The organism is Rhodococcus sp. AH-ZY2, assembly GCF_030916465.1.
Classification (GTDB): Bacteria; Actinomycetota; Actinomycetes; order Mycobacteriales; family Mycobacteriaceae; genus Rhodococcus; species Rhodococcus ruber.
On the sequence record NZ_CP126458.1, the window covers coordinates 5,364,808 to 5,420,458 of the forward strand.

Here is a 55,651-nt window from a genome sequence, read left to right on the forward strand (position 1 = left end):
TACGCCGTCTCGGTGGGCGTCATCTCGATGGTGGCGCGCAGGATGATGCCGGTCAGGCCCATGCCGCCGACCGTCGCCCAGAACAGCTTGGAATTGCGCCCGTGGGGGGTGAGGGTGCGCACCTGGCCGTCCGCGGTGAGCAGGTCCATCGACCGGACGTGGTTGCCGAAGCTGCCCGCGCTGTGATGGTTCTTGCCGTGGATGTCCGCGCCGATCGCACCGCCCACGGTCACCTGCCGGGTGCCCGGCAGCACCGGGACCCACAGCCCGAACGGGAGCGCCGCGCGCATCAGCTGGTCCAGGTCGACGCCCGCGTCCACGGTGACCAGCCGCGATTCGCGGTCGATCGTGTGGATCCGGTCCAGCGCCGTCATGTCGACGACGAGCCCGCCCGCGTTCTGCGCCGGATCACCGTACGAGCGGCCGAGACCACGGGCGATGACACCGCGGCGCAGGTGCGACGGCTTGGACTCGTTCTGCTCCGCGACCCGGGCGACCGCCTGCGCGATCACCTCGACGTCGGGAGTGGACAGCACTTCCGCGGTGGTCGGGGCGGTGCGCCCCCAGCCGGTCAGAGTGCGGGTCTGGGTGGGGAGCGGCGCGGCGGCCGGCTCTGCAGCTGTCGTGGACATCGCCGTACAGGTTACCCGCCGGTCGCAGCGGCGAGAGTGTGTCGCCGGTGACGCCCGGCGTCCCGGCGTCCGGATTGCCGGAAGCGTCCGGCTGCGTTCCGTCGCGCAGCGGGGACGTGGGCCCCGCTCGCATAGGCTGTCGCCCGTGTCCGAGCATCCGCAGCACCCGCACTGGCAGACGCAACCGGAGCATCACGCCCCCCTACCGGTGGAGATCCCCGTCACCGACAGCACCGCGGACGAGGCGCTCGACCTGAAGACGCAGATCGTGCGGTTCGTCCTCACCGGCGGGCTGTCCGCGATCGTGGACTTCGGCCTCTACGTGCTGCTGCTCGCCGTGGGGCTGCACGTCAACGTCGCGAAGTCGCTGTCGTTCGTCGCCGGCACCACCACCGCGTACCTGATCAACCGGCGCTGGACCTTCAGGGCCGAACCGAGCCGGGCCCGGTTCGTCGCGGTGGTGATCCTGTACGCGATCACCTACGCCGTCCAGGTCGGCATCAACTACGTGTTGTACGACGCGCTGCCCGACGAGTGGTGGCGCGTGCCGCTGGCGTTCGTCGTCGCGCAGGGCACGGCCACCGTCATCAACTTCGTGGTGCAGCGCGCCGTGATCTTCCGCCTGCGCTGAGCGGTGGGGCGAGCGGATGTCTCGCTCGTCTCCGGGGCGGCACGGACCGTTCCCTCGGGGCGGCGGTCAGCCGCGCTCGGCGCGACGGAAGGAGAAGTCCCGGTAGCCGAAGAAGCTCGCCGTCGCGGTCACGACGGTGATCACGATCTGCGACGGGATCGGCGGGAACCCGAGCACCGAGACGGCCACGGTCATGAGGGCGAGGTTCAGCAGGAAGGCGCTCAGGTTGACCGTCACGAACCGCCACAGGTCGCGCAGGAAGTGACCGCGCACCCGGAACACCAGATAGCGGTAGGTGGAGAAGGCACACAGCACGTTCGAGGCGTAGCCCGCCACGATCGCGAAGTGGTAGCCGAGGGTGTCGCCGACGGCGAGCTGCCACACGATGAACCACGCGGTGCCCAGCGCGGTGTTGAACGCCCCCACCAGCAGGAACGCCACGGCCTGGTTCTTGAACAGGCGCATGAGCGGACCCGGCGCCCCCGTCATCCCGCCGGGCGCGCCGGCGGGCTCGGTGGCGGGATCGGGGGAGGGCACCGGCTGCGCGCTCACCCGAGGTACCGCGGCAGCGACCCGGCGGCGACGACGTCGGCCAGCGACGGTGCGGCCTTGTCCTTGGCGGAGAGTTCGTAGTGCAGGGGTGTGCCGTCGCGGCCGGTGGTGGGCCAGTCGATGCCGATCTGCGGGTCGAGGGGGTCGATCTCGTGTTCGCGGTCGGGGTTGTAGGTGGTCGAGCACAGGTAGACGACCGTGGAGCCGTCGGCGAGGGAGCAGAAGGCGTGGCCGAGGCCTTCGGGGAGGTAGATGGCGCGGCGGTCGACGTCGTCGAGCAGGACCGCGTCCCACTGTCCGAAGGTGGGGGAGCCGACGCGCAGGTCGACGGCGACGTCGAGGACCGCGCCGGCGACGCAGGTGACGTACTTGGCCTGCCCGGGCGGGACGTCGGCGTAGTGGATGCCGCGCAGCACCCCGGCGGCGGAGACCGAGCAGTTGGCCTGGGCCAGGTCGAGCGGGCGGCCGGCGGCGTCGGCGAAGGTGGGTTGTTTGAACCATTCGTAGAACACGCCGCGGTCGTCGCCGAACTGGCGGGGGGTGATCTCGAAGGCGCCGGGGATCTTCAGTTCGCGGTAGTGCACCGTCAGTGTCCTTCCCGGTCGAGCAGGTCGAGCAGGTAGCTGCCGTAGCCGGATTTGACCAGCGGCGCGGCCAGGGCACGCAGTTCGTCGTCGGTGATGAAGCCGCGCCGCCACGCGACCTCCTCGGGGGCGCCGATCTTCAGGCCCTGGCGTTGTTCGATGGTACGGACGTAGTTGCAGGCGTCGAGCAGCGAGTCGAAGGTGCCGGTGTCGAGCCAGGCGGTGCCGCGGGGGAGGACTTCGACCTGGAGGCGGCCGGCCTCGAGGTAGGTGCGGTTGATGTCGGTGATCTCGTATTCGCCGCGGTCCGACGGGCGCAGGTCGCGGGCGATGGCGACGACGTCGTTGTCGTAGAAGTACAGTCCGGGCACCGCGAAGTTCGACTTGGGGGTGGCGGGTTTCTCCTCGAGCGACAGAGCTCGGCCGTCGGAGTCGAATTCGATCACGCCGTAGGCGCTGGGGTCGGACACCCGGTAGGCGAACACCGCCCCGCCGTCGAGGTCGGCGAACCGGGTGAGCTGGGTGCCCAGGCGCGGACCGTAGAAGATGTTGTCCCCGAGGACCAGGGCGACGCTGCCGTCGCCGATGTGCTCGGCGCCGAGGACGAACGCCTGGGCGAGACCGTTCGGTTCCGGCTGCACCCGGTAGGTCAGGTTCACCCCGTATCGCGACCCGTCGCCGAGCAGCCGATGGAACTGCGGAGCGTCCTCGGCGGTGGTGATGATCAGGATGTCGCGGATCCCGGCGAGCATGAGCGTCGACAGCGGGTAGTAGATCATCGGCTTGTCGTAGACCGGCACCAGCTGCTTGCTCACTCCCAGGGTGATCGGATGCAGTCGGGACCCGGTGCCGCCGGCGAGAATGATTCCGCGCATGACGGGCAGTCTCCCATCCGGGGTGGACGCGGACCAACGACCGCACCGCCGGTAGGGTTGCCGCATGCGGTTGCTCGTCACCGGCGGTGCCGGTTTCATCGGTGCGAACTTCGTGCATCGGACCGTCGCCGACCGCCCCGAGGCGCAGGTGACGGTGCTCGACAAGCTCACCTACGCCGGCAACCTCGCCTCCCTCGACCCGGTCGCCGAGCAGGTCCGCTTCGTCCGCGGCGACGTGGCCGACGCCGACCTGGTGGACGAGCTGGTGGCCGAGTCGGATCTGGTGGTGCACTTCGCCGCCGAATCGCACAACGACAACTCCCTGGCCGATCCGTCGCCGTTCGTGCAGACCAACCTGATGGGCACGTTCACCCTGCTCGAGGCGGTGCGCCGGCATGCGGTGCGCTACCACCACATCTCCACCGACGAGGTGTACGGCGATCTCGACCTCGACGATCCGGCGCGGTTCACCGAGGCCACCGCCTACAACCCGTCGAGCCCGTACTCCTCGACCAAGGCCGGCTCGGATCTGCTGGTGCGGGCGTGGGTGCGCTCGTTCGGGGTGGCGGCGACGATCTCGAACTGCTCGAACAACTACGGGCCGTACCAGCACGTGGAGAAGTTCATCCCGCGGCAGATCACCAACGTCCTCGACGGGGTGCGGCCCAGGCTGTACGGCACCGGGGCGAACGTGCGGGACTGGATCCACGTCGACGACCACAACCGGGCGGTGTGGACGATCATCGACAAGGGCGAGATCGGGCAGACCTACCTGATCGGCGCGGACGGGGAGACCGACAACCGCACCGTCGTCGAGACCGTCCTCGAGCTGTGCGGCAGGGACCGCACCGACTTCGACTTCGTCACCGACCGGCCCGGCCACGACCTGCGCTACGCGATCGACGCGACCCGGCTGCGCACCGAACTCGGCTGGCAGCCCCGCTACCGGGACTTCCGGGAGGGGCTGGCCGCGACGATCGAGTGGTACCGCACCCACGAGCACTGGTGGCGACCCCAGAAGGACGCCACCGAACAGGCCTACGCCCGATCCGGCGAGCGCACACTCGGCCGAGCCGACTGACCCATCGAGCGCCGGGTCGCCTCCAGCGTCGCGGCGATGCCGGCCGGCAGCGGCCGATGGCTGCGACGGTCCAGCTCCGGCCACACCACGGACCGTAACCGCAGGTCCCGGCCCTGCACCGACGCGAGCGGCGACGACGCCAGCACGACGTTGGGGCGACGGCGGAAGACGGTCCGGCAGGCGCCCAGGATCGCGCCGATCGTCACCGACCGGCCCGACGCGAAGATCTTGGTGCTCACCTGGCCCGGGTCGGTCTCCGCCCGGGCCAGGGCGTCGGCCACCATCTCGGCCGCGTCGGAGACGAACAGGTAGTCCCGCAGAGTGTCCATCGAGACGTAGATCGAGACCGGCGTCCCCGTGAGATACCCGCGGCACAGGTGGGAGACGAGACCCTGCGGTTTGGCGAGATTCTGGCCCGGCCCGTACAGGTTCGCGAAGCGCCCGATCACGGCGGTCGCGCCCGTCTCACGCGCGAAATCCGTGACGACGGTCTCGGCGGCCAGCTTGGCGTGTCCGTACAGACCGAGCGGGGCCGTGGGACTGTACTCGGAGTGCGGGGCGCCCGGCGCGGCCGCGTACACCCCGCCTGCCGACGACGCGTGGAACACCGTCCCCCGTTCGGCGCTGCCGCCGCCCGCGTGCGCGAGTCCGTCGAGCACGTCGCGCAGCAGGGCATTCTCGGCCGCGAAGGCCTCCGACGTCGTGCCGTTCACGCCGGCACCGGCACACCACGCGACCCGCCACGGCCCGCCCCCGGCGCCGCGGACGAACCGGTCCGCATCGGCCAGCAGCACGGTGCGGGCCTGTTCCGGCTCGTCCCACGGCACCACACTCGTCGTCACCGGGACGTCGCGGCGACGCAGCTCCCGGGTCACCCACGAACCGAGCAGCCCGCCGCTTCCGACGACCCACGTCGGCGCCGGCACGGTTACCCGCTCCGGAAGGATTCGAGGTCGGGATACCGCTGGGTGCGGCCCAGCGGGCCGGAGTCGGGATCGCTGACGATCAGGTACGGCGGTTTGCCCATCGCCGTCTTCACCGCCACCCCGACGTACTCGGCGATGACCCCGAGGGAGAACAGGACGGCACCGAATCCCAGCAGCAGGATGACCGTCGTCGAAGCCCAGCCCTGCACCGGGAAGCGGTTGCCGAGGAACAGGTAGGACACCAGCACCCACGCCGCCCACAGGAGACCGCCGACGGCCAGGACCACGCCCAGCAGGCTCACCATCCGCAGGCCCTTGGTGCCGCTCGACAGCACCATCCGCCAGAAGTGCGACAGCAGGGTGCGCAGCCGGTAGCCGGACGCCCGTCCCTGCTCCTCGCGCAGTGCGACCGGGCTGGTGCTCACCTTCCCCGCGATCCACCCCAGCGCGACGTCGAGATAGGCCTCCGAACCCGCGTAGGCGGCGAGGGACCGTCCCACCTCGCCCAGCACCAGGCGGAAGCTCTGGTAGTCGGGGCTGTCGGAGACGGACAGCACCCGGGCCAGGAACCATTTGGATCCCCTGGAGGCCACGTTCCGCAGCGCGCCGTGCGGTGCCGCGTTCGTCGGCTTCGCGTACACGACCGTCGCACCCTCGTCGAGCGCGGTGTCGAGCAGACCGCCGATGGCGGCCGGGTCGTGCTGGCCGTCCTCGTCGAGGGTGACGATCCACTCGCCGCCGCTCGACGCCATGCCCGCGAGCGTCGCCGGATGCTGGCCGAAGTTCCGGCTGAGCCACACCCCGGCGACGAACGGGTACTTCGCGGACAGTTCCCGGATGACGCGGGCCGAGTCGTCGGGGCCGTTGTCGTGGACGAGCAGAACCTCCTCGACCACCATGGGACGGCCGCCGGGGGTCAGGGTGACCTCGGTCCACGGAAGGATCTGCTCGAGCAGCTCACCCAGGGTGTGTTCGCCCTGGTAGACCGGTACGACGATCGACACGCGGTGTGGCGTGCCCGTCCCCGCCCCGTCGTCGCTGCTCACAAGTCGGGAGTGTATACGCCGGGCGGGGCTGTTTTCGGGTGCGGTCCGTGCCGATGTACGGTGACGCCGTCCACCGGCCCGCCCCGCGCCGGCCCCTTCGAGAACGGGATGAGCAGCAGTGACGAGGCCGAAACTCTCCGTCGTGATTCCGGCCTACAACAATGCGCCGTACATCGAGGCGACGGTCGAGTCCGTGCTCGGGCAGGACTTCGGGGATTTCGAACTGATCGTCGCCGACCACAGTTCCACCGACGGCACCGCCGACCTGCTCGGCAAGTACGCCGGCGACCGGCGCGTGACCCTGTTGTCGACCCCGGCGGGCGGTGGTGCGCCCCGGAACTGGCAGCGCGTGACGGCCGAGGCCACCGGCGAGTACGTCAAGCTGGTGTGCGGCGACGACCTGCTCTATCCGGGTGCCCTCGCCGCCCAGGTGGCGGCCCTGGATGCGCACCCGTCGGCGGTGGCGGTGGCGTCGCGGCGCGACATCCTCGACGCGCGCGGCACGAAGATGATCGGCGGCCGCGGGCTCCAGGGACTGTCGGGCCTGGTGCCGGGTGAGGAGGCGATCCGGCGCACCGTGCGGCTGGGCACCAACGTCTTCGGTGAGCCGATGTGCGTGACGATGCGGCGCGACGCTCTCGAACGGGCCGGCGGATGGGACGGTCGCTTCCCCTACCTCATCGACATGGCCTCCTACACGAAGGTGCTGTTCCACGGCGATCTGTATGCCCTCCGGCAGGTCGTCGGCGGGTTCCGCGTCAGTGCCGGTCAGTGGAGCGTGGCGCTCGTCGCCGAGCAGGCCCGGCAGGCGAAGGCCTACCACCGGTGGGTGGCCGGACAACTGCCCGGCGGGCTCCGGGCGGCCGATGTGTGGCAGGGAAATCGTCGCGCCGAACTCGCCGCGCTTCAGCGGCGGGTGTTCTACACCGTCTTCCGGTCGCGGCTCAGCCCCCCGTAGTTACAGCGGACCGTAGTGTCAGTCGACCGTGTCAGTCGACCGTGGTCTCAGCCCACCGTGGCGGGCGCCACGGGCAGCGCGGTCTCGTCCGGATGTTCCCGCCGGGTCTTCCGCCGGTCTCGCAGGTACAGCAGTTGCATGGTCGCGGCACCGACGAGACCGAGGCCCAGTCCGGCGAATCCGGCCCCCTGTCCCGGCGGGGTCCAGCTCACGACGAGTTCCCCCGCGTCGGTGCCGGCGGGGATGTCCACCGCGAGGAACATCTCGTCCACCGACCGCGGATCCAGCGGCCGGCCGTCCAGCGTGACCGCGTAGCCGGGCCAGTTCAGCCGGGCGAAGACGACGCGTCCGCCGTCCGCCGAATCGACGCGGACCCGGCTCGTCGCGTAGTCCTCGGCCACCGTGGTCGCGGTGACTCCCTCGGTGAAGGAGATGCGTCCGTTCCCGCCGCTGACCGGTCCGCCGATCCGTTCGAGGATCACCGCGTCCACGGCGTCCGCGGACCCGGGCGGCGACTGCACCCACCGCCAGCCGGGCGGCGCCGGCTCCGAGCCGGCGTCCGGATACTGCCGGCGCTGCAGCACGACCCGATCCACGAGCATCAGGTCCACGTACGTGCGATCGGTACTCGGCTCGGTGGCGAAGGCAGCGGCGAACGCGTCCGCACAGCTCGAACCGTCGTGCCGCATGCACAGGTGGAAGGCGAACTCCTCGAAGCCGATGGGGGTGTAGGCGTTGACGTAGGTCTCGTCGAGGGACTTGGCGAAGTTGCCGAACACCAGGGAGCGGTAGACGCCCTCCGGGTTCGCCGTCCACGGCAGCACCAGTTCGCGGTCGGCGAGTTGCAGCGTGGTGCCCGGCCGGTCCGGGAAGTTCGCCTTCGCGACCGACTGCCGGGCGGGCAGATCCCACGCGAGCGGATGCGGTGTCGTCGACGCCACCTGGAAGTACACGACGGGCAGTGCCGAGAGCAGCAGGAGCGTCGCGACCGTCCGCTCACCGGCGCGGAGCGCGGCCCACAGGACGACGGCCCCGACGAGGAGGACGGCACCCGCCCACAGCAGGTGACGATTCATGAACTCGGGGGACGAGGATCCGGAACGCAGCGTCATCAACAGCACGAGTGTGGCCGCCGCGCCCGCGCGGACCCGGATCCCGCGGAGTGTGCCGTGGCGGCTGAGCAGCACGCACACCACCACGAGCGTCGCGAGAGCGAACATCGGCAGCAGCCGCGCCGGCCAGCGCAGCGGCCCCATCACGCTGGGTCCCGCGGTCGCCATCAGCATGGCGACGAGGAAGATCAGCGCGCCTGCCAGGCTGCGCACGGACCGGTTCACGGTCTTCCAGTCCACGAAGGCGAGAGCCGGGACGACGAACCAGGCGATGTAGGTGACGGGGAACGGCTGCACCTCCCCGAACCAGGCTTCGATGCCCGGCAGTGCCGAGGGGATGCCGGAATTGAGGGTGTCCGACCAGGGGGCCGCGAGGAAGTTGTCGTTCTGGAAACCCTGATCGGAGCGCCACGTGACGGAGCTGGACAGCACCCCGGGCAGATAGGTGATCAGCCCGCCCGCGGCGGCACAGACTGCGACGACCGCCAGTCGCAGCGACGGCCGCCACGAGTTCCGATGGATCCGTTCGCCGATCATGAGGCAGCCGGTGAGGATCCCGGCCACCAGGGCGGGAAAGACGTAGCCGACGCTGATCGCGAGGTACAGGAACACGAACGCCGGCAGGGGGCCGGAGCGGCCGCGCAGGTAGCGCAGTGAACTCGCCCACGCCTGGGCCACCCAGGCGGATCCGGTGAGGGCCGTGACCCAGGTGGCCTGGTCGTAGAAGAGCGCGAACCCGGTGAAGGGGACCGCGGCGCCGGCCACCGCCGCCCACGGGGCGCGAGCACCGTACTCCAGGCAGATCCGGTACACCCCCAGCGCCAGCACGACGGTGAACGCCCACTTCACGCCCGTCGCGAGCAGCACCATGTTGTCGACCGAGGGTGCGATCAGGTTGACGAGCAGCTGCGGCGGATTCCAGAGGCCGCCCTGTCCCTCGACCGGGTAGTTCCCGGCCATCCACTGTTCGGGCACGAGACTCGGCAGCTGTCCCGTCCGCAGGATCCGGCCGAGGAAGAGCCAGTTCGGCACCGCACCGGATTCGGTGTCGTCGGTGTAGAACCACCGATCGTCGGCCGTCAGGATCACCAGGTAGGTGAGCGTCACCGTCGCCGCCACCACCGTGCCCCAGAGCCAGCGCTGCCGCCGCGTCGCGGGCTCGACGGCGGACGTCACATGTGCTCCAGAGGTCGGGAGGGGGCTGGCAGAGGCCAAGGATAACGGGGGTGTGCCCGGGACCGGCCGGGCGGGCGCACAGCGGATCCGCGGCAAGGTCGGCCGGTCCGCGGCCCGTTGGTAGCCTGGGACGAGTTGTGTCCTGGGGGGCAGCAAGGTTCCGAAAGGTGTTTCGACGGATGGACAAGGCCGAATTCGCTGCGATCGAACCGACGGGAGGGGTCGGCACCGCGGCCGACGGTTCGTCCGTCCCGGAGCGCCCTGCAGCCCGGCAGACCGCGCAGCGCGCGCTGTTCGCGGGACCGTCTCCGCTGGTCAGTGACGACATGTACGTCACCGTCAAGGGGACTGTGGACCGGGAGCGGACCCGGGTGCGCCTCGGCCGCCGGAGCCGTATCGAAACGGACACCTACTTCGGCAGGTTCCCCGCCAGCTACTGGCAGCGCTGGACCGCGGTCACCGAGGTCGCGTTCGTCGCCGAGGTCGACGGAGACGGCCGCCTCGAGTTGGTCGCCACCGACGCCCGCGGCCGGCGACGGATCGTCGCCACGACAACCGTGTCGTCCCACGGCACGCCCACGTCGGTGACGGTGTCCACGCCCATCGACCGGTTCGTCGACGGCGGTGCCCTGTTCGCGCGGATCTCGACCGGCTCCGGCGAGCTGACCGTCGCGAACGCCCGGTGGACGGTGCCGGCTCCGGAGACGCTGCGGCCTGCGGCAGTGGTCATCTGCACCTTCAACCGCGCCGACGACTGCGCGGCGACGCTGGCCGCGATGGCGGACGACCCGATCGCGCTGGCCGACGTGCAGTCGGTGTACGTGATCGATCAGGGCAACGACCGCGTCGAGACCCGGGAGGAGTTCCGGCGCGTCGCATCCGAGCTCGGCGACAAGCTCGTCTACATCACGCAGCCCAACCTGGGCGGCGCCGGCGGATTCACCCGCGGTCTGTACGAGGTCACCGGGTCGGCGCGGAATCCCGGCGCCAACATCGTCTTCATGGACGACGACGTCCTGTGCGAACCGGAGGCCGTGGTCCGGCTCAACATGTTCGCGAACTGCACCGTCGAGCCCGCCATCGTCGGCGCGCAGATGCTCTACCTGCTGCACCCCGACCGGGTCCACGTCGGCGCCGAGGTCGCCGACCTGCAGCGTCTCCAGGCCGGCCTCGAGGTGAAGAACGCGCTCGCGGACAAGAGCACGCTGAAGAAGCAGCAGGACATCCGGGTCGACGCCGGCTACAACGGATGGTGGTCCTGCCTGATCCCGTCCGAGGTCGTCGACAAGGTCGGCTACCCGCTGCCCCTGTTCTTCCAGTGGGACGACATCGAGTACGGCTACCGCTCGCGGGCGAACGGCGTCGCGACCGTCACGCTACCCGGCGCCGCGGTGTGGCACGCGGACTTCGCGTGGAAGGACTGGGACGAGTGGCATCGCTACTTCAACCTCCGCAACGCCATGATCACCGCCGCACTGCACACCGAACTCGACGGCAAGGCACTCGCCAAGCAGTTGCGGACGGACCTGTTCCGCTACCTCGTCTCGATGCAGTACGGCATGGCGTTCACCCTGATCAAGGCCGTCGAGGACTTCCTGCGCGGACCCGAATTCCTGCACGACGGCGGCATGGAGGCCGCGGCCGCCATCCGGCGTGAGCGCGCGGAATACGGGGAGACCATCCGCCACAACGCGAACAACGTGCCGGGTCTGCGTCCGGCCGACATGTTCATCACCCCGGCCGGCCCGCACCCGCGCAAGAGCCTCGAGTGGGCGGTGCTGGCCAAACGCGCCCTCAACCAGTGGCGGGGCCGCCTCCCCGCCCATCCGGTCGCGGTCCCGTCGTCGGACGCGCACTGGTGGCACGTCTCGCTGTTCTCGCATGCCGTCGTCACCGACGCCTCCCAGGAGGGCGTCCGCGTGCGCAGGCGGGACAAGAAGCGGGCCGTCGCGCTGCTCCGGCGCGGTATGCGTGCGCTGCAGGCCCTGAAGCAGGAAACCCCCGCGGTGTCCCTGCGGTACCGCGAGGCCGCGCCGCAGCTGACCAGCCGGGAGAATTGGGCCCGCCTGTACGGGCGATAGCGGATGGCCGATCGGACCACGGCGTGCGCGCGGGATGCCGTCCTCGTCGCACTGCTGGGTTCGATCGTCGCAGCGTGGGGGTCGTGGCGGCCCTCCTTCTGGTACGACGAGCTGGCCACCCTCTCGGTGGCCCAGCGCTCCCGCGCCGACCTGGACCGAGTGCTCGGCAACGTCGACGTCGTCCACGGCCTGTACTACGTGGCGATGCGGTACTGGTTCGCCGTCTTCGGGGCCTCGGAGTTCTCGGCGCGGGTGCCGAGCATCCTGGCCGTGGGTGCCGCGGCCGGCGGCGTGGTGGTGCTGGCGTGCATGCTCGCGGACCGGCGTCTCGGCGTGCTCGCGGGTGTCGTCTTCCTGCTGCTGCCCCGTGTGACGTGGGCTGCGGTCGAGGCCCGCAGCTACGCCCCGTCCGCGGCCGTCGCCGTGTGGCTGACCGTGCTGCTGCTCGTGGCGTGCGAGTCGGGCCGGCTCCGATGGTGGCTGCTGTACGCCGCCGTGCTCGCGCTGTCGGTGGTGCTGTTCCTGTACACGATTGCGCTGGTGCCGGCGCACCTGATCACCCTGGCGTGGCGGGGTGACCTGCGGCGCCGCGGACCGGCGTGGGCGGCGGCGGTGGTGGCGGGCTCGGCGGCGGCGAGCCCGCTCGTGCTCGAGGCGTTCGCCCAGGCGGGGCAGACGTCGTGGATTCGGCCCCTCGACCGGAATCTGCCGCGGATCGTGTGGGAGTATCAGTGGTTCGTGGGCGCCCCCTGGTTCGCGGCGGCGTTCACGGTGTTGCTCGTCGCGGGAACCGTCGCGGCGGTGCGGCGACGCACGCCGGTGCGGCGACACGGCGTTCTCGCGGTGGCCGTTCCGTGGATCGTGCTGCCGATGGCGATGCTCGTGACGTACTCGCTCGTCGCGACCCCGGTCTACCTGGACCGGTACCTGACCTTCACGACGCCCGCGGTCGCGCTGGTCGGTGCGGCCGCCGTCGCGGCGGTGGCCGTGCGGACGTGGGCGACGGTCGGTGTCACCGGTGCACTGGTGCTGCTGACCGTGCCGTCCTTCGTCGCACAGCGCTCCGCATGGTCCGACCCCAGCGGCATGGATTTCAGCACGGTCAACCACGATGTCGCCGACCGGCTCGAGCCCGGTGACTGTGTGCTGTTCGGTGGAGCCGCGTGGAACCCGGCGTCGCAGCGGCTGGTGATCACGGCCCGGCCGGAGACCTTCGCGGGCACCCGTGATCCGGGGCTGGGACGGACCGCAGCCGCCGAGGGCTGGCTGTGGGACGAGAACCTCCCGTTCCAGGCGGTCGCGGGGCAGCTGTCCACGTGCGACGTGGTGTGGTTCTTCGCCGACGCCGAGCGGACGGTCGAACAGCGGATCTACCACACGTCGAATCAGTGGTGGACGCTCCCACCGCACCGGTTCGAGACGACCCCGGAGTACGCCGGGCTCGTGGAAGCCGGTTTCCGGATCGACGAGCGCCGACAGTACAACGTCAGTCAGGCGATCCGTTTCGTGCGCTGAGAGTCACCGCAGCTGCACGACGACCTGCTCGTTGTCGGCCGTGTAGGCGAGGTACTCGAACGCGACGCCGGTGCGCGCGACGAACTCGGTCCACGCCCGGTACTCGTGCTGCTGCCAGCCGGGATAGTTGAAGAACTCGTCGAACACCAGCACGCTGCCGGGCACCAGGCGGTCTTCGAGCAGGTCGAGCACCGTCGTGGTGGACGAGTACAGGTCGGCGTCGAGATGGACGAACGCGACGTCGCCGGGATGCGCGGCGAGGAAGCCGGGCAGGGTGTCGGCGAACAGACCGGGCACCAGCTCGGCGCCGGGCACCTCCGGCGGGGCGTCCTGCGCGAACTCCCCGGCCGGGAATCCGCTGCGCCACGTCTCCGGCAGCCCGGTGAAGACGTCGAACCCGAACACCGGGTGCTTCGCGCCCAGCACATCGGCGACGATCCGCAAGGTGGTGCCCGACGCGACGCCGAACTCGAGTGCCAGGCCGGGCCGGGACACCCGGTCGAGCGCGAACCGCAGGGTGTCGTGCGGGGTGTCGAGGACGGCGGCGGTGGGCATGTTCGCGACGGCGAACGCCGCTGCGGTGTCGGTGGCGGCGTGGTCCATCGCGTAGCGCAGGTCGCGGCGCTGCCGGTGCTCGAGGTCGGCGACGCGTTCCCGCAGCAGGCCCACCTCGGACCGGGTCCGCGCGAGTTCTGCCAGCACCTGCCGCAACTCCGCGGTGGTCGCGGTCAGTTCGGCCAGCACACGGTCGTGGTGGTTCTCCTGCAGCTCGCGGGCGCGTCGCGCCGAGAGGTCGACGACCTCGGCGACGGCCCGCTGCAGCTTGCCCCGGGTCATCGCCCGCCACCGACCCAGCATCGCGCCCTCCCGTGCCGCCCGAGATCTTGCCCCGAACCTAGACAGCGCGAGAACCGGGCGCAATCGCGCCTTCCCACCGGCCGAATGTCACATTGCGTCGGTTCCATCGACGCAATGTGACATTCGGCCCCTCACGCGGGCCGGTCGAACCGCTCCTGCCGCCCCAGCTTGCGCAGCCGCACCCACTCGCGCAGCCCGGCAGGGTCACGACGGGTGACGAGGAAGTACCAGCCGAACCGCACCCACTCCTGCGGCAGCAACCGGCGCAGGCCGGGCTGGGAGAGCAGGTAGCCGCGGTTGCGGTAGGTGAAGAACCGCTTGGTGTCGTTGTCCGGGTACTGGGTGTGCATCCGGCCGCCGAGGATCGGCTTGAACTCGTCGGCGCCGTTGGGGTGCAGGTAGGCGGTGCGCAGGCAGGTGCCGAACGGCAGACCCGAGCGGACCAGGCGACGGTGCACCTCCACCTCGTCGCCCCGCACGAACAGCCGCAGGTCCGGCACGCCCACCGCGTCGATCGCGGCGGCGGTGAACAGGGCGCCGTTGAACAGCGACGCGATGCCCGGCAGCAGATCATCGGTTTCGACGTCGCCGAGTTCGCTGCGGTGACGCCGCCACGCCACGCCCCGGCGCAACGGGAACGCGAGACGGTCGGAGTCGTCGATGTCGCACACCACCGGCGACACCTCCGCCAGGCCGTGCCGCTGCGCGCAGTCGAGCAGTGTCGCGAGGACGTCGGGGCCCTCGGGACGGCCGTCGTCGTCGGCCAGCCACACCCGGTCCGCGCCGAGCGACAGCGCGTACAGCATCCCCAGCGCGAAGCCGCCGGCGCCGCCGAGGTTGTGCTTGGACCCGAGGTAGCTGGTCGGCAGCGGGCAGGACTCGACGAGCTCACGCACCGCCGCCTCGTCGGCGTTGTCGACGACGACGAGGTGATCGAGCGGCCGCGTCTGGGTGGACAGCACCTTCAGCGACTGCGCGAGCTGCTCACGCCGCCGGTGGGTGACCACCACCCCGACGATGCGTTCGCTCACGCCGAGCGCTCCTGCCGCATTCCCTGCTCGCGTTCCATCTCGGCGACCACGTGCCGCACGTGCTCGGCCGCGTCGTCGCCCTCGTAGGCGCGCACGATGTCCTCGATACCACCTTCCATGCGGATCCGACCGTGGTCGATCCACAGGGCCCGGTCGCACAGCTGCGCGAGGAACTCGTTGGAGTGGCTGGCGAAGACGAGGATGCCGGAGCGTTCGACGAGTTTCTGCAGCCGTATCCGGGCCTTCTTCATGAACTCGGCGTCCACGGCACCGATACCCTCGTCGAGCAGCAGGATCTCGGGGTCGATGCTGGTGACCACGCCCATCGCGACGCGCACCCGCATGCCGGTCGAGTAGGTGCGCAGCGGCATGTTCAGGTACTCGCCGAGCTCGGTGAACTCGGCGATCTCGTCCATCTTCGCGAGCATCTGCTTGCGGGTTTGCCCGAGGAACAGCCCGCGAATGATGATGTTCTCGTAGCCGGAGATCTCCGGGTCCATGCCGACGCCCAGGTCGAACACGGGCGCGACCCGACCACGGATGCGGGCGCTGCCGCGAGTGGGTTCGTAGATGCCCGACAGCAGCCGCAGCAGCGTGGACTTGCCGGCACCGTTGTGGCCGACGAGGCCGATGCGGTCGCCTTCCTTCAGCGATATGGTGATGTCGCGCAGCGCCTCCACCACCACCACGTCGGAGGTGTTGCGGCCGATCGAGCCGCCCGCCTTGCCGAGGAACGCCTTCTTCAGCGACCGGGTCTTCGCGTCGAAGATCGGGAAGTCGACGCACGCTCCGCGCGTCTCGATGCTCACATGTTCGGTCATATCGACGGCCCCTCAGACCCAGTAGGGCACGCGTGCCCGGTACTTACGCAGTGCCAGCAGCGCCAGTGCCCAGCCGACCACGGTGATCGCCAGCACGATGTACCAGTGGTAGGCCTGCTGATCCTGGCCGATCATCGGCGCCCGGATGATGTCGAGATAGTGGAACAGCGGGTTGATCTCGGCCAGCTTGACGCGCTTGGCGGCCTCCCCGCCCTGCGCTTCGAGGCTCTGCGTGGTCCACATGATCGGGGTGAGGACGAACAGCAGCAGCGTGAGGCTGGACAGGATCGGCGCGATGTCGCGGTAGCGGGTGGCGAAGATGCCGAACACGATCGACACCCACACGGCATTGAGCACGATCAGGACCAGCGCCGGAATCGCTGCGAGCGACGTCCACGTCAGGTCCCGCCACACCCCGAAGGCGACGACCATGATCACGTAGATCACCAGGTTGTGGGCGAAGAACAGCAACTGCCGCCACACGAGCCGGTAGATGTGCACGCTCAGCGCCGACGGCAACTGTTTGATCAGGCCCTCGTTGGCGATGAACACCTCCGAGCCCTCCAGGATGGAGGCGCTGATCATGTTCCACACGATCAGCCCGACCGTGACGTACGGCAGGAACTCGTCGAGCGGAATATCCAGCAGCGCGGCATACAGGATGCCGATGGCGGTGGCCTGGACACCGGTGGCGATCGTGATCCAGAACGGGCCGATCACCGAGCGCCGGTAGCGCTGCTTGATGTCCTGCCAGGCCAGGCTGAGCCACAGCTCGCGCTGGGCGAAGCCGTCGCGCAGATCCTTCAGGCCGCGCCGGAAGGTCTGCGAATCCGACACCACCGGGGAGTCCGCGGCGGTGGGCTCGGGATCGAGGGCAGAAGCTGACACGAGGTTCGAGCCTACCGGGGATCGGGTCCGGGCCGGCGTTACAGGTACTGCCCGGTACCGGGTGCACCCGGACCGGGGCCGTGCCGCTCGTCGGGACGCGGTCCGCCCCCGAGCATGCCGGGCGGCAGTGCACCCTGACGCATCTGCTCGAGCTGCGCCCGCGCCGCCATCTGCTGCGCGAACAGCGCCGTCTGGATCCCGTGGAACAAGCCTTCGAGCCATCCGACGAGCTGAGCGTGCGCGATCCGCAACTCCGCGTCGGAGGGCACCTCGTCCTGACCGAACGGCAGCGCGAGCCGTTCGAGCTCCTCGCGCAGCTCCGGCGCCAGGCCCTCGCCGAGTTCCTGGATGGAGGACTGGTGGATCTCCCGCAGACGGGCACGGCTCGCATCGTCGAGCGGCGCGGCGCGGACCTCCTCGAGCAGCTGCTTGATCATCGTGCCGATCCGCATGACCTTCGCCGGCTGCTCGACCATGTCGGCGAGCGACTCGCCGTCGTCCGGCTTCTCCTGAGGCTCTGCGGGCGACTCTCGCGGATCACCGGAGGCGGTCCCGTCGCGCGGGACCGGGACGGGTCGGCCGTCGGGCCCGATCACGAGGACGTGCTCATTCTCCGAATGCGTCATGGTTCCATCTTGTCCTCTCGCCGCTGCCCCTGCCGAGTCAGGTTCCCGATACGAGAGGTTTCGCCCCACATTCCGCCCGTCGACGTGCACCTGCGGAGGGCAGGCAGGACCGACGTGGACGACATCCGATTGACACCGGGATTTAGAGTGTCACGCATGGCTTACGACGTTGCCCGGATCCGGGGGTTGATTCCCTCGCTCGGCGACGGTTGGATCCATCTCGATCCCCAGGCCGGAATGCAGATTCCCGACGCGGTCTCCCGAGCGGTGTCGACGGCATTCCGCAACGCCGCGGCGTCCCCGGCGGGCCGGCACACCTCGAACCGCCGGAGCGCGTCGCTGCTGCAGGCGGCGCGGGTCGCCGTGGCCGATCTCGTCGGCGGGGACCCGGCCGGTGTGGTGCTCGGACCGGATCGGGCGGTCCTGCTGGCCTGGCTCGCGGAGTCGCTCAGCTCCCGGCTCGGGCTCGGCACCGGGCTCGTGCTGTCCCGGCTGGACGACGAGGCGAACGTGGCGCCGTGGTTGCGCGTCGCGAGCCGGTACGGCGCGCAGGTGCGGTGGGCCGAGGTCGAGATCGAGACGTGCGAGCTGCCGAGCTGGCAGTTCGAGGAACTGATCACCCCGACGACGCGGCTCGTCGCGCTGACCGCGGCATCGTCGCTGGTGGGGTCCGCGCCGGACGTGCGCGTCGCCGCCGACCGGGTCCACGAGGTCGGGGGACTCATGGTGGTCGACGCGGCGGGGGCCGCGCCCTACGCGCACGTCGACATCCACGAGCTCGGCGCCGACGTGCTCGCCCTCGACGCCTCCGCCTGGGGAGGACCGCAGGTCGGCGCCCTGGTGTTCCGTGACCCGGCGCAGCTCGACCGGATCCCCGCGGTCTCCCTGGATCCGCACGCCCGCGGTCCGGAGCGGCTCGAAGTCGGCGGCCACCAGTTCGCGATGCTCGCCGGGCTCGTCACGTCCGTCGACTTCCTCGCGGCCCTCGACGACGAGGCGACGGGTACGCGGCGGGAGCGCCTCGAGACGTCGATCAGCTCGCTCCAGGGCTACCAGGACCAGCTCTTCGAGCGGCTGATGCGCCTGCTGGACAACCTGCCCGACGTGATGGTGATCGGTCGTGCGTCGAGCCGGGTCCCGACGTTGAGCTTCACCGTCGCGGGGGTGCCGGCCGAGAAGATCGCCGCGCATCTCGCCGACCGTCGCATCGCGTCCGTCGCGGTCAGCCGCGGCACGAGTCGTTTGCTCGACTCGCTCGGCGTCAGCGACGAGGGCGGCGCGGTGACCGTCGGACTGGCCCCGTACACCACCCGCTACGAGCTCGACCAGCTCGTGCGCGAACTGCGCAACCTCACCGCCCCCTGATCCGGCGGACCGGGATCAGTGCCGGTCGATCCGCAGCACGACCTTGCCGACGGTATCGGGGGAATCCAGCATCTCGTGGGCCCGCCCGGCCTCGGTGATCGGCACCTCTGCGTGGACGACGGGCCGGACGCGGGCCTCGGCGATCAAGGGCCACACGTGCTCACGGACCTCCGCGACGATCGTGCTCTTGCCGGAGCGGCCGGTCTCCGGTCGCCCCCGCAGACCCGTGGCGAGGACGTGCCCCCGCTTGGCGAGCAGCTTGCCGAGATTGAGTTCGCCCTTCGCGCCGCCCTGCATGCCGATCACCACGAGCCGGCCGTCGGGGGCGAGCACGTCGACGTTGCGGGACAGGTAGGCCGCGCCCATGTTGTCGAGCACCACGTCGGCGCCGCCGAACGCATTCCGGACCTCGGCGACGAAGTCCTGCGTGCGGTAGTCGATCGCCAGGTCGGCGCCGAGTTCACGGCAGTAGTCGAGCTTGCCGGCCGAGGCGGTCACCGCGACCTTCGCGCCCAGCGCCTTGCCGACCTGGACGGCGTGGGTGCCGATGCCGCCACCGCCGCCGTGCACGAGGAGCACCTCGCCGCGGCGCAGTCCCGCCGCCATCACCACGTTGGACCACACGGTGCAGGCCACCTCGGGCAGCGACGCGGCCACCGCGAGATCCACCCCCTCGGGTACGGGCAGGACCTGTCCGGCGGGGACGACGACCTGCTCGGCGTAGCCGCCGCCGGAGAGCAGCGCGCACACCCGGTCGCCGATCGACCAGCCGCTCACGCCCTCGCCGAGCTCGGCGATCACTCCGGAGCATTCGAGGCCCAGGATGTCGCTGGATCCGGGCGGCGGCGGGTACAGGCCGCGCCGCTGCAGCAGATCGGCCCGGTTGACGGCCGTCGCGGCCACGTCGATCAGGACCTGTCCGGGACCGGGCGTGGGGTCGGGCTGTTCGGCCCACTGCATGGCCTCGGGGCCGCCGGGTTCGGTGATCGTGATTGCGCGCATGGGTTCGACGCTATCGCGACACGCCGACGCAGGGGCGACACGCAGCGAACTGACCAGTGAGTAACACCGGTGGTGGCCTGCCCTTACACTGCCCGCGTGACAGCCGAACCGCATGCCGAACGTCCCGACCCGCGCTGGCTCGACACGGACGAGCAGCGGGCATGGCGGGCCTACATCGACGGCAATCACCGGCTGATGGATCGACTCAATCGCGACCTGCAGCAGGCCCACGGTCTGTCCCTCGCCGAGTACCGGATCCTGGTGCTGCTCTCCGAAGCCCCGGACGGGTCGCTGCGCATGAGCGACCTGGCCGACGGCGTGCTGTCCTCCCGCAGCCGCCTCACCCACCAGATCCGTCGCATGGAGGCGGCGTCGATGGTGGTGCGCAGTTCCTGCGCCGAGGACGGACGGGGGGTCCTGGCCACTCTCACCGACGAGGGCCGGCGCCGCCTCACCGAGGCCGCGCCCACCCACGTCGCCGGGGTGCGCCGCAACCTCGTCGACCTGCTCACGAGGACGCAGATCCGCGCCCTCTCCGAGATCTTCACCAAGGTGGAGGCGGCCGTCGACGAGCGGTGTGGTTAGGATTTGCCACGGAAGCGTGGCAGAGCGGCCGAATGCACTCGCCTTGAAAGCGAGCGTCGTGAGAGCGACCGGGGGTTCAAATCCCTCCGCTTCCGCCGGAGCCCGCCACCTGCATGTCAGGTGGCGGGCTTCCTCGTGGGACGGTCGCGCGGAAAAGTGCTTGTCGCGCGCGTTCGGACGCGCGCAAGTAGCACCACAGCGCGCGGACCCGCCGACAATCCCTGGAACGCGTTCTCGCCTCCTACACTGGCGCCATGGTCGGCGCAGCGGTTCGAGCGGCGGCAGCGCTGGCAGTGGGCCTGCTGACCGCCTGCGCGGCGCCGCAACCGGCGGCCGAACGGACCGCGGTCGACGTGGCCGCCGACGGTTACGTCTACGGCTACGCACCCGTGACGCTCGCGCGGACCCGGGCGAACATGCTCTGCCTGCTACCGGTGAACCGGCTGCACCACCAGTCCGCGACGGCCGATCCCACCTCGCGTGTCGTCGTCGCTCCCAACGTCGACACGCTGTATTCGATCGCGTGGCTGGATCTTCGCGGCGGTCCGGTGCTGCTGACCCATCCGGACATGGGAGCCCGGTACTTCGACTTCCAGTTTCTCGACATCTACACCGACGTCTTCGCCAACGTCGGCACCCGGGCGACGGGACCGGCGGCCGGTGCCCACGTCGTCGTCCCGCCGGGGTGGGACGGTCCGCTGCCCGCGGACGCGGCCGTCGTCGAGTCGTCCACCTGGGACGCGTGGATGATCGGCCGGACGCTCGTGGAGTCGGCGACCGACCTCGAGGCCGCCCGTGCCGCGCAACGGCAGTACTCGTTGACCGTGCTGGCCGCGCCCGTCGCCGGGGCGCCGCCGCCGCTGCCGCCGACCGCGTGCGGCAGCAATCCCGACCCGCAGGCGCTCGCGGCGTCGGGTCCGCGGTTCTTCGACGAACTGTCGGCGATCCTGGCCGCGAATCCGCCCCCGCCGGCGGACGCGCCGCTGCTCGACGAACTCGCGGACCTCGGGGTCCGGCCGGGCGCCCGGCCGAGTACGGGTTCCGCGGACACCGTCGCCGCACTCGCGACCGGGGTGGTCCGCGGCGAGCGACGCATCCGGGACCTCGTCGACTCGGATCGAGGGTCCGGCGAGGTGTGGCATTCGCTGCCGACCGCGGGCCGGTACGGCACGGACTACCTCCAGCGCGCGGTCGTCGCGACGATCGGGCTCGGCGCGAACGTGCCGGAGGAGTCGACGTACCACGTGGCCCGCGTCGCGGCCGACGGAACGACGCTCCGGGGTGAGACCGGCTATCTCCTGCGTTTCCCACCCGGGGGCCTGCCGCCGGTCGACGACCGCGGCTTCTGGTCCGTCACCGTGTACGGCCCGGACGTGTTCCTCGTCGCCAACCCCGTCGACCGCTACGCCGTCGGCGACCGGACGCCCGGGCTCGTCCGTGGTCCCGACGGTGGGCTCGACGTGTGGGTTTCGTCGCGGCCGCCGATTGCGGCCGGCCCGAACTGGCTGCCGGCGCCGCCGGGCGAGTTCGTGCTGATGTTCCGGTCGTACCTGCCTGCGGACCAGGGCTGGCTTCCGCCGGAACCGGTCCCGCAGCGGTAGCCCGCGTCCTCGTGTCCTGTCGTCACCAAGGGCTGCGCTCCGCGTTGGTGACGAGCCCCACTTTCTTGACCCGCCCCGGTCCGTACTGTGGAATCGGTGTTTCCGAAGTCGGGGGACGAAGGAACTTGATGCTCAGATCTGCGGTCGCGGCGCTCGTCGCGGCGTTCGTCGTGCCACTGTCCACGCTGTCCGTCGCGTCCGCCGAACCGGCGACGTCCGCGCGGGTGGAGCGGGTCGAGTCCGTCACGCCTCGTCGTTCGGCGGTGTTCGTGTACTCGCCGTCGATGCAGCGGGTCGTGCAGGTGCAGGTGCTGCATCCCGCCGGGGACGCGCCGCGCCCGTCTCTCTACCTGCTCGACGGTGTCAGCGCCGGAGCCGAGTCGGACTACCGCGAGAGTACGTGGACGCAGCGCACGGACATCGTCGACTTCGTCGCCGACAAGAACGTGAACGTCGTGCTGCCGGTCGGCGGAACCGCGAGCTACTACACGGACTGGCTCGCCCCGGATCCCGTCCTGGGCGTGAACGCGTGGGAGACGTTCCTGACGAAGGAACTGCCGCCGCTGATCGACGCCCGTTTCGCGGGCAACGGCGTCAACGCCGTCGGCGGCCTGTCGATGGGCGCGACGGGGGCGGCGAGCCTGATCGCCCGGAATCCGGACCTGTACCGGGGCGTGGCCGCGCTGAGCGGGTGCCTGGACACGTCGAAGGCGTCCGCGCAGGACGCGGTCCGCGGCACCGTCGCCTACAAGGGCGGCAATCCGGACAACATGTGGGGAGCGCCGGGGGATCCGGCGTGGGCGGCGCACGATCCGTACGTCCTCGCCGAGCGGTTGCGCGGCAAGGAGATCTTCATCAGCACCGGCAACGGTCTGCCCGGCCCGTACGACGTCGGACCCGATGCGGAGGCCCTCGACGTGGGCGGCCCGCTCGAGGTCGGTGCCTTCGTGTGCACGATCGGGTTCGACCGGCGACTGCGGGAGCTGCGGATTCCCGCCACGATCGTCTACCGCCCGTACGGCACGCATTCGTGGCCGTACTGGCAGGACGATCTGCGCACCGCCTGGCCGACGCTCGAGCGCGCTCTCGGGCTCGACTGAACGGGATCGATCAGGGCACCGTGATGCGGTCGGTGGCCGGCGGCGCGACGGGCGAGTGTGCCGCCAGGTAGGCGTTCAGGGCGTCGAGTTCGGCGCCCGCCCCGGTCGTCCGTCGCGCGTGCGTGAACCCGGTGAACCCGTCACCGCCGTCGGCGAGGAACCCGTTGACGACCACCCGGTACGTCGCGGCCTGCTCGAGCGGGCGGCCCGCGACGGTGACGTCCCGGATCCGGCCGCCCGGCGCCGCGGCCCGGTCGAGGACGTAGCGCAGCGTGTGCGACGGGGCGAGGATCCGCTCGCGGTTCGCGCCGCCGGCGTCCTGCTGGAACTGTTGTTCGAGGACCCCGACCAGTTCCGCACCGGTGAGCTCGAGCACCTGCAGCCGGTTCCCGAACGGTTGGGCCGCGTAGGTGTCGCCGTGGGTGACGACGCCGTCCTCGGAATGCAGCAGGTCGGCGCGCACTCCACCGGGATTGGTGAGGGCGAGCTGCGCCCCGGCGGGTTCGGCGGCCGCCAGCTGCGCGTCCGCGACGAGATTGCCGAGGGCCGACTCGCCGCCGGCCGTGGTGTCGCGGGTCAGGTCGGCGGCGATGCGGCCGACGAAGCGTTCGGCGACGTCGCGGGACTTGTCGACCGCCCGGTCCACGAACTGCTGCGTGCGCGGGTCGGGGGCGATGTCGTGGGTGACGACCTGGTTGAACGCGTGGGTACGGTCGCGCAGCACGTCGCGGCTCTCGCGGTCGATGGTCAGGTCCGCGACCGAGACGATGCGTCCGTGTGAGGCGCCCTGCAGCACGGTCCGGGGATTGCCCGCCGGATCCGGGTAGCTGCAGTTGAAACTGTCCTCGCCGTCCGCGGTGACGACGACATCGACCTTCGGTGACACCCGGGAGGTGAGGGCGCGCGCGGGCCCGGCGGCCGGGTCGCACGGGTCGGTCCCCGCCGACGGGGTCAGCGCCCCCTTGTAGAGCAGCACGATCGAGCGGACCCCGAGGGCATCGAGCGCGTCGGCGGTGCGGTCGACGGCCGTGATCTCGTCGGTGAACTGCAGGCCGGAGATGTCGTCGCCACGCACCACCTGCGGTGTGTCCTGGGGGGCGACACCGATGACGCCGACCGGCACCCCGTCGACGTAGTCCACGCTGAACGGCAGGGCCGCGGGACTGCCGTCGGCCTCCGCGACGTTCGCCGCGATCAGCGGGAAGGCGGTTCCGGCGTACTCCTCGTCGTACCGGCAGCCCTCGGGGTGGCACCCGCCGTCGCGCAGGCGCCGCAACTCGGCGTAGCCGTTGTCGAATTCGTGGTTGCCGAGGGCGGCCGCGGTCACATCGAGGCCGTTGAGCAGGTCCACGGTGGGTTCGTCGTGGAACATCGCCGATTCGATGGGCGACGAGCCCCACGTGTCGCCGACGGAGTAGAGCACCGAGTTGTCCGCCTGCGCGCGCAGCTGCCGGACGTAGGCGGCGAGATATGCCGCGCCGCCCGCGGGAACGGACGCGCCGTCGGAACGGACCACCTCGCTGCGGGGACCCTGGGGTGGGAGCAGGCTGCCGTGCAGGTCGCGGAAGGCGATCAGTCGCAGCGGCAGGGCGTCCGGAGGTAGTGCGGTCGCGGGGACGGCCAGCGACGTCCACAGGACGCCGGTCAGCAGGGCCGCGGACAAGGTCCACCGGCGTGTCACGCCTGAACCCATCCGCACACTCCGCTCCCTAGCCGACCGGACGAGTGTGCCAACGGTTGGTCACGTGATCGCCACCCGCTGATAACGGTTGGGTCTCGTAGACGCTTTCTCGCAGGTCAGGACGTCGAAATTTCCGCGATGTCGAGGCCCTTGCCGGTCGCGAATGTCAGGAATGCGTCGTTCTCGTGCGGATCGCCGATGGTCACCCGCACTCCGTCGTCCGCGTACGGGCGGACCAGCACGCCCGCCTCCGCGCACGCTTCGGCAAACGCCGCCGACCGGTCTCCGAGCGGCAACCACACGAAGTTGGCGTAGCTCTCCGGCACGGGATATCCGGCGTCGACGAGCCCCGTCCGCACGCGGTCGCGCTCGGCGAGCACACTGTCGGTGCGCGCCAGCAGCTCGTCGGCGGCCGCCAGGGAGGCGATGGCCGCCTGCTGCGCGAGCGAGCTCACGCTGAACGGGGTGTGCACCTTGTTCAGGACTTTGATCACCGAGGGGTCGCCGACCAGGTAGCCGACCCGCAGACCGGCCAGACCGTAGGCCTTCGAGAAAGTGCGGAGCACCACGACGTTCGGCCGGCCGGCGGCGAGCACGACCCCGTCCGCCAGTTCCGCGCCGGGCTTCGGGCGGGTGTACTCGAAGTACGCCTCGTCGAGCGCGACGAGCACCTGCGGTGGCACCGCGTCGATGAACCGCTCCAGCTCCGCCCTGCCGAGCAGCGCACCGGTCGGGTTGTTGGGATTGCACACGAACACCACCCGGGTGCGATCGGTGATCGCGGCGAGCATCGCGTCGAGGTCGTGGCCGTGCTCGGAGGTGTTGGGCACCGGCACCGGTTTCGCGCCGGCCACCGCCGTCACCACCGGGTACGCCTCGAACGAGCGCCAGGAGAACACCACCTCGTCGCCGTCGTTGCAGGCCGAGAGCACCAGCTCCTGGCACAGGCTCACCGAACCGTTGCCCACGGCGATGTTCTCGGGCTCGACCCCCAGCCGTTCGGCCAGCGCGCCGATGAGCACGGCAGCCATGTTGTCCGGATACCGGTGGACCGAGTACGCCGCCTCGGCGATCGCGTCGCGCACGCTGGGCAGGGGACCGACCGTGGTCTCGTTGCTGGCGAGCTTGATCGCGCCCGGAAAGCTGCGGCCGGGCACATAGGACGGGATCGAGACGAGGTCGGGGCGGGTCCGTGGGGTCACCAGCCGATTATGCGCCCGGCGATCACGTGCACTGTCGCGGTGGGTCGTGTCATCGTGGACGGTATGTCGGGAATCCACACTGCCGCGGCCCGGTTGCCGGACGGGTCGGGGCAGGTACCGCTGACCGTGTTCCGGCCGGAGGGCGCCCTTCGCGGTGGCATCGTGGTGTTGCACGAATCCCGCGAGTTTCCACCGGCCCTGCTGGCCTTCATGGAGGTGCTGGCTGCCGAGTGCTGGCTGGTCGTGGCACCGCACCTGTTCCATCGCGAGTTCACCGAGGACGACGAGGTGTTCGGGCAGAACCTGTTCGACGACGTCGATGCCGCGATGGACTGGTTGGTCCGCAGCGGGGTCTACCCCGACGCGGTCGGCGTGATCGGATTCGACGACGCCGGCACGGCGGCGCTCCTCGTCGCCGCGAACCGGCGGGTGGGGGCCGCGGTCACCGTCGCGGCGCACGGCATCCTGCAACCGCTGCGGCCCGACGTCCCCGCACTCGTCGAGGCCGTGCGCAGCCTGCAGGCGCCGTGGCTCGGTCTGTACGGCGAGGACGATCCCACGACCCCGCCCGGCGACGTCGAGCAGTTGCGCGAGGCGGCCGGACGGGCCGATGCGCCCACCTTGGTGATCGGGTATCCGGGGCTGGCGCATCGACCCGACGAGCCGCCCGTCGAGCACGACACGGCCGATCCCGAGACCGATCCGGCCGAGGCGGCGATCATCGACGCGCGGCGTCGGATCTTCGACTGGTTCGACTCGAACCTGCGCTGACCAGCCGTTTTGCGTTTGCTGTCCGAACGTGTGTAATCTTTCGTCCCGGCGGTTCGAGAGAATCGAAACCCCCCAGGGAGGCGTGCCAGAGCGGCCGAATGGGACTCACTGCTAATGAGTTGTCCCCTTTACGGGGGACCGGAGGTTCAAATCCTCTCGCCTCCGCCACGTCGGTGCAGCGTCACCGGCGACAACTGAATACGAGAACTGCATGCAGGACACAACTGCGTGCAAGAACTGCGCCCGTAGCTCAACGGATAGAGCATCTGACTACGGATCAGAAGGTTAGGGGTTCGAATCCCTTCGGGCGCACAGTGAAGAACCCCCACCGCTCCGGTGGGGGTTCTTTCGTCGTCGGTCCCGGAAGGGACCCTCACGAGTCGGTCAGACCGTGGTCGTACGCCTTGTCGAAGTCGTCGTTCACGAGGACGACGGTGCGGTCGATCCGGTCGATCATCGAGGCGGCGATCGAGGCCCGGTAGCCGGACCCGCAGTGCACCCAGACCTCCCCGTGCGGGACCTGGTCGAGCCGGTCGGCGAGGTCGTGCAGCGGGATGTTGACCGCCCCGCGCACGTGGCCGTCCTCGAACTCGTCCTTCTGGCGCACGTCGAGGATCCGGACCCGCTCGTTGTCGATCTCCCCGGTGAGTTCCGCGAAGTCCGAGACGCGGTACGACCGCAGTTCGTGCCCGTTGACGAGGGTGTGGATCTCGCCGACGGCCGCGCCGGCGAGTTCGTCGATACCGATGCGGACCAGCTCGCGCTTGGCGTCGGCGATCTGCTCGTCGCTCTCGCCGATGAGGGTCAGGGGCGCACCCCACTTGTAGAGCCAACCCAGGTAGGTGACGAAGGAGGTGGACAGTTCGAAGCCGAGCGTGCCGCCCAGGTGTCCCGCGGCGAAGGCGGTGCGCTCACGCAGGTCGACGACCCACTCGCCGGCGTCGATACGCCGGCGCAGCTCGGCCGGGTCGACCGGTTCCGGTGGCGACAGGTCGACCGACGACGGACCCGCCTTGTTGATCACACCCATGTGGGCGTAGTACGCGGGATAGGTGTTGAGTCCCGCGATGAGTTCGTCGACGTAGGCCTGCTCGTCACGGGTCAGCGCCGGGTTGACGTCGCGCTGCTGTCCCACGGTGGACGAGTCGCCGCTGGTGGGGGTGGCCGAGCAGAAGCTGCCGAAGCCGTGGGTGGGATACACCGGGGTGTCGGCCGGCACTTCGTCGGCGATCCGTCGCACGGAGTGGAACTGCGCGTGGGTCAGTTCCTCGGTGTACTGCGGGCCGACGAGGTCGGTGCGGCCGGTGGATCCGTACAGCATCGACCCGCCGGTGAAGATTCCGTGCGTGGCACCGGTCTCGTCGAGCAGCACATAGCTGACGTGGTGATGGGTGTGCCCGGGTGTGTGCATCACCCGCAGCCGGATGGGACCGGCGTCGATCAGGTCGCCGTCGTGGACGGCGCGTCGCTCGTAGTCCACATCGTCGCCGGCCGGGACGATGTACTCGGCCTCGACGGCACGGGACAGTTCCAGCCCGCCGGTGACGTAGTCGTTGTGGATGTGGGTCTCGAGGACGTGGGTGATGCGCGCTTCGCGGTCGTTGGCGAGCGCGAGCACCCGGTCGATGTCGCGCTGGGGATCCACCACGACGGCCACGTCCGCCTCGGTGATCAGATAGCTGCGGTCGCCGAGACTCGAGGTTTCGATGATCGATACGTCCATGTCGGTGCCTTCCCACGGTGCTTTCTCACTATGCCCCCGGATACCCGGGGGCGTACGAAGAATGCGCCGGTTACGCGACGAGTTCCGGCTCAGCGCAGGAACAGGGTGTCCACCAGCACGTACGCGGCCACGACGAAGACGAGCCAGGCGAACCACCGCCGCAGCCGGTCGGTTTCCATGCGGGTACCGAGGTGACCGGCAACCAGTGACGCGACGACCGCGGCCCCGGCGAACGCCGCAGTGAGCGGCCAGTCGATGTCGGCGTCCCCGATGTGCGCGACGAGCCCGGCCGTCGAGTTGGCGACGATGACGATCAGCGAGGTCCCCACGGCGACGCTCATCTCCAACCCGAGGAGGATCACCAGCGCGGGGATGATCAGGAAGCCGCCTCCGACGCCGAACAGCCCGGTCAGGAAGCCCACTCCCACACCGGCCGGGATCGACCTCGGCGCGCATCGCTTCCAGTCGATGCCGGAGTCACCGGTCGTGCACGCGGTTCCGGCGTCGTCGTTCTCGCGCAGCATCCGGATGCCCGCCAGCACCATCACGGCGGCGAAGCCCACCAGCAGTACCGGCTGCGGCAGCAACGTGCCGACCGCCGTCCCCGCAAACGTCGCGGGGATGCCGGCCGCGGCGAACACCGCGGCCAGCCGCCAGTCGACCTGCCCGGCCCGGATCTTGGGGATCGCCCCGGACAGGGCTGCCGCTCCGACGACGATCAGCGAGATGGGGATGGCCTGGCGGAACTCGAGTCCGAGGCCGTACACCAGGGCGGGAACCGCGAGGATGGATCCGCCGCCACCGAGGAGGCCGAGCAGGACCCCGAGGAGCGCTCCCAGAACGAGCGCGATTGCCGGTTCCACCGCATCCTCCCTTCGGTAGTCAGGAATCGGCAGTACCCGGTTCGGCCGCGGACAATGCGGCCTGCACCCGGTCCGCGGCCTCCACGGGATTCTCGTGCTCCCAGATCCGCACCACCGTCCACCCGGCCGCGGCGAGCGCCGCGTCGGTGTTCCGGTCGCGGGCCACGTTGGCGGCGAGCTTGGCGGCCCACCACTCGGCGTTGTTCTTCGGATCGGTGGCGTGCTGCGGGCAACGGTGCCAGAAGCACCCGTCGACATACACCGCCACTCGGCGACGCGGAAACACCAGGTCGGCGCGTCGACGGATGCCCTTCAGCGGCGCCCGATCGACGAAGTAGCGCACCCCGCGCCCGTGGAGCTCCCGGCGCAGGGCCACCTCGGGGACGGTGTCCCGGCGTCGCTGCCGTCTCATCCGGGCGCTGGTCTGCGGGTCGGTGGAGGGCACGGCAGCCGGATCCGTCCTCAGGCCGCGGCTTCGGGGAAGCCGCCCATGCGGTCGAGGTGGGACTCGACGTCGTCGAGGAAGCCGGGCACGAATCTCAGGTTGCCGGACCGAGCCCGCCGCAGGAATCCGGCCGTGGCCCGTGCGGACAGCAGTCGCGCGTCCTCCAGGTATCCCGCGAGGTCCTCGTACGGCTCCTGGACCGGCCAGTGCGACTCGTGCACCCGGAACGCTCGTCGCCGGGCCCCCCAGGCGGCACTCGGCCAGGGGTCCCCCGGCCGCAGCGCTGTCTCGTGGTCGGGGGAGTAGTCGATGGGCCGGCCGAGCCGTCCACCGACCCAGGCGGCCATGCGGACGCTCACGGCGTTGCCGACGAGCCGCCACCGATGCCCGGTCCGAACGCCGGGTGCCTGGGTGGCGGGTGCGGTCCAGTCCGGGTCGAAGCCCTGGAGCCGTTCGGCGTCGATCAGACCGGGCGTGACGATCTCTCCCGACGGCAACCGCACCGCCGGCGGACTGGCGATGCCGACCGTGGACCCGCCCTTGAGGGTGGGCACGGCGTTGACCGCCCAGCCCAGACCGCGTACGCCTTCCGTCCAGTAGAAGCCGCACGGGTGGGTGTCGGGATCGCCTTCCGCGGGGGCACCGGCGTCCTCGCCGAAGAGCACCGCGCGGGGATCGTCGGTCCGCGAGGCGAGCATGAGCACCCGCTGTCGCCGCTGCGGAAGTCCGAACGCGCGGGCGTCGACGACCCGGTACGCCCACGCGTACCCGAGATCTTCGAGCGCGTCGGTGATGTGACGCATCGCGGCGCCGCGGCCGAGTTGCAGCATGAAGGGGACGTTCTCGATGAGCAGCCAGCGCGGTCCCTGCTTGCGCCGCACCAACCGGAACACCTCGTCGACGAGGCCCGACCGGGAGCCGGTGATGCCGGCGGTCCGGCCGGCCTGCGACAGGTCCTGGCACGGAAAGCCCGCGGTGACGATCTCGGTTGCCTGAGGAAGGGAACGAAGGCGCGTGACATCGGTGTGCAGCGTCACGTCGGTGAAGCGAGCGCGAAGTACGGCTTGCGCTCCGGCGTCGATCTCGCAGAGCAGTTCGGTGCGCCAGCCGTGCTCGGCCAGTCCGAGCTCGAGTCCGCCGATTCCGGCGAACAATCCCACCATGTTCCCGGTCGACGTCACGGCACCCTTTCTCGCTTTGCTCACGGAGCACGTTACTCGAGAAATCGGGCGGCCCGTGCCGCGACGCGTGATGCCGTGATCACTGTCGCCGAAAGCCGGCACGGCTACCCGAGGGGACGCGACGACTCGAACGCGGCCTTCATCCGGACGACGGTCGCGATCCTTGCGGCGACGCGCGGTGCGACGTCACACGCACAGCCGTCCGACGCGTCTGCGTCGAGCTCGAGGAGGACCTCGTCGAGCGTGTCGAGCATGTCGTCGCAGGCGGCGGCGCACAGCGCCGCCGCGAGCGAACGCGGGTCGGGGCCATCCATCCGGGCCGGCTCGACGATCTCTGCGGGAAAGCCGCTCATGGGTCTCCTGTACCTGAGTGGGTGGCACGTAGCCCTCGGTAGATGAGACGCAGCCGGGCACAGGACGGTTCCGCGTCCCGGAAACACACGTACTCGAGCGCAAATGATGGCTCTGAGCTGGCGATTTGGCGTACAGCCGGATGTTCACGTAACTTATTCCAGGTCAGAGCGACACGGACACCGACCCGGCCCGCAGGGGCTCGGGACAACGAGGTTGGACGCAGGCGCCTGATTACCTTGATTGAGAACCTTCTGGTAAGGTTTCCAATCGCCCCGAGATCGGATCGGCCGCAGAGTTTTGACTCCGAAGGCCCCCGATGTTAGGCTGGAACGGTTGCCCCGGAGCAAGGCACTGAAGGTGCGGAGCGATGGTGTGTGCGTGTTCTTTGAGAACTCAACAGTGTGCCGATGAATGTCAGTGCCAAATTTTTTATTTGGTGCGATCAGATCAGACGCCGACCATGGTGTCAAGCCGATGAGGCGTCGTGATGATCGTTGCTGGCTGCCGCATTCTTCCGTCTGTGGTGGTCAGTGTTTTTGCTAGTTTGAGTTTTTTGCTAGTGATTCGGCTCTACGCTTATGGCTGATTACTCTTTCGGGAGGAATCGAGAGTCTTCAACGGAGAGTTTGATCCTGGCTCAGGACGAACGCTGGCGGCGTGCTTAACACATGCAAGTCGAACGATGAAGCCCAGCTTGCTGGGTGGATTAGTGGCGAACGGGTGAGTAACACGTGGGTGATCTGCCCTGCACTTCGGGATAAGCCTGGGAAACTGGGTCTAATACCGGATAGGACCTCGGGATGCATGTTCCGGGGTGGAAAGGTTTTCCGGTGCAGGATGGGCCCGCGGCCTATCAGCTTGTTGGTGGGGTAACGGCCCACCAAGGCGACGACGGGTAGCCGGCCTGAGAGGGCGACCGGCCACACTGGGACTGAGACACGGCCCAGACTCCTACGGGAGGCAGCAGTGGGGAATATTGCACAATGGGCGCAAGCCTGATGCAGCGACGCCGCGTGAGGGATGACGGCCTTCGGGTTGTAAACCTCTTTCAGTACCGACGAAGCGCAAGTGACGGTAGGTACAGAAGAAGCACCGGCCAACTACGTGCCAGCAGCCGCGGTAATACGTAGGGTGCGAGCGTTGTCCGGAATTACTGGGCGTAAAGAGCTCGTAGGCGGTTTGTCGCGTCGTCTGTGAAAACCCGCAGCTCAACTGCGGGCTTGCAGGCGATACGGGCAGACTTGAGTACTGCAGGGGAGACTGGAATTCCTGGTGTAGCGGTGAAATGCGCAGATATCAGGAGGAACACCGGTGGCGAAGGCGGGTCTCTGGGCAGTAACTGACGCTGAGGAGCGAAAGCGTGGGTAGCGAACAGGATTAGATACCCTGGTAGTCCACGCCGTAAACGGTGGGCGCTAGGTGTGGGTTTCCTTCCACGGGATCCGTGCCGTAGCTAACGCATTAAGCGCCCCGCCTGGGGAGTACGGCCGCAAGGCTAAAACTCAAAGGAATTGACGGGGGCCCGCACAAGCGGCGGAGCATGTGGATTAATTCGATGCAACGCGAAGAACCTTACCTGGGTTTGACATACACCGGACCGCCCCAGAGATGGGGTTTCCCTTGTGGTCGGTGTACAGGTGGTGCATGGCTGTCGTCAGCTCGTGTCGTGAGATGTTGGGTTAAGTCCCGCAACGAGCGCAACCCTTGTCCTGTGTTGCCAGCACGTAATGGTGGGGACTCGCAGGAGACTGCCGGGGTCAACTCGGAGGAAGGTGGGGACGACGTCAAGTCATCATGCCCCTTATGTCCAGGGCTTCACACATGCTACAATGGCCGGTACAGAGGGCTGCGATACCGCGAGGTGGAGCGAATCCCTTAAAGCCGGTCTCAGTTCGGATCGGGGTCTGCAACTCGACCCCGTGAAGTCGGAGTCGCTAGTAATCGCAGATCAGCAACGCTGCGGTGAATACGTTCCCGGGCCTTGTACACACCGCCCGTCACGTCATGAAAGTCGGTAACACCCGAAGCCGGTGGCCTAACCCCTCGTGGGAGGGAGCCGTCGAAGGTGGGATCGGCGATTGGGACGAAGTCGTAACAAGGTAGCCGTACCGGAAGGTGCGGCTGGATCACCTCCTTTCTAAGGAGCACTTCTCCCGGCGAGGGTTCACACAGGTGAATGCCTCTCGGGCAGAGACTGTTTCGTTCCCACACGTGGAACGGCAGGAGCTCATGGGTGGAACGCTGACAGGTATTTTCTTCGTCACCGCCGGTCCGAGTGCCGGCGGGAAGAGAGTTATATCGGTGCACTGTTGGGTCCTGAGAGAACACGCGAGTGTTTTGTCAGCGACGATGACCGGGAACGGGAAGGGTTCTTCTTTCCCCAGTATCGGTTGTTGTGTGTTGTTTGAGAACTGCACAGTGGACGCGAGCATCTTTGTTGTAAGTGTTTATGAGCGTACGGTGGATGCCTTGGCACCAGGAGCCGATGAAGGACGTGGGAGGCTGCGATATGCCTCGGGGAGCTGTCAACCGAGCTGTGATCCGAGGATTTCCGAATGGGGAAACCCAGCACGAGTGATGTCGTGTTACCCGCGCCTGAATATATAGGGCGTGTGGAGGGAACGTGGGGAAGTGAAACATCTCAGTACCCACAGGAAGAGAAAACAACATGTGATTCCGTGAGTAGTGGCGAGCGAAAGCGGAAGAGGCTAAACCGGGCACATGCGATACCCGGCAGGGGTTGTGTGTTCGGGGTTGTGGGGTTCGATGTGTCGGTGCTGCCGCACCGGCCGACAGTGAGAAATCGCCTGTGTTAGTCGAAGTGGTCTGGAACGGCCCGTCGTAGAGGGTGAGAATCCCGTAGACGAAAACACGGTGACTGTCGATTCGGATACCCGAGTAGCAGCGGGCCCGTGAAATCTGCTGTGAATCTGTCGGGACCACCCGATAAGCCTGAATACTCCCTGGTGACCGATAGCGGACTAGTACCGTGAGGGAAAGGTGAAAAGTACCCCGGGAGGGGAGTGAAATAGTACCTGAAACCGTGCGCTTACAATCCGTCGGAGCCTTCGAGCAGTTTGGTCTGCTGGGGGTGACGGCGTGCCTTTTGAAGAATGAGCCTGCGAGTTAGTGGCATGTCGCGAGGTTAACCCGTGTGGGGTAGTCGTAGCGAAAGCGAGTCCGAACAGGGCGTATCAGTGGCATGTTCTAGACCCGAAGCGGAGTGATCTACCCATGGCCAGGGTGAAGCGACGGTAAGACGTCGTGGAGGCCCGAACCCACTTAGGTTGAAAACTGAGGGGATGAGCTGTGGGTAGGGGTGAAAGGCCAATCAAACTCCGTGATAGCTGGTTCTCCCCGAAATGCATTTAGGTGCAGCGTCGCGTGTTTCTCACCGGAGGTAGAGCTACTGGATGGTCTAGGGGGCCCACAAGCTTACCGAAATCAGCCAAACTCCGAATGCCGGTGAGTGAGAGCGCGGCAGTGAGACTGCGGGGGATAAGCTTCGTAGTCGAGAGGGAAACAGCCCAGATCGCCGGCTAAGGCCCCTAAGCGTGTACTAAGTGGAAAAGGATGTGGGATCGCTGAGACAACCAGGAGGTTGGCTTAGAAGCAGCCACCCTTGAAAGAGTGCGTAATAGCTCACTGGTCAAGTGGTTCTGCGCCGACAATGTAGCGGGGCTCAAGTACACCGCCGAAGCCGCGGCACTCACACAACACCCACTCGTTTCTGCGGAGACGGGTGCAGTGGTGTGGGTGGGTAGGGGAGCGTCGTGCCGCCGGGGAAGCGCCGGAGTGATCCAGGTGTGGAGGCGGCGCGAGTGAGAATGCAGGCATGAGTAGCGAAAGACGAGTGAGAAACTCGTCCGCCGAATGACCAAGGGTTCCTGGGCCAGGTTAATCCGCCCAGGGTGAGTCGGGACCTAAGGCGAGGCCGACAGGCGTAGTCGATGGACAACGGGTTGATATTCCCGTACCCGTGTGAACGCGCCCCTGGTGAATCAGTGATGCTAACCGTCCTGAAGCCGGCCGGTTCCTTCGGGAATCGGTCGTGTGGATGCACGGGACCTTCGGTGGTAGTAGCCAAGCGATGGGGTGACGCAGGAAGGTAGTGGGGCCGGTCAGTGGTTGTACCGGTGTAAGCCTGTAGGGCGTGACATAGGCAAATCCGTGTCGCACGAGCCTGAGAGGTGATGCGTAGCCGAATGAGGCGAATTCCATGATCCTATGCTGCCGAGAAAAGCCTCTAGCGAGCTTTCACACGGCCCGTACCCCAAACCGACACAGGTGGTCAGGTAGAGAATACCGAGGCGATCGAGAGAACTGTGGTTAAGGAACTCGGCAAAATGCCCCCGTAACTTCGGGAGAAGGGGGACCAGCCCTGGTGAAGACCTTCGCGGTCGGAGCTGGGGGTGGTCGCAGAGACCAGAGAGAAGCGACTGTTTACTAAAAACACAGGTCCGTGCGAAGTCGTAAGACGAGGTATACGGACTGACGCCTGCCCGGTGCTGGAAGGTTAAGAGGACCGGTCAGCGGAGCGATCCGCGAAGCTGAGAATTTAAGCCCCAGTAAACGGCGGTGGTAACTATAACCATCCTAAGGTAGCGAAATTCCTTGTCGGGTAAGTTCCGACCTGCACGAATGGCGTAACGACTTCTCTGCTGTCTCAACCACAGACTCGGCGAAATTGCATTACGAGTAAAGATGCTCGTTACGCGCGGCAGGACGAAAAGACCCCGGGACCTTCACTACAGCTTGGTATTGGTGTTCGGTTCGGTTTGTGTAGGATAGGTGGGAGACTGTGAAGCGGTGACGCCAGTTACCGTGGAGTCGTTGTTGAAATACCACTCTGATCGTATTGGACCTCTAACCTCGGACCCTGATCGGGTTCAGGGACAGTGCCTGGTGGGTAGTTTAACTGGGGCGGTTGCCTCCCAAAATGTAACGGAGGCGCCCAAAGGTTCCCTCAGCCTGGTTGGCAATCAGGTGTCGAGTGCAAGTGCACAAGGGAGCTTGACTGTGAGACCGACAGGTCGAGCAGGGACGAAAGTCGGGACTAGTGATCCGGCACCGGCATGTGGAAGCGGTGTCGCTCAACGGATAAAAGGTACCCCGGGGATAACAGGCTGATCTTCCCCAAGAGTCCATATCGACGGGATGGTTTGGCACCTCGATGTCGGCTCGTCGCATCCTGGGGCTGGAGTAGGTCCCAAGGGTTGGGCTGTTCGCCCATTAAAGCGGCACGCGAGCTGGGTTTAGAACGTCGTGAGACAGTTCGGTCTCTATCCGCCGCGCGCGTTAGAAACTTGAGGAAGGCTGTCCCTAGTACGAGAGGACCGGGACGGACGAACCTCTGGTGTGCCAGTTGTCCCGCCAGGGGCACGGCTGGTTGGCTACGTTCGGAAGGGATAACCGCTGAAAGCATCTAAGCGGGAAGCCTGTTCCAAGATGAGGTTTCTCACCCCCTCGAGGGGGTAAGGCCCCCGGCAGACCACCGGGTTGATAGGCCGGAACTGGAAGTGCGGCAACGCATGCAGGTGACCGGTACTAATAGGCCGAGGACTTACCACGAAGAAGCTACGCGTCCACTGTGCGGTATCTGAAACAGCACACACATCAGATACCGAAGCCCGACAAGGGTATTCGAGAACTCTGATGCGTGACGTTTCGCAGAGTTACGGCGGCCATAGCGACAGGGAAACGCCCGGTCCCATTCCGAACCCGGAAGCTAAGCCTGTCTGCGCCGATGGTACTGCACCCGACAGGGTGTGGGAGAGTAGGACACCGCCGAACACCCGTTACCGGAAGCCCCCCGACCTCGTCGGGGGGCTTCCGGCATTTCTGCATGTTCCGGCCCGTCCGCTCTTGTCCGCGGTCCGGCACAGGCGAATCATTGACTCCACGGTGGTCGCGATCGCCGGCCGTCGGGTGACGTCGGTGGTGGACGGCGACGGGTCGGCCACGGAAATCGTTTGGGTGCGGGCTCGTCCCGCACGCGGAGGCGATGGAGATGTTCATTCAGGTCTGGCAGGGAAAGGTCCGCGACGAGCAGGGGTTGAAGGACTGCCTGCAGCGGTGGACGGACGAGCTGCGCCCCGGCGCCGTGGGCTATCTGGGCAGCACGTCGGGATTCAGTGACGACGGCACCTTCGTGTCGGTGGCCCGGTTCGAATCGGAAGAGGCGGCCCGCCGGAACAGTGAACGTCCGGAGCAGGGCGAGTGGTGGGCCGAGGCGGAGCAGTGCTTCGACGGCGAGATCGTCGTCCACGACTGCCGCGACGTCGAGGTGTGGATGGAAGGTGGCTCCGACACCGCAGGGTTCGTTCAGGTGATGGAGGGGCACAGCCCCGATGTCGGGCGGATGAAGAGCCTGCTCGTGCAGAGCCAGGAACGGGTGCATCAGTTGCGACCCGAGATCATCGGCGGCACGTTCGCCACCTACGGCGACGACGGGTACGTCGAGACCATGTACTTCTCGTCCGAGGACGAGGCGCGTGCCCACGAACGGATGGAGATACCCGACGATCTGCGGCCGCTGCTGGAAGAGGAGATGCGGCTACAGGGCGATGTGCACTACTACGACCTGCACGCACCCATTCTCACCCCGAGCGGCAGGTGATCCGGGAGAACCGTCGGTAGGAAGTCCGGGCCGTGACGACACGGCCCGGACCAGGATCAGGGTCTCGGCCTGTGGGGCAGGGCCCGGGTGAGTCGCGGCGCCCAGCCGTGGGACGGCCAGCGCTTGAGCCCCAGCCGATCCGGCGTCAGACGGGTGTCGACGAAGAGCTTCTCGAGTTCGGGATCGGCGTCGCCGAGGAAGCGGTAGAGGATCGTGCCGCCGTTGTCCTCGGTGCGGGAGGCCGCTTCCCACCCGGTGGCCCGGTAGGCGCCGCGGACGATGTTGTCGGCGACGACCAGGATGGGCAGGCCGTCGATCCGGCGTGCCGACGCTCCGGCCGGCCACGGACGGTCGGCGAGCCCACGGACCTGCTCGGCGGACGCCGATTTCGCCTCGGTGATCCGGAGCACGACGCACGGCGTGGGCAGCTCGGGTGCGGCCTCCGCGGAGTACTGACGAATCAACTCCTCGACGGGACGGGCCACCCGGTCGGATTCCTCGGTGGCGCCGACGAGATTGGTCAGCACGATCTCGCCGTCGTGCGGTTCGAGCAACCCCAGTACCGAGACGAGGGCCTGCGCGGTGAAGCCGGCGGCGTGATCGGCGTCCACGGCCGGGGCCACCCGGTCGGCCACGACGTAGTGACCTACGGAGTAGCCGGAGTCGTAGACGGCACGGATCCGGCGCACGGCCGCGTCGGTTTCGGGGGTCTGTGCGGGCGCGGCTTCGCCGCCGGCGGCGAGTTTGTGGTCTTCGCCGAGCGCGGTCCAGGTCAGGACGAACAGCCGGTTCCCGCGGCCCTGCCCGACGTGCAGGACGGTATGGTCGCGCGGGTCGACGAGGGCGTACACGTAGGCACCGAGCTGTTCGACGACCGTCGCCGGCAGCGGGTCCGGGGTGGGGGTGCGGTCGTCGACGTCGGTGACGATCTCGCGCAGGACGGCCAGACGCAGCGCCACCGGCACGGTTCCGGCGGAGCCCCCGAACAGTTCGCGGTTGGCTGCATCGACAGAGCCGAAGGTGCGTCCGGTGTGGCGGGCCAGGGCGGCGAGCGCATGCGTGAACTCGGCAAGCCGCCGGCGAGGGTCCGCGGCGGTGTCGGGCAGCTCGTTGCTGGTCAGGAACATCTGGATCTCGGGGGACTCCAGGAGGATCTGGGCGATGTTCTGAGGAACTGTCCACACGGTACGCATGAGGCGACTGTAGGCCAGTCTTTCCCGGGCAGCGGGTTACGTGCTCAAACGCGCCGCACAAGGAGGTCGGTCACCGTGCGGACACCCCGTCGTGGTGTCGCGGACATGTCCCCGTGGTGTGACGGCAGACACGTTCGAAGGGGTCGTGTGCTACACGAAGGGCACGATTCCCGGCACCCCTGCTCCCCGGGAGTGGCTCGTCGCTTAACGTAGACACGTGAGCATCCCAGTCCCCGATGCCGCGCGGTCTGCGGCGAGCCCAGCATCGAACTGGCCCGCGATTCTGACGTGGCGGGCGTACGACGTTCCTCGGATGGAGTCGGTGCGTGTCCAACTGAGCGGCGATCGCATCAAGGCGGCGGGCCGGATCGTGGGCGCGCAGTGCGCGGAGCATCCCGCGTTCAGCGCGTCGTACGACCTCGTGACCGACGAGAACGGTGTCACGCGCCGGTTGTCGGTGCGCACGACCCTGGCCGCCGGTGAGAGGCACATGTCGATCAGCCGGTCCGAGGAGGGCATCTGGATGGTCGACAACGGCACCCAGCACCAGCGGTCGGCGTTCGGCGGTGCACTCGACGTCGACGTCATCCTCAGCCCGTTCTTCAATGCGCTGCCGATCCGCCGCTACGGGCTGCAGTCCGGCGCGGACGAACTCGAGGTGCCGGTCGTCTACGTGAATCTGCTCGATCTCGGCATCGAGGAGGCCACGCTCGTCTACAGCAGCGCAGCCGACGGCATCCACGTCCTGTCCCCGGTGTCCAGTTCGTCGGTGACGGTCGACGGCGATGGGTTCGTCGTGAACTACCCCGGCCTGGCGGGACGGATCTAGGACGGGTCGGTCAGGAGAGGTCGGTGCCCTCCACCGCCATCGCGAGTGCCAGAGCCGTGGACTCGCCGGGATGACTGCCGTGCCCGCCGGTCCCGGAGGTCAGCCCGACCACCTGTACGCCGATGGGGAGATCACCGCCGCCCGGAGCAGGGACGGACACCGCCGGTACGCCGAGCACGCTGAACGGGATGCACATCTGCAGCAGTGGCCCCCGCAGCGCCGCGGGATCGCTGTCGAGCGCGGCCGAGCGCAGCGGGGTCGTGACGGTGATCAGCGCATCCAGCCCGTCGTCGCGCCGTAGCCGGCGCAGGACGTCGCGGCGCAATCGGACGGCCGCCCGCACGGCCCGGACGTAGTCCGTCGCCGGACGGTCCCGCTGAGCCGCGAGCAGCGCCGCGGTGGCCGGCTGGTAGAGGTCCGGGTCGTTCTCGAACCAGCGCTGATGGGTTTCGTACGCCTCCGAGCCGGTGACGACGGGATAGACGCCGAGGAGGTCGTCGGTTTCCGGCAGGGGCACGTCCCGCACCTCGGCACCGAGATCGGTGAGGGTGCGGCAGGCGTCGTCGAGCGCGGACTCGAACGCAGCGGGCACGTCCCAGATGCCGCCGCGCAGCCGTCCGACCCGCAGTCCCGAGACGGGTGTGCGCAGGTGCGCGATTCCGGGCAGCGCGCCCCAGGCCAGGGCCGCGTCGAGGACGTCGCGGGCGAGCAGGCCCACATGATCGAAGGTGGTGGACAGGGGGAAGACCCCGTCGACCGGCAACGCGCCGAACGTGGGCTTGAGGCCGACGACGCCGCACAGCGCCGCCGGGGTGCGCACGCTGCACCCGGTGTCGGTGCCCAGTGCCAGCGGCACGATGCCCTTGGCGACGAGCGCCGCCGACCCCGAGGACGAGCCGCCGGTGATGCGGGTGGGATCGTGCGGGTGCCGGGCCGGCCCGGCCGCGTTGACCAGGCCGCTGGGCCCGTACGCGAACTCGTGCAGGTGGGTCTTGGCGACCACGACGGCGCCGGCCTCGCGGAGCCGCTCGACGATCCTGGCATCCTGCGCGGCCGGCGCCGCGTCGGCGAGGACCTTGCTGCCGCAGCGGGTCGGCATGCCCGCGACGTCGATGTTGTCCTTGACGGCGACGGCGACACCGTGCAGCGGACCGATCCAGTTGCCGGCCGCGAGCTCGGCGTCGGCGCGGGCCGCCGATTCGAGGGCCGCGCCGTCGTTGCGGGCGGCCACGAGATTCGACCACGGCGTGCCGTCGAGGGCGTCGAGGTCGGCCAGCACCTGCCGGACGTGTTCGGTGGCGGTCAGCTCGCCTTTCGCGAGTGCCGCGGTGGTGTCGCGCAGCGTCACCGCGTCCACACCTCGCCGCGACGACCCGCCTCGCGCAGTCGGGCGAGCCAGTCGTCGTCGCCGGGGACGACGCCGGTGACGGGTCGGCGGTCGCGTTGCTCGAACCGTCGCCGGGCGGCGTGACCAGCGGCGGTCAGCTCGGCGGTGCTGCCGTCGGCGAGCTGTTCCCGAGCGACCCGCAGCACCTCGAGGGTTTCGTCGAGGGCCGTGAGCAGCGCCGGGGCGTTGCCCTCACACATCGCGTCGACCAACGTGGGGGTGGTCCCGGCGACGCGGGTACCGTCGCGGAACGATCCCGCCGCCAGACCCAGCGCCAGGTCGCCGCCGGCGGCCCCGGACAGTGCCAGCGCCTCGGCGAGCAGATGGGGCAGGTGCGAGACGCGGGCGACCGCCGCGTCGTGCTCGCCCGATTCCGCGGGTACGACGACGGAACCGCAGTCGAGGGCGAGCTCGGCGACCTGCGTCCACACGTCGGGGTCGGTGCCCTCGTCGACGGTGACCACCCACACCGCGTCGCGGAACAGCTCCGCGAATCCCGCCGACCACCCGGACTCGGCGGTGCCCGCCATGGGATGGCCCCCGACGAAGCGTGCGGAGAGTCCGTGGGCGGCGACCAGGGCGGCGACCTGCGACTTGACGCTGACCACGTCCGTCAGCGCCACGTGCGGGGCGTGCTCGGCGACCGCCGCGAGCACGGCGCCGACTGCGGGTACGGGCACGGCGACGACGACGAGGGCGTCGGATTCCGCGGCGCGCCGCAGCGTGGCCGGCAGGTCGGTGGAGGCGTCGAATCCGTCGGCTCGGGCGGCCTCGACGGGCTCCGGCGAGCGGTTGTACCCCCAGGCCTCGCGGCCCGCGGCGACGGCCGCACGCAGCAACGATCCGCCGATCAGGCCGAGGCCGAGTACGCACACGGGCGGGGTGGACGCGGAGGTGGGCACCCGACCAGGTTGGCACATCGCCCGCTGGACTTCATTCACGGGACCGCGCCGACTACCGTTGCGCCCATGGCTGCGCAGCGTGCGGGGAACAAGAGTCCCTCCGTGAGTTCGACCGAGGATCTCGACGGGTTCGGGGTCGCCGTGACGCGGGAGGACGGTCGCTGGAAGTGCAAGGCACTGTCGGCGGCGGTGTTGACGAGCCTCGAGGTGGCCGACCGGGAGCTGCGCGAGTTGCGCAGCACCGGGGCGATCTTCGGGTTGCTCAACGTGGACGACGAGTTCTTCGTCATCGTCCGGCCGGCCCCGTCGGGCACGCGTCTGCTGCTGTCGGACGCGACGATGGCGGTCGACTACGACATCGCCGCCGACGTGCTCGATGCGCTGAACATCGAGATCCCGGACATCGACCCCGACGAGCTCGACGACATCGAGCCGTGGGAGGAGGGCGACCTGGGAATCCTGGCGGACCTGGGATTGCCGGAGCCGGTGCTGGCGGTGATCGCCGCCGAGACCGACCTGTATCCGGACGAGCAGATCGACGAGATCGCCCAGCGGCTCGGGTTCGACGATGTGCTCGCCACGGCGCTGGACAAGCTGCGCCGCTAGATGGGCCTGCGCGACGACGAGGCGCTGATCCGGGCCGCGCTGGAGGCGGCCGCCGCGGCGCCGGCCGGGGACGTGCCGGTGGGTGCCGTCCTGTTCGCCGCCGACGGGACCGAACTGGCCCGGGCGGCGAATTCGCGGGAGGCGACGGGCGACCCGACGGCGCACGCGGAGATCCTGGCGCTACGCGCGGCCGCGAAGGTGCACGGCGACGGCTGGCGCCTCGAGGGCACGACGCTGGCCGTGACGCTGGAGCCGTGCACGATGTGCGCGGGCGCGCTGGTGCTGGCCAGGGTGCATCGCGTGGTCTTCGGGGCGTGGGAGCCGAAGACGGGTGCGGTGGGGTCGCTGTGGGACGTGGTGCGTGATCGCCGGCTCACCCATCGTCCGCAGGTGCGCGGCGGGGTCCTCGAGAAGGAATGCGCCGCAGTGCTCGAGGACTTCTTCCGCGCGCAGCGGCTCCCGGAACCGTCGTGACCTGGGGATTTCAACTCCGGGACCGAATCCGGTAAAGTCGTGGGCGGTGGCGTGTCCGAGCGGCCTAAGGAGCACGCCTCGAAAGCGTGTGACGGGTAACCCCCGTCCGAGGGTTCAAATCCCTCCGCCACCGCCACGAACGGCCCCTCATCTTCGCAGGTGAGGGGCCGTTTTGCTGTCTCCGTGCAGTGCGGCTAGGCCTCGTTTGGGCACACTTTGGGCACACTTGCCTGTGAGTAGCGGGCATGAAGGGTGACGGCAACGGCGTCTAGGTCGCTATCGAACAGGTCCGCGTACGTGTCCAAGGTGACCTTGGCCGAGGTGTGCCCGAGCATCCGCGCCAGGGCGAGGACGTTCACCCCCGCACTGACTGCCAGCGATGCCGCGGTGTGCCGCAGATCATGGGGGGTGATCGTCTGCACCCCGGCTCGCTTCACTGCGCCGGCGAACCATCCGCCGTTCGACTTCGGCCGGGGAAGGTAGGCGCCGTTCGGCCCGGGAAACACAAGATCCTCGGGCCCTTTACCCCGGCACAGTACGGACAGCTCGTCTAGGACGAACTCAGGCACCGGAACCGACCGGGTGCGCTTGCTCTTGGTCCGCCCTACCGCGTGATCGACCCCGAGTTGCACGGCGTTGTCGTGCACGGTCAGCCGCCGGCGCAGGAACTCGACGTCACGCACTCGCAGCGCGACCGCCTCGCCCCACCGCAGGCCGGTATAGGCGAGCATGAGCACCAAGGGTCGATACTGGCCGGACTCGACGGCAAGGCGGGCGACGTCCTCGGCCGACAGGTACACGCGCCGTTTGGTGGTCTTCCGTGGCAGGTTCTCGACTCCACGGGCGGGGTTGCTTGCCAGCCGGCGCGACTTCACGGCGTCATCGAGGATCGCTGCGAGCACCCCATAGGCCCGGACGACTGTTGTCGCGCCGCTGCCGTCTCGCTGCATCTGCGCTATCCACTGCTCCACTCGTGCCAGCTCGACGTCCGCGATCCGCACCGAGCCCCACCGCGGTTGCACGTGGGTTCTCCACGCCGAATCGAGGGTGCGGTAGTTCGACGGTGCGACGTCCGCTTGTTTGCGTTCGAGCCATTCGGGGGCGAGCTCGCTGAGGGTGATGCGGCCGAGGGATGGGGGTACGTATTCGCCGCGCATCTTCTCGACCTCGACGGTTGCGGCGAATGCTTCGGCGTCGCGCTTGGTCTTGAATCCGCGCTTTTTCGACTGGGTTCGGTCGGGTGTGCGGAATCGGACCATGTACCGCTTGCCCGTGGCAGTCTCGTACGACTCAATCGTCGCCACGGTCTACTTGGTCCGTTCCTCTTGGGTGAGGTGACCAGCCTCCACAGCCCGCACAAGCCACCGCCGGACTGTGGCCTGCGAAACATTGAAGTCCCGCGCCATGATCGTGGTAGGTCGACCGTCCTGCAGCCGGACCCATCGATACAGTGCCGCCAAATGTGGCAGATCCTCATCTGCGATGGGTTCTCCTGAGCCGATCCGGTCCCAGAACTCGGGTGCGCTGGCAATGGGGCGACTCGTGTCGCCTCCCGAGGTGACGTTGACCTCTCGGGCCGCCTCCCGAACAAGCGGCTCCATTGAGATCTTCGCCAACTCGCCGCGCTGGATTGGCGGGCCCCCTGGCACCTGTTCGGCGACGAGCTTAGTAACGACGTACTTGCCGCCGTGAGGTTCGATCCGTGCAGTCACGTGGTAGGCGAGTCCGTCGTCTGGACCGCTGCTGACCTCGAGGTGTTCGTATCCGAGTAGTCCTGGCGCGACCTCATGGTTAGGCATCGTCGTCGACCTTCCGGTGATCTTCGGCATTGGGTAAGGGTGCTCCTCTATGAGCGACTTTTTCAACACCCTCTCGCGATTGGGTATTGCATATCCCGCTCAATCACTGTATAACAGTATGTGCGGGTGTTGAATCACCCAATCATCGAACGAGGAGGAACGGGAAAGATGCCCGAATCGCCACTTGCCACCACCGACGAGGTAGCTGAATTCCTGCGCACCACGCCGGCAAAGCTCGCCAACGACCGATACCGCGGCATCGGTCCGAAGTTCGTCAAGCACGGCCGGAGGGTCCTGTACCGGTGGTCGGACGTTCACGCCTGGACAGAGGCGAATCTCATGCAGCGAACCGATGACCGACCGGGCGCCGCATGAGAGACGGCTACTTCGGTTCGGAGCCGACGTGCAAGCGCTGTGACTACCCCAGGCGCCTACATCACCTGCTCAACGTCGAACACGACTACGAACCGCAGAACAACGAGAACGCCCCCGGAGCGGCTGGCACCGACTCCGAGGGCACGAACCGCCCCAACCCCCAGGAAGGAACCGATCCTTTGAACATTCTCCCAGACGCAGCCGAGTTAGTCGAAGCTGCCGCCGCGAACCACTGCACGGTCACCGCCGAGCAAGCCGAGAAGATCCGCGGCCGACTGTCCGAGGTAGCCGACAACGGATACAGCCAGGCCCAGCTCCTCGAGTTCGCCCTCTTCGGCGCCCAGTACGAGCACGAGACGAACATCGCCGCAGCGGCCGCAGCACAAGTCGACGAAATCGCCACCCCGCCCGGATTCGATGGACTCACCCCCGACGAATGGTTCCCCGACAACAACGGCCGCATCGTCCGATTCTGGGATCGATACATCGACAACCCCGCCGGCGCCGTGAGACTCGTCGTCACCGACGAAATCACCGACGGGCGAATCGTCCGCACCGGCCCCGTCGCCCACGTCTCGACCGACGCCGAGTTGAACCGCGACGGAATCTGCTCCCTGATTGACGCACTCACCACCGCGGCACGCCTGCTCGCCGAACTGGGGGAGGCGAAGTGAGCACCCTCGAGCTGGTCCTCATCGTGACCCTGTTCACCGAGAACATCGCCCTGTTGCTCGCACCTATGTGGGACACGCCCCACCGCGACCGCGACGCATTCGGCGAATCCGCCACTCGCGCAATGCGGAGGACCCATTGACCTGACAACAGCTCTACCGCGCTCACCGAACCCGCACACATTCGATGAACGCCGCGAGCCGGGGAGCCCGCAGAAGCTCCCCGGCCCAAACCAGAAAGGACGCAGCCGAATGCGTCGAGACAACAATACCCCCCACGGAGCCGACAAGGCCCTCGCCGGCGCCCACCCCGACATGATGACCCTTGCCCGGCAGTTGGTAGCCGACCTGCCCGAAGGCGCCACCTTCACCGCGGCACAACTCGCTCTGTACCTGCCCGGCTACGTCGAGGACAAGCCCAGCCGCCGAGGTGCCCTCATGCGAGAGCTGAACCGCCGCGGGTATGTCGAGCATGCCGGTTACGGTCCGCGCGCCACAGCGGACGACTGGGACGCCCCGGCGCGTGTCTGGCGCCGCACCGCCAAGGCGGTTGCGGCATGACCGTCAACCATCCCCGCACGATGCTCGAGAAGGGTTTCGCCCTCGGGCCGCTCGACGGTAAAAAAGCGTTCCTGCCCGGCGGATTCCACAACTTCACCACCGACAGGGACGTGCTGAACCGCCTCGCCCGCCAGTACCCACGGTGCAATTGGGGAGGCACCCGTGAAGGCGTCATCGTCCTCGACGAAGACCCCCGCAACGGTGGCAACCTCGACGCCCTCGGTTCGGCCGTACTCGACACACTCGTGGTCCGCACCGGCAGCGGCGGCCGACACGCCTACTTCCGATTCCACGGCACCATCCGCGGCAAGCTCGCTGACCACCCCGGCATCGACCTCAAATCCTGGCGCACCGGATACACCGTCATGCCCGGCTCAATCCATCCCGACACCGGACGCCCCTACGTGATCGAACAGGACCTCGAAATCAAACCCCTCCCGGCAAGACTGCTCCCTCTTGTAGAGCCGCCGAAGTACATACCGCAGCCCACCGTTTTCAGCCCCGAACGACGCGGCAACGGCATCGTCCGCAAGGTCTGTGAAGCTGCGCACGGGGACCGGAATGCAATGACGTTCTGGGCGTTCTGCCGCGCCCTCGAAAGAGGGGAGCAGTTGTTGGTGGACGAGATCCGAGCGGCCGCACAGTCCGTCGGCCTCGACGACAGAGAGATCGACACCTGCCTGAGGTCCGCCCAGCGCACCATCGGGAGGGCCGCATGACCGACCACGATCAGGACCCGCAACCCATGCGCGTCGTCAGGCTTGAACCCATCACCACCGTGCAGGACGACGTACCCGTGTGGGTGTGGGAGTACGGCGGCAAGGGCAAGATACCGCTCGGTGCGCTCTCCCTGTTCGCCGGACGCCCCGGCGCCGGCAAGTCCACCGCAGGAAGGTGGTTCGCTTCCTCGTTTTCCAACGGCACACTCGCCGGCGCATGGGAGGGAAAGCCGGTCAACGTCGCGTACATCGCGGCCGAGGAATCCGCCAAGTACGTCGTCAAGCCCGGACTCAGAGCCGCTGGCGCTGACCTCGGACGCGTGTACACGCCCACCGTCAAGTTCGCCGGCAAAGAGGTCAAGTTCCTGTCCTCACAAGACATGCAAGCCCTCACCGACGAACTGATCGCGCATCACGTGAAGGTCGTCGTCGTCGACCCGCTGATGTCCACAATCGGATCGAAGACCGACATCAACCGCAACAACGAAGTGCGCTCACTGATCGAACCGTGGGCACACCTCGCCGAAGCGATCGACGGAATCGTGGTCGGAATCGCCCACCTGAACAAGTCCGGCAACGGCGATGTCGTCGCCGGTATCAACGGCTCGTCCGCCTTCGGCGAGGTCGCCCGCACCGTCTTCGGTTTCGTGAAGGACCCGGAATCCGAGGACGGCGAACGCATCATGTCGCAGGAGAAGAACTCCATCGGTGAGGAAGACCTCGCCCTGACGTACCGGATCGAATCGGCGACCGTGACCACCGACAGCGGCAAGTCAGCAGAGGTCGGCCGGTTCGTCATCGTCGGAGAGTCCGACCGCACCGCCGGCGACGTCCTCCGCTCAGCTCCGAAGACTCTCGAGGACACCAGCAACCACGACGAGATCGACAAGTGGTTAAAGGATCTTCTCTCCTCCGGGGCCGTAGCCGCGAAGGATGTCTACTCCGCAGCCAACGCCGCAGGGTACTCGACCGATAAGGCGAAGCGCGCCAAGAGTCGCATCAACAGGGAGTCCCCCGTGATCGATGTCTACCGGCCCGAGATCCCCGGGCCGTGGTTCTGGCGCCGCCTCGACATCCCGCAGGAGGGCGCTCCCAAGGGAGCAGAGAACGGCGGCAAGGGTGCGACACCTGAGAACACTGCTCCCTTGCACTCTTCTGCTCCCTTGCAGGTCAGAGAGGGTATCCATGAGAGCGCCAACTCCCAAGGGAGCAAGGGAGCAAGGGAGCAAGGGATTGTGCGCGCTGACCCCGAGCGCCTGTGCACGGTCTGCGGTAACCCCTGCAACCCCAATGTCGCGGCGCACGTCGAGTGCATCGTGAAGCGCACCGCCGCCGAAGGAGACGCAGCATGACAGACAACACTCGTGGCGCCTATGTCAGCGCTGACGACTTCCTCGAAAGCCGCCGCGATTGGCTCGAGATCCACACCGTCGAGGTCGCGCCGGGGGCATTCGACATCATGCTCAAAGTTGACGGCACCTACTACGACCGAGACACGGCACTCGAAGTCGCAGACCTGTTTGCTCGTGACCTGCGCTACCTGCTTCGGCGACTCGATTCCACGCGGTTCCTCAACACCCAGGAGAGTGCCAAGTGACCAGACGCAAATCCCGGCCCCCACACACCCTCACCCTTACCGCACTGGTCGACCCTCGCCTCGAGGGCGCCCGGTGCGCCGGCAAAGCCCCACTGTTCGACGACGAACTCCCCGGCGAAACCACCGAGGCCCGCTCCGAACGCCTCGCCTACGCCGCGAACATCTGCCGCGGCTGCCCGGTCCGCACCGCCTGCTACGCCGCCAGCCTCGAACACGACGCCGCCGGACTCTGGGCCGGACGCATCCGCAGCATCGACCACGCCACCCGAAAGAAGGTGCCTGCGTGAAGCTGCACGCCCGGAACGTGAGCCCGCGCATCACCGTCGACCTCGGTGCCCGCCGCCCCGTCCTGCTCCGCATCGCAGGACTGTTCCTAGCGATGAGCCCCGAGGAAGCCCTCACCCTCGCCGACCAGCTGCACGACGCAGCAATGGAACCCGAAACCATGCCCCAGGAAGGAACCCCATGGAACCCGACGACCGCGACTTCCTCGCAGACCTGTTCCGAGACGACCATCCCCGCGACGTCGTGCCCGGATCCGGCCTGACCCGAGAAGATGTGCTCCGTATGGACGCGATGACCGGCAGGGCCGTCACCGCCACCTACCCCGGCCAAGTCCTCACCGACCTCGACGGTGTCCCGATCGGAGTCGAACCGAGCCGCACCGAGCAAATCACCTTCGGGGGAGTGGCATTGACCCTCCGTCAGCTCGCCGAACTCGACCTCACCCCCGAGGACGTGCCCAACGTCCGCATCCTGCCCGACCCCAAGTGAAAGGAACCATCATGACCGAACAGCAGACCGACCAGAACACCGACGACACCGCCGAGGTTGTCGACCAGACCGACACCCCCGAAACCGAAACCACCGAACCGGCTCCCGAGGTCGACGAAGGCAAAGAAGCCGCGAAGTACCGCCGGCGGCTCCGCGAAACCGAGAAGGAACGCGACGCCCTGCTCGAACAGGTCGAAAACCTCCGGCGCGCAGCGATCGACAGCGAAGTCGCAAGCAAGCACCGCATCCCCACCGAGGGCTTCTGGGCAACCGGTGTCACCGTCGATCAGCTCCTCACCGACGACGGCACCATCGACCCCGCGAAGGTCGCCGCCACCGTCGATGACGCCGTGACCCGACTCGGTGTCAGCCACCCCAGGAACGGCAACATCGTTCCCCGCGAAGGCAACAACCCGCGGGTCCGTGCCAGCGACCGATGGACGAACGCCTTCACCGCGAAGTAATTGGTACCCCGGCCCGGTATACTTGCCTTGAACGCAGGTACCGGGCCGGGAGCCCGACCCGCGGACACGGAAGCCCCAGGAGGGCCGATCGGACAGGCCAGGTGCCGCCCGAGCGAAATCACCATCATCGCCGGCGGCTTTCATGCTGCCTGAACCGAAGGAATCCATCATGGCTACTGAAACCACACTCACCAGCGCCAAGGCCTGGTCCCCGGATATCACCGCGTTCGCCGCGTCCGAAGTCATCCCCGACGCCCTGGTCCTCCAGACCTCCACCGTCACCGGCCGCATCGAAGGCGACGAACCCGCCGTGCGTGTCGCCTACGTCGACGACGCCGCGGCCCAGTTCGTCGCCGAAGGCACCGAGATCCCCGAGGATGATCCGGCGCTGTCCGAAGTCCTCGTGCACACCGGCAAGGTCGCCCAGCTCGTGCGCCTCTCCCGGGAGCAGTACAGCCAGACCGGCACCGCACAGATGCTGTCCGAGAGTGTCCGCCGTGCTGTCATCAAGAAGGCCAATGAGGCGTACATCGCGCAGGCCGCCCCGGTCGCTCCCGCGGTCACCCCGCCCGCCGGACTGCTCAACGTCACCGGCATCGAAGCGGGCGGTGCAGTCGCCGGGGACCTCGACGCCCTGGTCGACCTGATTGCCACCCTCGAGGGCAACGGCGCCACCCCCACGCACATCCTCCTCGCGCCCGACGCGTGGGCTTCGCTGCGGAAGTTCAAGACCGCCACCGGGTCGGCACAGACCCTCCTCGGGGCCGGAACCACCGACGCCACCAAGAGCCTGCTGGACCTGCCCGTGCTCGTCTCGTCCGCGATGACCGCCGGTACCGGACTGGTCATCGACAAGAGTGCAGTGGTCTCGGCAGTCGGTGAGGTACAGCTCGCCGTGTCCGATCAGGTGTATTTCAACAGCGACAGCATCGGGCTGCGCTGCACGTTCCGGTTCGGCGCCAACCTCGTGCGCCCCGACCGGGTCGGTACCTTCACCGTCACCAACCCCGCCTGACAGGAGGGCACACGATGGCCGCGGTCACCCTCAGCATCGACGACCTGACACCATTCGCCCCGGATATCGACCCGGGCAAAGCAACCGCGATGATCGAGGACGCACTCGCAGTCGCGGCCATCGTGGCGCCCTGCATCCTCGAGGACACCTTCACCGCCGCCGGCGCCGCCAAAGCAATCATCCGCGGCGCACTCCTCCGCTGGCACGACGCCGGCACCGGCGCTGTCGTCTCACAAGCCGCCGGGCCCTTCACCCAAACCATCGACACCAGCACCACACGCCGCGGCATGTACTGGCCGAGTGAGATCACCCAGCTACAGAAGCTCTGCCAGACCAGCGGAGCCCGCGCCTTCAGCATCGACACCGTGCCAGCCGAGACGTACCCGAACGTGCATCCGTTCCTACTCGGCTAACCACAGACCTCCTGCGTGCTGCTTCACGCAGGAACACCCGGCCCGACCCGAGCGTGTCCTCTCAGACTCTCGGGCCGGGCCGGACCCACGTCCACACCTGCCCGGCCCCTCCCGCCACACCCCAGCTCCCGCCATCCTCGGCTTAGGTGAGGTCTCTCTCTACGCTTTTTTCCCACGGCACCCTAGACAGCGGGAGAGAGCTGGATAGGTGCACCCGGCCCCGTCCCTCCACCCCCTGACCTGGACCATCCTCGGCTTAGGGCCGATATCCCCCCGCGTACCCCCCGCCCAGGGCATGGCACCGTTGGACCACCCCGCGGCGCTACCTCCGGTTTACGCAGCCGCCCCCTCTGTCGTTTTTTCCACCACCCCCCCGAGGGGTGTCTTTGCCCCTGGCGGTCACCCCCCGCCCCGGGGCCCAGCGGACCTCCTAAGGCCTAGCTGGGCGCCTTGGGTACGGGTCTGGGGATTCTGGGGGGAAGCGGGGGGAGATGGGCGGTAGGCCAAGGGTCCGCCGTGTCACCCCCGGGTAGGGGTGGATGCCCTGGGGGCGGGCCGGTGCTTCCCGAGCGTTCTGCTCCACCGGCCCGCGCCGCTGACACTATCTCGAGTCGAACGCTTGTGCGATCCCTATTCGGTGCGCATCCCCGCCCCGTTCGAGGCTCGGGCGTGGGCACATTTTGGGCACACTTCTCCTCCAAACCGGGTGATTTGGAGTGATCCCGTGAGGGGTGAATCGGCAGGTAGAAGCGTTTTCGGCCCTCTGGCCTGGTGGTCTGCAAGGGTTCAAATCCCTCCGCCACCGCCACGAACGGCCCCGATCCGATTCACCGGATCGGGGCCGTTGTCGTTCGTCGAATGTGCAGTTCTCGTCGGGTCACCCGGCGTGTCGTGACGACAACTGCGCACTCGTGACCGTGGCCGGGCGCGACGGCGCCCAGCCCGGAGGGCCGAACACGTACCCCAGCTTGTCGCGCCCGCGGGTCGCGGTACGCCAGTCGCGGGCGATGGCCTGGTATTCGTGCGTCTGCAGCCGCCAGATGTTGTAGGTGCCGACGGGCTTGGTGAGTCCGTACGTGGGGCGGTGGGTCTCGCGGCGGAAGGTGCCGAACAGGCGGTCCCAGAGGATCAGGATGCCGCCGTAGTTGCGGTCGAGGTATTCGGGGTCGCAGCCGTGGTGCACCCGATGGTGCGACGGGGTGTTGAAGACGAACTCGACGGGCCGGGGCAGCGTGCCCACCCGCTCGGTGTGCACGAAGAACTGGTACACGAGCGAGACGGAGAATCCGACGAACACCATCCACGGCGGGATGCCGAGGAAGGGCAGCGGCAGCCACATGAGGATCTCGCCGCTGTTGTTCCACTTCTGGCGCAGGGCGGTGGCGAAGTTGAAGTACTCGCTCGAGTGATGCGCCTGGTGGGTCGCCCACACCAGGCGCACCCGGTGTGCCGTCCGGTGGTACCAGTAGTAGAGCACGTCGATGCCGAGGATCAGGATCGCCCACGTGTACCAGGCGTCCGCCGGTAGGTGCCACGGTGCGAGATACACCCAGATCGCCGAGTAGCCGACGAGAGCCAGCACCTTCCACGCGGCGCTGGTGCCGATGGAGACGAGTCCCATGGAGATGCTCGTGCGTGCGTCACGGGCCTCGTAGCCACCGCGGGGCGGGCGGGTGTGCCCGTCGGCCCCGGGTTCGACGTGCTCGAGCGTGCGCGCGGCGGCCCACTCGAGAGCGAGGAACAGCAGGAACGCCGGGATGGCCAGCGCGACGGGGTCGTGCAGGGGCTCGAGCAGCGACGCCCAGGACGCCGTCAGGGTCTCCCACATTCGGTCCTCCGGGAGTGATGTGAACAGGCGTCCAATCTACCGGAATGTGTTGCCGGTCACTACGGAGGTCCGGCGGTCACCGGGGCAGCGGCCGGCCGTCGGGGCGCAGGCCGGCGAGGTAGATCGCGATCATCCGGGGCACGAGGCCGGGCACGACGTCGTCGACGAACCGCACGTGGGGCCGGGTGAGCCGGGCGACCGCCATGATCACCTCGATCGGCCGGACGTCGTCGCGGACGAGACCTGCTCGCTGTGCGGCGTGGACGAGTTCGGTGACGCGCGCCTTGGTGCCCTCCCGGATCTCGAGGACGTCATCGGGCAGTTCCCGGTAGCTCTCGACGATGAGGGCCGGGATCAGGGCGCCGAGCCGCAGCCGGACGGCGGTGTCGACGAATTCCGTCCAGGCGCGTTCGGGATCCGACGCCATCGCGGCGAGGGCGCGGTCCGCGGCCGCGCCCGCCTCGATGAGGGTGCGACGGGCCACCGCGTGCGCGAGATCGTCGCGCGTGGGGAAGTTGCGGTAGAGGGTGGCGATGCCCACGCCGGCACGCTCGGCGATGGCGTCGAGGGGTGCGTCGTGTCCCCGTTCGGCGAGCACGTCGCGGGCGGCGAGGATCAGGGCCTCGCGGCGGCGGGCGGCGTCGGCGCGCATGCACTCTCCTGTGGTCGGCGGGTTGACATCCCCGCTCCTACCGGAGGAATATACTCCACATAAACGGAGAGCAATCCTCCACTTCAAGGAGTCGTCATGGCCGCCCCGACCTCCTCCCCGGACACCTCCACCGCCCGGCACACGCCGCCCGCCGCCGTCCGCGTCGTCGGCGTCGTGTTCGCGCTCACCGCCGTGATCGCCCTGATGCTCGTCGCCTTCGCCGCGCCCGCCGTGAACAGCGGCCCGCACGCTCTGAAGATCGGCGTCGCCGGGCCGGACCAGGCCGTCGCCCGGATCGAGGCCGGTCTCGCCGACGCCCGGCCGGGCGCGTTCTCGCCACAGCGATACGACGACGTGGAGGCGCTGCGCACGGCGATCGAGCAGCGTGCGGTCGTCGGCGGTCTCGCCGTCGAACCGGACGGGCCCGCGATGTATGTCGCCGGCGCGGGCGGGGCCCCCGTCGCGCAGGTGCTGACCGCCACGGCCGCCGGACTGTCGCAGACACTCGGACGGCCCGTCCCCGTGCGCGACGTCGTGCCGCTGCCCGCCGACGACCCGGCCGGGGCCGGCCTGAACTCGCTGGCCCTGCCCCTGGTTCTCGGCGGTCTGGTGCCGGCGATCGCGCTCGTCAGGTTGTTCCCCGGGCGCGTCGGCCTGCGCGTGCTCGGCGCGATCGGCTTCGCGGTGCTCGCGGGGCTGACTCTCACTGCCGTCCTGCAGTTCGGGTTCGGCAGCCTGACCGGGAACTACTGGGCGACCGCGGGGGCGCTCGCGCTGAGCCTGGCCGCCGTCTCGCTGCCCCTGCTGGGCCTCGAGTCGCTCTTCGGCCTGCCCGGCTTCGGTGCCGGTGCGGTCCTGATGCTGTTCGTCGGCAACCCGCTGTCGGGCTTCGCGACCACCGCGGCGTGGTTGCCGCAGGGATGGGGTGCGTTCGGCCAGTTGCTGCCACCGGGCGCCGCGGGGACCGTGGTCCGCTCGGTCGCCTTCTTCGACGGACACGGCGGTGGGACGGCGGTGCTGGTGCTGAGCGCATGGGTCGTCGTCGGGCTCGCGCTGTGTGCGGCGTCGGCGCGTCGGCGCACGGTCACCGCGTGACCGGCGATCGCGGGACGGGACTCGCGCGCTTTTCCCCCGGTTTGGTAGGAATTCTGTGTCCGTCGCCGCCGGCGGCGCAGGATCGAACCGAGGAGCGCGACGTGCACATCACCGCCCGGGTGGACTATGCCGTGCGCACGCTGCTCGAACTCGCGGCGGCAGGCGAGGCGCCCGCCAAGGCCGAGAACCTGGCGCGGGCGCAGAACATCCCGCACAAGTTCCTCGAGGCGGTGCTCGGCGACCTGCGCCGGGGCGGGCTGGTGCGCAGTCGCCGCGGCCCGGAGGGTGGGTACTGGCTGGCGCGGCCGCCCGAGAAGATCTCCGTCGCGGACATCATCCGCACCGTGGAGGGCCCGCTCGCGTCGGTGCGCGGCCAGCGGCCGGAGGACGTGGTCTACACCGGACCGGCCGA

The 55,651-nt window shown here is 68.5% G+C and carries 57 protein-coding genes, 4 tRNA genes and 3 rRNA genes (2 of these 64 running past the window's edge); 36 read left to right on the forward strand and 28 right to left on the reverse strand.

What is annotated here, in order from left to right; all coding sequences use genetic code 11:
• Positions 1-632, reverse strand: the 5' portion of a protein-coding gene (locus tag QNA09_RS25630; RefSeq protein ID WP_010596172.1) for an FAD-binding oxidoreductase. Its footprint begins 793 nt before the window's first position; the window shows 632 of its 1,425 coding nt (coding positions 1-632); it begins with the start codon at positions 630-632; the stop codon falls past the left edge of the window.
• Positions 633-840: 208 nt separating this feature from the next.
• Here QNA09_RS25630 and QNA09_RS25635 point away from each other — a divergent pair, with 208 nt between their 5' ends.
• A complete protein-coding gene (locus tag QNA09_RS25635; protein ID WP_051009409.1) occupies positions 841-1,263 on the forward strand; it encodes a GtrA family protein in 423 nt (140 codons plus the stop codon).
• A gap of 66 nt (positions 1,264-1,329) precedes the next feature.
• Here QNA09_RS25635 and QNA09_RS25640 read toward each other — a convergent pair whose 3' ends face one another.
• The 3 genes from QNA09_RS25640 to rfbA are packed head-to-tail and all read right to left on the reverse strand — an operon-like array spanning position 1,330 to position 3,274.
• Positions 1,330-1,815, reverse strand: coding sequence for a GtrA family protein (locus QNA09_RS25640; protein ID WP_029540188.1), 486 nt, complete (start codon positions 1,813-1,815; stop codon positions 1,330-1,332).
• Positions 1,812-2,399, reverse strand: a complete 588-nt coding sequence (gene rfbC, locus QNA09_RS25645) for a dTDP-4-dehydrorhamnose 3,5-epimerase (RefSeq protein WP_064066425.1) — start codon at positions 2,397-2,399, stop codon at positions 1,812-1,814. The genes QNA09_RS25640 and rfbC overlap by 4 nt, the downstream gene beginning before the upstream one ends.
• A gap of 2 nt (positions 2,400-2,401) precedes the next feature.
• On the reverse strand, positions 2,402-3,274 hold the full coding sequence (gene rfbA, locus QNA09_RS25650; protein WP_010596168.1) for a glucose-1-phosphate thymidylyltransferase RfbA: 873 nt from the start codon (positions 3,272-3,274) through the stop codon (positions 2,402-2,404).
• 64 nt (positions 3,275-3,338) lie between these two features.
• On the opposite strand from rfbA, the gene rfbB reads away from it, so the two are divergent.
• Positions 3,339-4,355, forward strand: a complete 1,017-nt coding sequence (gene rfbB, locus QNA09_RS25655) for a dTDP-glucose 4,6-dehydratase (RefSeq protein WP_010596167.1) — start codon at positions 3,339-3,341, stop codon at positions 4,353-4,355.
• On the opposite strand, the gene QNA09_RS25660 is transcribed toward rfbB, so the two are convergent.
• Together QNA09_RS25660 and QNA09_RS25665 are read right to left on the reverse strand one after the other, a co-directional pair.
• Positions 4,313-5,281, reverse strand: coding sequence for an NAD(P)-dependent oxidoreductase (locus tag QNA09_RS25660; RefSeq protein WP_040270473.1), 969 nt, complete (start codon positions 5,279-5,281; stop codon positions 4,313-4,315). The genes rfbB and QNA09_RS25660 overlap by 43 nt on opposite strands.
• Before the next feature lie 2 nt (positions 5,282-5,283).
• Positions 5,284-6,285: a glycosyltransferase gene (locus QNA09_RS25665; protein WP_010596165.1), complete on the reverse strand. Its 1,002-nt coding sequence runs from the start codon at positions 6,283-6,285 to the stop codon at positions 5,284-5,286.
• Between the two features lie 160 nt (positions 6,286-6,445).
• Between QNA09_RS25665 and QNA09_RS25670 the strand changes: the two genes are divergently transcribed.
• Entirely contained in the window at positions 6,446-7,285 is an 840-nt protein-coding gene (locus tag QNA09_RS25670; protein WP_010596164.1) for a glycosyltransferase family 2 protein, read from the forward strand.
• Positions 7,286-7,332: 47 nt separating this feature from the next.
• Here QNA09_RS25670 and QNA09_RS25675 read toward each other — a convergent pair whose 3' ends face one another.
• Positions 7,333-9,573, reverse strand: coding sequence for a hypothetical protein (locus QNA09_RS25675; RefSeq protein ID WP_119699321.1), 2,241 nt, complete (start codon positions 9,571-9,573; stop codon positions 7,333-7,335).
• Positions 9,574-9,752: 179 nt separating this feature from the next.
• On the opposite strand from QNA09_RS25675, the gene QNA09_RS25680 reads away from it, so the two are divergent.
• Together QNA09_RS25680 and QNA09_RS25685 are read left to right on the forward strand one after the other, a co-directional pair.
• Positions 9,753-11,654, forward strand: a complete 1,902-nt coding sequence (locus QNA09_RS25680) for a glycosyltransferase (protein WP_040270478.1) — start codon at positions 9,753-9,755, stop codon at positions 11,652-11,654.
• A 3-nt stretch (positions 11,655-11,657) separates the two neighbouring features.
• Positions 11,658-13,169: a glycosyltransferase family 39 protein gene (locus tag QNA09_RS25685; RefSeq protein WP_010596160.1), complete on the forward strand. Its 1,512-nt coding sequence runs from the start codon at positions 11,658-11,660 to the stop codon at positions 13,167-13,169.
• A gap of 3 nt (positions 13,170-13,172) precedes the next feature.
• On the opposite strand, the gene QNA09_RS25690 is transcribed toward QNA09_RS25685, so the two are convergent.
• The 5 genes from QNA09_RS25690 to QNA09_RS25710 all read right to left on the reverse strand — a co-directional run bounded on the left by QNA09_RS25690 (position 13,173) and on the right by QNA09_RS25710 (position 17,393).
• Entirely contained in the window at positions 13,173-14,027 is an 855-nt protein-coding gene (locus QNA09_RS25690) for a TylF/MycF/NovP-related O-methyltransferase (RefSeq protein ID WP_010596159.1), read from the reverse strand.
• 131 nt (positions 14,028-14,158) lie between these two features.
• Positions 14,159-15,058 (reverse strand): glycosyltransferase, encoded by a 900-nt coding sequence (locus tag QNA09_RS25695; RefSeq protein ID WP_119699322.1) that lies wholly within the window; start codon positions 15,056-15,058, stop codon positions 14,159-14,161.
• A complete protein-coding gene (locus QNA09_RS25700) occupies positions 15,055-15,879 on the reverse strand; it encodes an ABC transporter ATP-binding protein (RefSeq protein WP_119699323.1) in 825 nt (274 codons plus the stop codon). The genes QNA09_RS25695 and QNA09_RS25700 overlap by 4 nt, the downstream gene beginning before the upstream one ends.
• Positions 15,880-15,891: 12 nt before the next feature.
• Entirely contained in the window at positions 15,892-16,767 is an 876-nt protein-coding gene (locus tag QNA09_RS25705; protein WP_026138070.1) for an ABC transporter permease, read from the reverse strand.
• Between the two features lie 38 nt (positions 16,768-16,805).
• Positions 16,806-17,393, reverse strand: coding sequence for a bacterial proteasome activator family protein (locus QNA09_RS25710; protein ID WP_010596155.1), 588 nt, complete (start codon positions 17,391-17,393; stop codon positions 16,806-16,808).
• Between the two features lie 156 nt (positions 17,394-17,549).
• On the opposite strand from QNA09_RS25710, the gene QNA09_RS25715 reads away from it, so the two are divergent.
• Entirely contained in the window at positions 17,550-18,758 is a 1,209-nt protein-coding gene (locus QNA09_RS25715) for a cysteine desulfurase-like protein (RefSeq protein ID WP_017682062.1), read from the forward strand.
• A 15-nt stretch (positions 18,759-18,773) separates the two neighbouring features.
• On the opposite strand, the gene QNA09_RS25720 is transcribed toward QNA09_RS25715, so the two are convergent.
• On the reverse strand, positions 18,774-19,760 hold the full coding sequence (locus tag QNA09_RS25720) for an NAD(P)H-quinone oxidoreductase (protein WP_010596153.1): 987 nt from the start codon (positions 19,758-19,760) through the stop codon (positions 18,774-18,776).
• Positions 19,761-19,856: 96 nt separating this feature from the next.
• On the opposite strand from QNA09_RS25720, the gene QNA09_RS25725 reads away from it, so the two are divergent.
• The 4 genes from QNA09_RS25725 (at position 19,857) to QNA09_RS25740 (ending at position 23,046) form a co-directional block, all read left to right on the forward strand.
• The gene (locus QNA09_RS25725; protein WP_010596152.1) at positions 19,857-20,345 is read left to right on the forward strand and encodes a MarR family winged helix-turn-helix transcriptional regulator; all 489 of its coding nucleotides are present in this window, start codon (positions 19,857-19,859) and stop codon (positions 20,343-20,345) included.
• 10 nt (positions 20,346-20,355) lie between these two features.
• Positions 20,356-20,440: transfer RNA gene (locus tag QNA09_RS25730), tRNA-Ser, on the forward strand.
• A 198-nt stretch (positions 20,441-20,638) separates the two neighbouring features.
• On the forward strand, positions 20,639-21,946 hold the full coding sequence (locus tag QNA09_RS25735; protein WP_059175043.1) for a DUF1254 domain-containing protein: 1,308 nt from the start codon (positions 20,639-20,641) through the stop codon (positions 21,944-21,946).
• A gap of 128 nt (positions 21,947-22,074) precedes the next feature.
• Positions 22,075-23,046 (forward strand): alpha/beta hydrolase family protein, encoded by a 972-nt coding sequence (locus QNA09_RS25740; RefSeq protein WP_010596150.1) that lies wholly within the window; start codon positions 22,075-22,077, stop codon positions 23,044-23,046.
• A 10-nt stretch (positions 23,047-23,056) separates the two neighbouring features.
• Here the strand turns inward: QNA09_RS25740 and QNA09_RS25745 are convergent, their stop codons facing one another.
• Both QNA09_RS25745 and hisC read right to left on the reverse strand, forming a co-directional pair.
• Complete coding sequence (locus tag QNA09_RS25745) at positions 23,057-24,739, reverse strand: bifunctional UDP-sugar hydrolase/5'-nucleotidase (RefSeq protein ID WP_203011361.1); 1,683 nt, start codon at positions 24,737-24,739, stop codon at positions 23,057-23,059.
• Between the two features lie 104 nt (positions 24,740-24,843).
• On the reverse strand, positions 24,844-25,929 hold the full coding sequence (gene hisC, locus QNA09_RS25750; RefSeq protein WP_248957428.1) for a histidinol-phosphate transaminase: 1,086 nt from the start codon (positions 25,927-25,929) through the stop codon (positions 24,844-24,846).
• Between the two features lie 63 nt (positions 25,930-25,992).
• Here hisC and QNA09_RS25755 point away from each other — a divergent pair, with 63 nt between their 5' ends.
• From QNA09_RS25755 to QNA09_RS25765, 3 genes are all read left to right on the forward strand, one after another.
• Positions 25,993-26,700, forward strand: coding sequence for a dienelactone hydrolase family protein (locus QNA09_RS25755; protein ID WP_026138073.1), 708 nt, complete (start codon positions 25,993-25,995; stop codon positions 26,698-26,700).
• A gap of 76 nt (positions 26,701-26,776) precedes the next feature.
• A tRNA-Ser gene (locus QNA09_RS25760) sits at positions 26,777-26,868 on the forward strand.
• A gap of 71 nt (positions 26,869-26,939) precedes the next feature.
• Positions 26,940-27,012, forward strand: a tRNA-Arg gene (locus QNA09_RS25765).
• Between the two features lie 61 nt (positions 27,013-27,073).
• On the opposite strand, the gene QNA09_RS25770 is transcribed toward QNA09_RS25765, so the two are convergent.
• From QNA09_RS25770 to QNA09_RS25790, 5 genes are all read right to left on the reverse strand, one after another.
• Positions 27,074-28,423, reverse strand: coding sequence for an MBL fold metallo-hydrolase (locus tag QNA09_RS25770; protein WP_048774342.1), 1,350 nt, complete (start codon positions 28,421-28,423; stop codon positions 27,074-27,076).
• A gap of 89 nt (positions 28,424-28,512) precedes the next feature.
• Complete coding sequence (locus QNA09_RS25775) at positions 28,513-29,286, reverse strand: sulfite exporter TauE/SafE family protein (protein WP_010596145.1); 774 nt, start codon at positions 29,284-29,286, stop codon at positions 28,513-28,515.
• A 19-nt stretch (positions 29,287-29,305) separates the two neighbouring features.
• Positions 29,306-29,731 (reverse strand): very short patch repair endonuclease, encoded by a 426-nt coding sequence (locus QNA09_RS25780; RefSeq protein ID WP_048774344.1) that lies wholly within the window; start codon positions 29,729-29,731, stop codon positions 29,306-29,308.
• Positions 29,732-29,748: 17 nt separating this feature from the next.
• Positions 29,749-30,894, reverse strand: coding sequence for a DNA cytosine methyltransferase (locus QNA09_RS25785; RefSeq protein ID WP_043805762.1), 1,146 nt, complete (start codon positions 30,892-30,894; stop codon positions 29,749-29,751).
• Positions 30,895-31,016: 122 nt separating this feature from the next.
• Positions 31,017-31,265: a hypothetical protein gene (locus QNA09_RS25790; RefSeq protein ID WP_010596142.1), complete on the reverse strand. Its 249-nt coding sequence runs from the start codon at positions 31,263-31,265 to the stop codon at positions 31,017-31,019.
• 615 nt (positions 31,266-31,880) lie between these two features.
• On the opposite strand from QNA09_RS25790, the gene QNA09_RS25795 reads away from it, so the two are divergent.
• From QNA09_RS25795 to QNA09_RS25810, 4 genes are all read left to right on the forward strand, one after another.
• A 16S ribosomal RNA gene (locus QNA09_RS25795) occupies positions 31,881-33,403 on the forward strand.
• A 300-nt stretch (positions 33,404-33,703) separates the two neighbouring features.
• Positions 33,704-36,837: ribosomal RNA gene (locus tag QNA09_RS25800) — 23S ribosomal RNA — on the forward strand.
• A 105-nt stretch (positions 36,838-36,942) separates the two neighbouring features.
• A 5S ribosomal RNA gene (gene rrf, locus QNA09_RS25805) occupies positions 36,943-37,059 on the forward strand.
• The 16S, 23S and 5S rRNA genes sit together here, the layout of an rRNA operon.
• A gap of 217 nt (positions 37,060-37,276) precedes the next feature.
• Positions 37,277-37,885, forward strand: coding sequence for a hypothetical protein (locus tag QNA09_RS25810; RefSeq protein WP_026137974.1), 609 nt, complete (start codon positions 37,277-37,279; stop codon positions 37,883-37,885).
• A gap of 56 nt (positions 37,886-37,941) precedes the next feature.
• On the opposite strand, the gene QNA09_RS25815 is transcribed toward QNA09_RS25810, so the two are convergent.
• Complete coding sequence (locus tag QNA09_RS25815) at positions 37,942-39,078, reverse strand: GIY-YIG nuclease family protein (RefSeq protein WP_010594847.1); 1,137 nt, start codon at positions 39,076-39,078, stop codon at positions 37,942-37,944.
• A 217-nt stretch (positions 39,079-39,295) separates the two neighbouring features.
• Between QNA09_RS25815 and QNA09_RS25820 the strand changes: the two genes are divergently transcribed.
• Positions 39,296-39,907 (forward strand): putative glycolipid-binding domain-containing protein, encoded by a 612-nt coding sequence (locus QNA09_RS25820; protein ID WP_072786589.1) that lies wholly within the window; start codon positions 39,296-39,298, stop codon positions 39,905-39,907.
• Positions 39,908-39,917: 10 nt separating this feature from the next.
• On the opposite strand, the gene QNA09_RS25825 is transcribed toward QNA09_RS25820, so the two are convergent.
• Positions 39,918-41,264 (reverse strand): amidase, encoded by a 1,347-nt coding sequence (locus QNA09_RS25825; protein ID WP_010594848.1) that lies wholly within the window; start codon positions 41,262-41,264, stop codon positions 39,918-39,920.
• A complete protein-coding gene (locus tag QNA09_RS25830; protein WP_040273537.1) occupies positions 41,252-42,214 on the reverse strand; it encodes a prephenate dehydrogenase in 963 nt (320 codons plus the stop codon). The genes QNA09_RS25825 and QNA09_RS25830 overlap by 13 nt, the downstream gene beginning before the upstream one ends.
• 48 nt (positions 42,215-42,262) lie before the next feature.
• Here QNA09_RS25830 and QNA09_RS25835 point away from each other — a divergent pair, with 48 nt between their 5' ends.
• The 3 genes from QNA09_RS25835 to QNA09_RS25845 all read left to right on the forward strand — a co-directional run bounded on the left by QNA09_RS25835 (position 42,263) and on the right by QNA09_RS25845 (position 43,412).
• A complete protein-coding gene (locus tag QNA09_RS25835; RefSeq protein WP_017681614.1) occupies positions 42,263-42,802 on the forward strand; it encodes a tRNA adenosine deaminase-associated protein in 540 nt (179 codons plus the stop codon).
• Positions 42,803-43,276 (forward strand): nucleoside deaminase, encoded by a 474-nt coding sequence (locus tag QNA09_RS25840; RefSeq protein WP_010594850.1) that lies wholly within the window; start codon positions 42,803-42,805, stop codon positions 43,274-43,276. It begins immediately after the preceding gene.
• A 45-nt stretch (positions 43,277-43,321) separates the two neighbouring features.
• Positions 43,322-43,412: transfer RNA gene (locus tag QNA09_RS25845), tRNA-Ser, on the forward strand.
• Between the two features lie 58 nt (positions 43,413-43,470).
• Here QNA09_RS25845 and QNA09_RS25850 read toward each other — a convergent pair.
• From QNA09_RS25850 to QNA09_RS25860, 3 genes are all read right to left on the reverse strand, one after another.
• On the reverse strand, positions 43,471-44,580 hold the full coding sequence (locus QNA09_RS25850) for a tyrosine-type recombinase/integrase (protein ID WP_308072148.1): 1,110 nt from the start codon (positions 44,578-44,580) through the stop codon (positions 43,471-43,473).
• Positions 44,581-44,583: 3 nt separating this feature from the next.
• Positions 44,584-45,105: a hypothetical protein gene (locus tag QNA09_RS25855; protein WP_308072149.1), complete on the reverse strand. Its 522-nt coding sequence runs from the start codon at positions 45,103-45,105 to the stop codon at positions 44,584-44,586.
• Between the two features lie 69 nt (positions 45,106-45,174).
• On the reverse strand, positions 45,175-45,357 hold the full coding sequence (locus QNA09_RS25860) for a hypothetical protein (protein ID WP_308072490.1): 183 nt from the start codon (positions 45,355-45,357) through the stop codon (positions 45,175-45,177).
• On the opposite strand from QNA09_RS25860, the gene QNA09_RS25865 reads away from it, so the two are divergent.
• The 13 genes from QNA09_RS25865 (at position 45,289) to QNA09_RS25925 (ending at position 51,664) form a co-directional block, all read left to right on the forward strand.
• A complete protein-coding gene (locus QNA09_RS25865; protein WP_308072488.1) occupies positions 45,289-45,450 on the forward strand; it encodes a DNA-binding protein in 162 nt (53 codons plus the stop codon). The genes QNA09_RS25860 and QNA09_RS25865 overlap by 69 nt on opposite strands.
• 179 nt (positions 45,451-45,629) lie before the next feature.
• The gene (locus QNA09_RS25870) at positions 45,630-46,124 is read left to right on the forward strand and encodes a hypothetical protein (protein WP_308072150.1); all 495 of its coding nucleotides are present in this window, start codon (positions 45,630-45,632) and stop codon (positions 46,122-46,124) included.
• Positions 46,121-46,264 carry a hypothetical protein gene (locus QNA09_RS25875; protein ID WP_308072151.1) on the forward strand — a complete coding sequence of 48 codons (144 nt, stop codon included), beginning with the start codon at positions 46,121-46,123 and terminating at the stop codon, positions 46,262-46,264. The genes QNA09_RS25870 and QNA09_RS25875 overlap by 4 nt, the downstream gene beginning before the upstream one ends.
• Before the next feature lie 109 nt (positions 46,265-46,373).
• A complete protein-coding gene (locus QNA09_RS25880) occupies positions 46,374-46,682 on the forward strand; it encodes a hypothetical protein (RefSeq protein WP_308072152.1) in 309 nt (102 codons plus the stop codon).
• A complete protein-coding gene (locus QNA09_RS25885) occupies positions 46,679-47,401 on the forward strand; it encodes a bifunctional DNA primase/polymerase (protein ID WP_308072153.1) in 723 nt (240 codons plus the stop codon). The genes QNA09_RS25880 and QNA09_RS25885 overlap by 4 nt, the downstream gene beginning before the upstream one ends.
• A complete protein-coding gene (locus QNA09_RS25890; RefSeq protein ID WP_308072154.1) occupies positions 47,398-48,753 on the forward strand; it encodes an AAA family ATPase in 1,356 nt (451 codons plus the stop codon). The genes QNA09_RS25885 and QNA09_RS25890 overlap by 4 nt, the downstream gene beginning before the upstream one ends.
• Entirely contained in the window at positions 48,750-48,998 is a 249-nt protein-coding gene (locus QNA09_RS25895) for a hypothetical protein (RefSeq protein ID WP_308072155.1), read from the forward strand. Before QNA09_RS25890 ends, QNA09_RS25895 begins: the two co-directional genes overlap by 4 nt.
• Positions 48,995-49,285, forward strand: coding sequence for a WhiB family transcriptional regulator (locus QNA09_RS25900; protein ID WP_308072156.1), 291 nt, complete (start codon positions 48,995-48,997; stop codon positions 49,283-49,285). The genes QNA09_RS25895 and QNA09_RS25900 overlap by 4 nt, the downstream gene beginning before the upstream one ends.
• Positions 49,282-49,545 (forward strand): hypothetical protein, encoded by a 264-nt coding sequence (locus QNA09_RS25905; protein WP_308072157.1) that lies wholly within the window; start codon positions 49,282-49,284, stop codon positions 49,543-49,545. Before QNA09_RS25900 ends, QNA09_RS25905 begins: the two co-directional genes overlap by 4 nt.
• A complete protein-coding gene (locus QNA09_RS25910; RefSeq protein ID WP_308072158.1) occupies positions 49,464-49,772 on the forward strand; it encodes a hypothetical protein in 309 nt (102 codons plus the stop codon). Before QNA09_RS25905 ends, QNA09_RS25910 begins: the two co-directional genes overlap by 82 nt.
• 11 nt (positions 49,773-49,783) lie before the next feature.
• Positions 49,784-50,236, forward strand: coding sequence for a hypothetical protein (locus tag QNA09_RS25915; protein ID WP_308072159.1), 453 nt, complete (start codon positions 49,784-49,786; stop codon positions 50,234-50,236).
• A gap of 169 nt (positions 50,237-50,405) precedes the next feature.
• Complete coding sequence (locus tag QNA09_RS25920; RefSeq protein WP_308072160.1) at positions 50,406-51,251, forward strand: phage major capsid protein; 846 nt, start codon at positions 50,406-50,408, stop codon at positions 51,249-51,251.
• Between the two features lie 14 nt (positions 51,252-51,265).
• On the forward strand, positions 51,266-51,664 hold the full coding sequence (locus tag QNA09_RS25925) for a hypothetical protein (protein ID WP_308072161.1): 399 nt from the start codon (positions 51,266-51,268) through the stop codon (positions 51,662-51,664).
• An 877-nt stretch (positions 51,665-52,541) separates the two neighbouring features.
• On the opposite strand, the gene QNA09_RS25930 is transcribed toward QNA09_RS25925, so the two are convergent.
• Together QNA09_RS25930 and QNA09_RS25935 are read right to left on the reverse strand one after the other, a co-directional pair.
• Positions 52,542-53,492, reverse strand: a complete 951-nt coding sequence (locus tag QNA09_RS25930; RefSeq protein WP_010594851.1) for a sterol desaturase family protein — start codon at positions 53,490-53,492, stop codon at positions 52,542-52,544.
• Positions 53,493-53,568: 76 nt separating this feature from the next.
• Entirely contained in the window at positions 53,569-54,144 is a 576-nt protein-coding gene (locus QNA09_RS25935; RefSeq protein WP_048773592.1) for a TetR/AcrR family transcriptional regulator, read from the reverse strand.
• A 96-nt stretch (positions 54,145-54,240) separates the two neighbouring features.
• On the opposite strand from QNA09_RS25935, the gene QNA09_RS25940 reads away from it, so the two are divergent.
• Together QNA09_RS25940 and QNA09_RS25945 are read left to right on the forward strand one after the other, a co-directional pair.
• Entirely contained in the window at positions 54,241-55,239 is a 999-nt protein-coding gene (locus tag QNA09_RS25940) for a hypothetical protein (RefSeq protein ID WP_102031874.1), read from the forward strand.
• Between the two features lie 101 nt (positions 55,240-55,340).
• A protein-coding gene (locus QNA09_RS25945) for an Rrf2 family transcriptional regulator (RefSeq protein ID WP_010594854.1) crosses the window boundary here: on the forward strand, positions 55,341-55,651 show its 5' portion. It continues 151 nt past the right edge of the window; only the first 311 of its 462 coding nucleotides appear in the window; the start codon lies at positions 55,341-55,343; the stop codon falls past the right edge of the window.

What these genes read in the sequence shown, in the direction of transcription:
- rfbA (WP_010596168.1), bottom strand. Translation starts at nt 3,274, where the DNA reads ATGCGCGGAATCATTCTCGCCGGCGGCACCGGGTCCCGACTGCATCCG.
- rfbB (WP_010596167.1), top strand. Translation starts at nt 3,339, where the DNA reads ATGCGGTTGCTCGTCACCGGCGGTGCCGGTTTCATCGGTGCGAACTTC.
- QNA09_RS25680 (WP_040270478.1), top strand. Translation starts at nt 9,753, where the DNA reads ATGGACAAGGCCGAATTCGCTGCGATCGAACCGACGGGAGGGGTCGGC.
- QNA09_RS25685 (WP_010596160.1), top strand. Translation starts at nt 11,658, where the DNA reads ATGGCCGATCGGACCACGGCGTGCGCGCGGGATGCCGTCCTCGTCGCA.
- QNA09_RS25690 (WP_010596159.1), bottom strand. Translation starts at nt 14,027, where the DNA reads ATGCTGGGTCGGTGGCGGGCGATGACCCGGGGCAAGCTGCAGCGGGCC.
- QNA09_RS25700 (WP_119699323.1), bottom strand. Translation starts at nt 15,879, where the DNA reads ATGACCGAACATGTGAGCATCGAGACGCGCGGAGCGTGCGTCGACTTC.
- QNA09_RS25710 (WP_010596155.1), bottom strand. Translation starts at nt 17,393, where the DNA reads ATGACGCATTCGGAGAATGAGCACGTCCTCGTGATCGGGCCCGACGGC.
- QNA09_RS25715 (WP_017682062.1), top strand. Translation starts at nt 17,550, where the DNA reads ATGGCTTACGACGTTGCCCGGATCCGGGGGTTGATTCCCTCGCTCGGC.
- QNA09_RS25720 (WP_010596153.1), bottom strand. Translation starts at nt 19,760, where the DNA reads ATGCGCGCAATCACGATCACCGAACCCGGCGGCCCCGAGGCCATGCAG.
- QNA09_RS25740 (WP_010596150.1), top strand. Translation starts at nt 22,075, where the DNA reads ATGCTCAGATCTGCGGTCGCGGCGCTCGTCGCGGCGTTCGTCGTGCCA.
- QNA09_RS25745 (WP_203011361.1), bottom strand. Translation starts at nt 24,739, where the DNA reads ATGGGTTCAGGCGTGACACGCCGGTGGACCTTGTCCGCGGCCCTGCTG.
- QNA09_RS25755 (WP_026138073.1), top strand. Translation starts at nt 25,993, where the DNA reads ATGTCGGGAATCCACACTGCCGCGGCCCGGTTGCCGGACGGGTCGGGG.
- QNA09_RS25770 (WP_048774342.1), bottom strand. Translation starts at nt 28,423, where the DNA reads ATGGACGTATCGATCATCGAAACCTCGAGTCTCGGCGACCGCAGCTAT.
- QNA09_RS25785 (WP_043805762.1), bottom strand. Translation starts at nt 30,894, where the DNA reads ATGGTGGGATTGTTCGCCGGAATCGGCGGACTCGAGCTCGGACTGGCC.
- QNA09_RS25790 (WP_010596142.1), bottom strand. Translation starts at nt 31,265, where the DNA reads ATGAGCGGCTTTCCCGCAGAGATCGTCGAGCCGGCCCGGATGGATGGC.
- QNA09_RS25810 (WP_026137974.1), top strand. Translation starts at nt 37,277, where the DNA reads ATGTTCATTCAGGTCTGGCAGGGAAAGGTCCGCGACGAGCAGGGGTTG.
- QNA09_RS25815 (WP_010594847.1), bottom strand. Translation starts at nt 39,078, where the DNA reads ATGCGTACCGTGTGGACAGTTCCTCAGAACATCGCCCAGATCCTCCTG.
- QNA09_RS25830 (WP_040273537.1), bottom strand. Translation starts at nt 42,214, where the DNA reads ATGTGCCAACCTGGTCGGGTGCCCACCTCCGCGTCCACCCCGCCCGTG.
- QNA09_RS25835 (WP_017681614.1), top strand. Translation starts at nt 42,263, where the DNA reads ATGGCTGCGCAGCGTGCGGGGAACAAGAGTCCCTCCGTGAGTTCGACC.
- QNA09_RS25840 (WP_010594850.1), top strand. Translation starts at nt 42,803, where the DNA reads ATGGGCCTGCGCGACGACGAGGCGCTGATCCGGGCCGCGCTGGAGGCG.
- QNA09_RS25855 (WP_308072149.1), bottom strand. Translation starts at nt 45,105, where the DNA reads ATGCCGAAGATCACCGGAAGGTCGACGACGATGCCTAACCATGAGGTC.
- QNA09_RS25880 (WP_308072152.1), top strand. Translation starts at nt 46,374, where the DNA reads ATGCGTCGAGACAACAATACCCCCCACGGAGCCGACAAGGCCCTCGCC.
- QNA09_RS25885 (WP_308072153.1), top strand. Translation starts at nt 46,679, where the DNA reads ATGACCGTCAACCATCCCCGCACGATGCTCGAGAAGGGTTTCGCCCTC.
- QNA09_RS25890 (WP_308072154.1), top strand. Translation starts at nt 47,398, where the DNA reads ATGACCGACCACGATCAGGACCCGCAACCCATGCGCGTCGTCAGGCTT.
- QNA09_RS25895 (WP_308072155.1), top strand. Translation starts at nt 48,750, where the DNA reads ATGACAGACAACACTCGTGGCGCCTATGTCAGCGCTGACGACTTCCTC.
- QNA09_RS25910 (WP_308072158.1), top strand. Translation starts at nt 49,464, where the DNA reads ATGGAACCCGACGACCGCGACTTCCTCGCAGACCTGTTCCGAGACGAC.
- QNA09_RS25915 (WP_308072159.1), top strand. Translation starts at nt 49,784, where the DNA reads ATGACCGAACAGCAGACCGACCAGAACACCGACGACACCGCCGAGGTT.
- QNA09_RS25920 (WP_308072160.1), top strand. Translation starts at nt 50,406, where the DNA reads ATGGCTACTGAAACCACACTCACCAGCGCCAAGGCCTGGTCCCCGGAT.
- QNA09_RS25925 (WP_308072161.1), top strand. Translation starts at nt 51,266, where the DNA reads ATGGCCGCGGTCACCCTCAGCATCGACGACCTGACACCATTCGCCCCG.
- QNA09_RS25930 (WP_010594851.1), bottom strand. Translation starts at nt 53,492, where the DNA reads ATGTGGGAGACCCTGACGGCGTCCTGGGCGTCGCTGCTCGAGCCCCTG.
- QNA09_RS25935 (WP_048773592.1), bottom strand. Translation starts at nt 54,144, where the DNA reads ATGCGCGCCGACGCCGCCCGCCGCCGCGAGGCCCTGATCCTCGCCGCC.
- QNA09_RS25940 (WP_102031874.1), top strand. Translation starts at nt 54,241, where the DNA reads ATGGCCGCCCCGACCTCCTCCCCGGACACCTCCACCGCCCGGCACACG.